This window comes from Cryobacterium sp. CAN_C2 (genome assembly GCF_015751745.1).
Lineage (GTDB): Bacteria > Actinomycetota > Actinomycetes > Actinomycetales > Microbacteriaceae > Cryobacterium.
The window spans coordinates 1-56,048 of record NZ_JADOUX010000017.1; the positions used below are offsets into that span (position 1 = coordinate 1).

General features: G+C 61.3%; 57 protein-coding genes and 2 pseudogenes (1 of these 59 running past the window's edge). 38 read left to right on the forward strand and 21 right to left on the reverse strand.

Annotation, left to right across the window (positions count from 1 at the left end; genetic code table 11):
* The first annotated feature begins 239 nt into the window (after positions 1 to 239).
* Entirely contained in the window at positions 240 to 470 is a 231-nt protein-coding gene (locus tag IWX77_RS13005; protein ID WP_196844943.1) for a hypothetical protein, read from the forward strand.
* Positions 471 to 1,144: 674 nt separating this feature from the next.
* Here the strand turns inward: IWX77_RS13005 and IWX77_RS13010 are convergent.
* Together IWX77_RS13010 and IWX77_RS13015 are read right to left on the reverse strand one after the other, a co-directional pair.
* Entirely contained in the window at positions 1,145 to 1,438 is a 294-nt protein-coding gene (locus IWX77_RS13010; RefSeq protein WP_196844944.1) for a hypothetical protein, read from the reverse strand.
* A 1,130-nt stretch (positions 1,439 to 2,568) separates the two neighbouring features.
* Positions 2,569 to 2,817, reverse strand: coding sequence for a hypothetical protein (locus IWX77_RS13015; protein ID WP_196844945.1), 249 nt, complete (start codon positions 2,815 to 2,817; stop codon positions 2,569 to 2,571).
* Between the two features lie 246 nt (positions 2,818 to 3,063).
* Here IWX77_RS13015 and IWX77_RS13020 point away from each other — a divergent pair, with 246 nt between their 5' ends.
* Positions 3,064 to 3,768, forward strand: coding sequence for a response regulator transcription factor (locus IWX77_RS13020; RefSeq protein WP_196844946.1), 705 nt, complete (start codon positions 3,064 to 3,066; stop codon positions 3,766 to 3,768).
* Between the two features lie 73 nt (positions 3,769 to 3,841).
* Complete coding sequence (locus IWX77_RS13025) at positions 3,842 to 5,155, forward strand: sensor histidine kinase (RefSeq protein ID WP_334353671.1); 1,314 nt, start codon at positions 3,842 to 3,844, stop codon at positions 5,153 to 5,155.
* 184 nt (positions 5,156 to 5,339) lie between these two features.
* Here IWX77_RS13025 and IWX77_RS13030 read toward each other — a convergent pair whose 3' ends face one another.
* Both IWX77_RS13030 and IWX77_RS13035 read right to left on the reverse strand, forming a co-directional pair.
* Positions 5,340 to 6,641 (reverse strand): HAMP domain-containing sensor histidine kinase, encoded by a 1,302-nt coding sequence (locus IWX77_RS13030; RefSeq protein ID WP_196844948.1) that lies wholly within the window; start codon positions 6,639 to 6,641, stop codon positions 5,340 to 5,342.
* A complete protein-coding gene (locus IWX77_RS13035) occupies positions 6,641 to 7,384 on the reverse strand; it encodes a response regulator transcription factor (RefSeq protein ID WP_196844949.1) in 744 nt (247 codons plus the stop codon). Before IWX77_RS13035 ends, IWX77_RS13030 begins: the two co-directional genes overlap by 1 nt.
* 372 nt (positions 7,385 to 7,756) lie before the next feature.
* Between IWX77_RS13035 and IWX77_RS13040 the strand changes: the two genes are divergently transcribed.
* The 6 genes and pseudogenes from IWX77_RS13040 (at position 7,757) to IWX77_RS13065 (ending at position 13,706) form a co-directional block, all read left to right on the forward strand.
* The gene (locus tag IWX77_RS13040; protein ID WP_196844950.1) at positions 7,757 to 8,293 is read left to right on the forward strand and encodes a hypothetical protein; all 537 of its coding nucleotides are present in this window, start codon (positions 7,757 to 7,759) and stop codon (positions 8,291 to 8,293) included.
* Positions 8,281 to 8,961, forward strand: coding sequence for an ABC transporter ATP-binding protein (locus tag IWX77_RS13045; protein WP_196844951.1), 681 nt, complete (start codon positions 8,281 to 8,283; stop codon positions 8,959 to 8,961). The genes IWX77_RS13040 and IWX77_RS13045 overlap by 13 nt, the downstream gene beginning before the upstream one ends.
* The gene (locus tag IWX77_RS13050) at positions 8,958 to 9,671 is read left to right on the forward strand and encodes an ABC transporter ATP-binding protein (protein ID WP_196844952.1); all 714 of its coding nucleotides are present in this window, start codon (positions 8,958 to 8,960) and stop codon (positions 9,669 to 9,671) included. The genes IWX77_RS13045 and IWX77_RS13050 overlap by 4 nt, the downstream gene beginning before the upstream one ends.
* A 2-nt stretch (positions 9,672 to 9,673) precedes the next feature.
* Positions 9,674 to 12,334: an ABC transporter permease gene (locus IWX77_RS13055; protein WP_196844953.1), complete on the forward strand. Its 2,661-nt coding sequence runs from the start codon at positions 9,674 to 9,676 to the stop codon at positions 12,332 to 12,334.
* Between the two features lie 127 nt (positions 12,335 to 12,461).
* Positions 12,462 to 12,764, forward strand: a pseudogene (locus IWX77_RS17200) (AAA family ATPase); the annotation flags it as partial.
* Between the two features lie 387 nt (positions 12,765 to 13,151).
* Complete coding sequence (locus IWX77_RS13065; RefSeq protein ID WP_196844955.1) at positions 13,152 to 13,706, forward strand: GNAT family N-acetyltransferase; 555 nt, start codon at positions 13,152 to 13,154, stop codon at positions 13,704 to 13,706.
* A gap of 62 nt (positions 13,707 to 13,768) precedes the next feature.
* Here the strand turns inward: IWX77_RS13065 and IWX77_RS17205 are convergent.
* The 4 genes and pseudogenes from IWX77_RS17205 to IWX77_RS13080 all read right to left on the reverse strand — a co-directional run.
* Positions 13,769 to 13,902: pseudogene (locus IWX77_RS17205) on the reverse strand (RluA family pseudouridine synthase); the annotation flags it as partial.
* On the reverse strand, positions 13,887 to 14,177 hold the full coding sequence (locus IWX77_RS13070; RefSeq protein WP_196844956.1) for a hypothetical protein: 291 nt from the start codon (positions 14,175 to 14,177) through the stop codon (positions 13,887 to 13,889). The pseudogene IWX77_RS17205 and the gene IWX77_RS13070, both read right to left, overlap by 16 nt.
* 257 nt (positions 14,178 to 14,434) lie before the next feature.
* On the reverse strand, positions 14,435 to 15,133 hold the full coding sequence (locus IWX77_RS13075; protein ID WP_196844957.1) for an IS3 family transposase: 699 nt from the start codon (positions 15,131 to 15,133) through the stop codon (positions 14,435 to 14,437).
* Positions 15,042 to 15,446, reverse strand: coding sequence for a transposase (locus IWX77_RS13080; RefSeq protein WP_196844958.1), 405 nt, complete (start codon positions 15,444 to 15,446; stop codon positions 15,042 to 15,044). Before IWX77_RS13080 ends, IWX77_RS13075 begins: the two co-directional genes overlap by 92 nt.
* A gap of 89 nt (positions 15,447 to 15,535) precedes the next feature.
* On the opposite strand from IWX77_RS13080, the gene IWX77_RS13085 reads away from it, so the two are divergent.
* Genes IWX77_RS13085 through IWX77_RS13105 form a run of 5 tightly spaced genes read left to right on the forward strand, consistent with a single transcriptional unit; the run spans position 15,536 to position 20,208 of the window.
* Positions 15,536 to 15,922: a helix-turn-helix domain-containing protein gene (locus IWX77_RS13085; protein ID WP_334353672.1), complete on the forward strand. Its 387-nt coding sequence runs from the start codon at positions 15,536 to 15,538 to the stop codon at positions 15,920 to 15,922.
* 14 nt (positions 15,923 to 15,936) lie between these two features.
* Positions 15,937 to 17,328, forward strand: coding sequence for an extracellular solute-binding protein (locus IWX77_RS13090; protein WP_327012212.1), 1,392 nt, complete (start codon positions 15,937 to 15,939; stop codon positions 17,326 to 17,328).
* A gap of 5 nt (positions 17,329 to 17,333) precedes the next feature.
* Positions 17,334 to 18,242 (forward strand): ABC transporter permease, encoded by a 909-nt coding sequence (locus tag IWX77_RS13095; protein WP_196844960.1) that lies wholly within the window; start codon positions 17,334 to 17,336, stop codon positions 18,240 to 18,242.
* Positions 18,239 to 19,024, forward strand: coding sequence for an ABC transporter permease (locus IWX77_RS13100; protein ID WP_196844961.1), 786 nt, complete (start codon positions 18,239 to 18,241; stop codon positions 19,022 to 19,024). The genes IWX77_RS13095 and IWX77_RS13100 overlap by 4 nt, the downstream gene beginning before the upstream one ends.
* Positions 19,021 to 20,208, forward strand: coding sequence for an ABC transporter ATP-binding protein (locus IWX77_RS13105; protein WP_196844962.1), 1,188 nt, complete (start codon positions 19,021 to 19,023; stop codon positions 20,206 to 20,208). The genes IWX77_RS13100 and IWX77_RS13105 overlap by 4 nt, the downstream gene beginning before the upstream one ends.
* Positions 20,209 to 20,270: 62 nt before the next feature.
* Here the strand turns inward: IWX77_RS13105 and IWX77_RS13110 are convergent, their stop codons facing one another.
* Complete coding sequence (locus IWX77_RS13110; protein WP_196844963.1) at positions 20,271 to 21,563, reverse strand: flavin monoamine oxidase family protein; 1,293 nt, start codon at positions 21,561 to 21,563, stop codon at positions 20,271 to 20,273.
* Between the two features lie 11 nt (positions 21,564 to 21,574).
* A complete protein-coding gene (locus tag IWX77_RS13115; RefSeq protein ID WP_196844964.1) occupies positions 21,575 to 22,816 on the reverse strand; it encodes a flavin monoamine oxidase family protein in 1,242 nt (413 codons plus the stop codon).
* Between the two features lie 219 nt (positions 22,817 to 23,035).
* On the opposite strand from IWX77_RS13115, the gene IWX77_RS13120 reads away from it, so the two are divergent.
* A complete protein-coding gene (locus IWX77_RS13120) occupies positions 23,036 to 23,962 on the forward strand; it encodes an Lrp/AsnC family transcriptional regulator (RefSeq protein ID WP_196844965.1) in 927 nt (308 codons plus the stop codon).
* 477 nt (positions 23,963 to 24,439) lie between these two features.
* Here IWX77_RS13120 and IWX77_RS13125 read toward each other — a convergent pair whose 3' ends face one another.
* A complete protein-coding gene (locus IWX77_RS13125; protein WP_196844966.1) occupies positions 24,440 to 24,955 on the reverse strand; it encodes a hypothetical protein in 516 nt (171 codons plus the stop codon).
* Positions 24,956 to 25,191: 236 nt separating this feature from the next.
* On the opposite strand from IWX77_RS13125, the gene IWX77_RS13130 reads away from it, so the two are divergent.
* Positions 25,192 to 25,362, forward strand: a complete 171-nt coding sequence (locus IWX77_RS13130; protein WP_196844967.1) for a hypothetical protein — start codon at positions 25,192 to 25,194, stop codon at positions 25,360 to 25,362.
* Positions 25,359 to 25,637, forward strand: coding sequence for a hypothetical protein (locus IWX77_RS13135; RefSeq protein WP_196844968.1), 279 nt, complete (start codon positions 25,359 to 25,361; stop codon positions 25,635 to 25,637). Before IWX77_RS13130 ends, IWX77_RS13135 begins: the two co-directional genes overlap by 4 nt.
* A gap of 55 nt (positions 25,638 to 25,692) precedes the next feature.
* Here the strand turns inward: IWX77_RS13135 and IWX77_RS13140 are convergent, their stop codons facing one another.
* Positions 25,693 to 26,232, reverse strand: coding sequence for a hypothetical protein (locus tag IWX77_RS13140; RefSeq protein ID WP_196844969.1), 540 nt, complete (start codon positions 26,230 to 26,232; stop codon positions 25,693 to 25,695).
* A gap of 228 nt (positions 26,233 to 26,460) precedes the next feature.
* Between IWX77_RS13140 and IWX77_RS13145 the strand changes: the two genes are divergently transcribed.
* Together IWX77_RS13145 and IWX77_RS13150 are read left to right on the forward strand one after the other, a co-directional pair.
* Positions 26,461 to 28,059, forward strand: a complete 1,599-nt coding sequence (locus tag IWX77_RS13145) for a response regulator transcription factor (protein ID WP_196844970.1) — start codon at positions 26,461 to 26,463, stop codon at positions 28,057 to 28,059.
* A gap of 479 nt (positions 28,060 to 28,538) precedes the next feature.
* A complete protein-coding gene (locus tag IWX77_RS13150; RefSeq protein ID WP_196844971.1) occupies positions 28,539 to 28,754 on the forward strand; it encodes a hypothetical protein in 216 nt (71 codons plus the stop codon).
* 24 nt (positions 28,755 to 28,778) lie between these two features.
* Here IWX77_RS13150 and IWX77_RS13155 read toward each other — a convergent pair whose 3' ends face one another.
* The 4 genes from IWX77_RS13155 to IWX77_RS13170 all read right to left on the reverse strand — a co-directional run bounded on the left by IWX77_RS13155 (position 28,779) and on the right by IWX77_RS13170 (position 33,829).
* Positions 28,779 to 29,726, reverse strand: coding sequence for an NAD(P)/FAD-dependent oxidoreductase (locus tag IWX77_RS13155; RefSeq protein ID WP_196844972.1), 948 nt, complete (start codon positions 29,724 to 29,726; stop codon positions 28,779 to 28,781).
* A gap of 1,251 nt (positions 29,727 to 30,977) precedes the next feature.
* Complete coding sequence (locus IWX77_RS13160) at positions 30,978 to 32,291, reverse strand: MFS transporter (RefSeq protein ID WP_196844973.1); 1,314 nt, start codon at positions 32,289 to 32,291, stop codon at positions 30,978 to 30,980.
* 53 nt (positions 32,292 to 32,344) lie between these two features.
* Positions 32,345 to 33,523, reverse strand: coding sequence for an acetylornithine deacetylase (gene argE, locus IWX77_RS13165; RefSeq protein ID WP_196844974.1), 1,179 nt, complete (start codon positions 33,521 to 33,523; stop codon positions 32,345 to 32,347).
* Between the two features lie 159 nt (positions 33,524 to 33,682).
* The gene (locus tag IWX77_RS13170) at positions 33,683 to 33,829 is read right to left on the reverse strand and encodes a hypothetical protein (RefSeq protein ID WP_196844975.1); all 147 of its coding nucleotides are present in this window, start codon (positions 33,827 to 33,829) and stop codon (positions 33,683 to 33,685) included.
* A gap of 319 nt (positions 33,830 to 34,148) precedes the next feature.
* Here IWX77_RS13170 and IWX77_RS13175 point away from each other — a divergent pair, with 319 nt between their 5' ends.
* The 6 genes from IWX77_RS13175 to IWX77_RS13200 all read left to right on the forward strand — a co-directional run bounded on the left by IWX77_RS13175 (position 34,149) and on the right by IWX77_RS13200 (position 38,690).
* Positions 34,149 to 34,520 carry a PH domain-containing protein gene (locus IWX77_RS13175; RefSeq protein WP_196844976.1) on the forward strand — a complete coding sequence of 124 codons (372 nt, stop codon included), beginning with the start codon at positions 34,149 to 34,151 and terminating at the stop codon, positions 34,518 to 34,520.
* A gap of 775 nt (positions 34,521 to 35,295) precedes the next feature.
* Complete coding sequence (locus IWX77_RS13180; RefSeq protein WP_196844977.1) at positions 35,296 to 36,054, forward strand: mycothiol-dependent nitroreductase Rv2466c family protein; 759 nt, start codon at positions 35,296 to 35,298, stop codon at positions 36,052 to 36,054.
* Positions 36,054 to 36,554: an SRPBCC family protein gene (locus IWX77_RS13185; RefSeq protein WP_196844978.1), complete on the forward strand. Its 501-nt coding sequence runs from the start codon at positions 36,054 to 36,056 to the stop codon at positions 36,552 to 36,554. The genes IWX77_RS13180 and IWX77_RS13185 overlap by 1 nt, the downstream gene beginning before the upstream one ends.
* A complete protein-coding gene (locus IWX77_RS13190; protein ID WP_327012211.1) occupies positions 36,535 to 36,780 on the forward strand; it encodes a multicopper oxidase domain-containing protein in 246 nt (81 codons plus the stop codon). The genes IWX77_RS13185 and IWX77_RS13190 overlap by 20 nt, the downstream gene beginning before the upstream one ends.
* Positions 36,781 to 36,791: 11 nt before the next feature.
* Complete coding sequence (locus IWX77_RS13195; protein ID WP_196844980.1) at positions 36,792 to 37,202, forward strand: DUF302 domain-containing protein; 411 nt, start codon at positions 36,792 to 36,794, stop codon at positions 37,200 to 37,202.
* Positions 37,203 to 37,976: 774 nt separating this feature from the next.
* Positions 37,977 to 38,690, forward strand: a complete 714-nt coding sequence (locus IWX77_RS13200; RefSeq protein WP_196844981.1) for a HipA domain-containing protein — start codon at positions 37,977 to 37,979, stop codon at positions 38,688 to 38,690.
* A gap of 634 nt (positions 38,691 to 39,324) precedes the next feature.
* On the opposite strand, the gene IWX77_RS13205 is transcribed toward IWX77_RS13200, so the two are convergent.
* Complete coding sequence (locus IWX77_RS13205; RefSeq protein WP_334353673.1) at positions 39,325 to 39,567, reverse strand: ATP-binding protein; 243 nt, start codon at positions 39,565 to 39,567, stop codon at positions 39,325 to 39,327.
* Between IWX77_RS13205 and IWX77_RS13210 the strand changes: the two genes are divergently transcribed.
* Both IWX77_RS13210 and IWX77_RS13215 read left to right on the forward strand, forming a co-directional pair.
* Positions 39,560 to 40,936: an IS256 family transposase gene (locus IWX77_RS13210; RefSeq protein ID WP_442784474.1), complete on the forward strand. Its 1,377-nt coding sequence runs from the start codon at positions 39,560 to 39,562 to the stop codon at positions 40,934 to 40,936. The two genes, IWX77_RS13205 and IWX77_RS13210, sit on opposite strands and share 8 nt — an antisense overlap.
* A gap of 155 nt (positions 40,937 to 41,091) precedes the next feature.
* Complete coding sequence (locus IWX77_RS13215; protein WP_196844983.1) at positions 41,092 to 41,928, forward strand: alpha/beta fold hydrolase; 837 nt, start codon at positions 41,092 to 41,094, stop codon at positions 41,926 to 41,928.
* Positions 41,929 to 42,647: 719 nt separating this feature from the next.
* Here IWX77_RS13215 and IWX77_RS13220 read toward each other — a convergent pair.
* Positions 42,648 to 43,232: a helix-turn-helix domain-containing protein gene (locus IWX77_RS13220; protein ID WP_196844984.1), complete on the reverse strand. Its 585-nt coding sequence runs from the start codon at positions 43,230 to 43,232 to the stop codon at positions 42,648 to 42,650.
* Between the two features lie 146 nt (positions 43,233 to 43,378).
* Here IWX77_RS13220 and speB point away from each other — a divergent pair, with 146 nt between their 5' ends.
* The 5 genes from speB (at position 43,379) to IWX77_RS13245 (ending at position 48,935) form a co-directional block, all read left to right on the forward strand.
* Entirely contained in the window at positions 43,379 to 44,359 is a 981-nt protein-coding gene (gene speB / locus IWX77_RS13225) for an agmatinase (RefSeq protein ID WP_196844985.1), read from the forward strand.
* A 47-nt stretch (positions 44,360 to 44,406) separates the two neighbouring features.
* Positions 44,407 to 45,879: a purine-cytosine permease family protein gene (locus IWX77_RS13230; RefSeq protein WP_334353675.1), complete on the forward strand. Its 1,473-nt coding sequence runs from the start codon at positions 44,407 to 44,409 to the stop codon at positions 45,877 to 45,879.
* On the forward strand, positions 45,872 to 46,762 hold the full coding sequence (locus IWX77_RS13235; RefSeq protein ID WP_327012210.1) for a nitrilase family protein: 891 nt from the start codon (positions 45,872 to 45,874) through the stop codon (positions 46,760 to 46,762). The genes IWX77_RS13230 and IWX77_RS13235 overlap by 8 nt, the downstream gene beginning before the upstream one ends.
* Before the next feature lie 842 nt (positions 46,763 to 47,604).
* Positions 47,605 to 48,651 carry an FUSC family protein gene (locus IWX77_RS13240; protein ID WP_327012209.1) on the forward strand — a complete coding sequence of 349 codons (1,047 nt, stop codon included), beginning with the start codon at positions 47,605 to 47,607 and terminating at the stop codon, positions 48,649 to 48,651.
* Positions 48,652 to 48,776: 125 nt separating this feature from the next.
* Positions 48,777 to 48,935: a hypothetical protein gene (locus IWX77_RS13245; protein WP_196844988.1), complete on the forward strand. Its 159-nt coding sequence runs from the start codon at positions 48,777 to 48,779 to the stop codon at positions 48,933 to 48,935.
* Positions 48,936 to 49,296: 361 nt separating this feature from the next.
* Here the strand turns inward: IWX77_RS13245 and IWX77_RS13250 are convergent, their stop codons facing one another.
* Both IWX77_RS13250 and IWX77_RS13255 read right to left on the reverse strand, forming a co-directional pair.
* A complete protein-coding gene (locus IWX77_RS13250; protein ID WP_196844989.1) occupies positions 49,297 to 49,488 on the reverse strand; it encodes a hypothetical protein in 192 nt (63 codons plus the stop codon).
* Positions 49,485 to 50,039: a diacylglycerol/lipid kinase family protein gene (locus IWX77_RS13255; protein WP_196844990.1), complete on the reverse strand. Its 555-nt coding sequence runs from the start codon at positions 50,037 to 50,039 to the stop codon at positions 49,485 to 49,487. The genes IWX77_RS13250 and IWX77_RS13255 overlap by 4 nt, the downstream gene beginning before the upstream one ends.
* 209 nt (positions 50,040 to 50,248) lie before the next feature.
* Between IWX77_RS13255 and IWX77_RS13260 the strand changes: the two genes are divergently transcribed.
* The 3 genes from IWX77_RS13260 to IWX77_RS13270 all read left to right on the forward strand — a co-directional run bounded on the left by IWX77_RS13260 (position 50,249) and on the right by IWX77_RS13270 (position 52,703).
* Positions 50,249 to 50,968 (forward strand): phosphatase PAP2 family protein, encoded by a 720-nt coding sequence (locus tag IWX77_RS13260; RefSeq protein WP_196844991.1) that lies wholly within the window; start codon positions 50,249 to 50,251, stop codon positions 50,966 to 50,968.
* A 128-nt stretch (positions 50,969 to 51,096) separates the two neighbouring features.
* Complete coding sequence (locus tag IWX77_RS13265) at positions 51,097 to 51,948, forward strand: PPK2 family polyphosphate kinase (RefSeq protein ID WP_196844992.1); 852 nt, start codon at positions 51,097 to 51,099, stop codon at positions 51,946 to 51,948.
* 59 nt (positions 51,949 to 52,007) lie between these two features.
* Positions 52,008 to 52,703 (forward strand): phosphatase PAP2 family protein, encoded by a 696-nt coding sequence (locus IWX77_RS13270; protein WP_327012208.1) that lies wholly within the window; start codon positions 52,008 to 52,010, stop codon positions 52,701 to 52,703.
* 111 nt (positions 52,704 to 52,814) lie between these two features.
* On the opposite strand, the gene IWX77_RS13275 is transcribed toward IWX77_RS13270, so the two are convergent.
* Positions 52,815 to 53,744 carry an aldo/keto reductase gene (locus IWX77_RS13275; RefSeq protein ID WP_196844994.1) on the reverse strand — a complete coding sequence of 310 codons (930 nt, stop codon included), beginning with the start codon at positions 53,742 to 53,744 and terminating at the stop codon, positions 52,815 to 52,817.
* Between the two features lie 726 nt (positions 53,745 to 54,470).
* On the opposite strand from IWX77_RS13275, the gene IWX77_RS13280 reads away from it, so the two are divergent.
* The 3 genes in view from IWX77_RS13280 to IWX77_RS13290 are tightly spaced (each overlapping or abutting the next) and all read left to right on the forward strand, a layout consistent with a single transcriptional unit that may run on beyond the window.
* A complete protein-coding gene (locus IWX77_RS13280) occupies positions 54,471 to 55,025 on the forward strand; it encodes an NAD(P)-dependent oxidoreductase (RefSeq protein ID WP_196844995.1) in 555 nt (184 codons plus the stop codon).
* Positions 55,025 to 55,462, forward strand: a complete 438-nt coding sequence (locus tag IWX77_RS13285; protein WP_196844996.1) for a MarR family winged helix-turn-helix transcriptional regulator — start codon at positions 55,025 to 55,027, stop codon at positions 55,460 to 55,462. Before IWX77_RS13280 ends, IWX77_RS13285 begins: the two co-directional genes overlap by 1 nt.
* On the forward strand, positions 55,459 to 56,048 hold the 5' portion of the coding sequence (locus IWX77_RS13290; RefSeq protein ID WP_196844997.1) for an NmrA family NAD(P)-binding protein. 277 nt of this gene lie beyond the right edge of the window; only the first 590 of its 867 coding nucleotides appear in the window; it begins with the start codon at positions 55,459 to 55,461; its stop codon lies off the right edge, out of view. The genes IWX77_RS13285 and IWX77_RS13290 overlap by 4 nt, the downstream gene beginning before the upstream one ends.

Consider the following 56,048-nt stretch of genomic DNA (forward strand, 5'->3'; position numbering starts at 1 on the left):
AGTCTTACCTTCGCGGGGAGTGGTCGTCGCCCAGCCGAGGCCGCGCGTTCACGACCACAGCGGCTTCGTGCACTTGCTCCCACCATCAGGGCAGCGCCAAGTGACCATGCTCTAAAGTCACGGATTATTGTTGCGATTCATCAGTCAGATCGATCGGCAAGGGGCAGGGTGCACGGCCTTCGAGGCACTGGCCCATAATGAAACACGATGTCAGACTGCTGGTGACCATGGAGCTGAACATGTCCGAAAGCGATGACCAGATGAGACAGCTGGAGCGCGGTTTCATCGTGGGTGGCGTCGTTTCTGCACCCATAATTATGGTCGTAGGAATTGTTTTGCTTACTCTCGGGAATCCTTGGGCCATATGGATGCTTCTCCCGATGATCGTCTTCGACGGAATCTTCATTGTTCTACTTTTTCGGTGGAATAAACGCGAAGGTAAGGGCAATCTCGATGAGACTATTCCGTAGCCAAAATCCCCCGTAACCCAGGGATAGCGAGAACGCAGCTCTGGCCAGCAGCACCGAAGCGCGCTGGCAAAGCGACTGTTAACGCCGGTTGAAAATAGGGCCAGTTCTATTGGCCCTGTTTTGGACCGGCGTTAACAAGCGACAGCGCGCTGGAAGTCGGTAGTGTCAGCCGCATGAGCAAAGTCCAACGATCCATTTTCTTGCTGGTTGTCGCCGCGGCGTTCTTAATCGCCGCACTTATTGTAGTCCTATTCACAGAGGACTTCGTTTTCCGCATTGTGGGAGTGATCGTTTTTGCCGCAGCGGTCCCTCTCGGTATCGCGGGTGGTCGGGGCCTACGCGGCCCACGCCGAGGGCTCCAGAATTCTGTAGATCTCGCCACTGGCCGACCCGAAAGCGAACCAAATAAGCCGCGGTAAAAAAGATGCAAGACAAACATGCGCGCGTCAGTGACCTCGCCGAGAGCACACCGCCTGACAAACACAATGACCGTATTGAACGCGTCTCGCAACCTGAGCGCCTCGCGTGCCTGGGTTGCGGAAAGCTACCAGGCCAGGAATGTAACCATTTCTACTGCTGCCGACGACGCCAACAATCGTTCGGACGGGTGTCGACGATACGCCCGGTCGGGACAGCCCCGCGGCTCCGCCTCCGCTCACAAAGCCACATTGGTCTCACCCGAGGCGGCGATGGGCTTCCTCTTCGGCCCCCGGGTGTTCAGTGTTCGACGGTGCGCTCGAGACCTTCGTTAAGCTCATTTTGTCGCCGTGGAATGCCGGGTGATCCGTCTGCTTCCACAGCATTCGAAACGTGTAGACGTTAGACGTGAAAAGGATGGCGTAGAAGGCGAGTATCAACCAATTCGGTGCCCAATCAAACACCGTGTCCGTTACGAGGGCTACCAAACCCAGGAATAGCGCACCGAGCATCATCCGGTACAGCGGGGTGAGTTTGCGAATCCAGCGCATGAGGGCAGCATCGAATGGAACAGACGGCCACACTAGGCTCCGCTCAGGACCCGTGCGTCAGCTGGGAATCTGCGGTGATCGGCTCTTTCCCTAGCTGGACCACTCCGGATTGGGCAGGATGGAGGCGTTGCCTTCGTACGGTTAGAGCGCTGACAATTACTCCCAGCATGAGATTTGATGCACGCACGTTTATTCACCGTATATTGAATCGAGAACGGCCTAGACGGGGCTAAGTCTTGTGATGGTCCGGGAAATGATCTTGCAAGGAACTCCTGGTCAGACCGAGATCGATCTCCATCCGTTGAGGTTTCGACAGATAGGGTCATGGAACGGATAGGGCCCGCTTCAATCCGTCGGTCGTGGGTTCAAGTCCCACCCGCCCTACTGTAAAATTGATCTGATCGGGGTTTCTTGTCTTGACCAAAGGCCAAGACTTGATACATCCATTGTTTATACATTGTTTATTGCTCTAATCGCGAGGATCGGTCCAGGGCGAGGCCCGGAATTACGAACCTGTTTCGCGGTTTTCGGCCGCGGGGAAGTGATTTTGGGGCGGTGCGATTCGGGTTCAAATCGACACACTCGCGCCCAAAAAGAGACTTGATCAGCGTTTTCTATTCTTCGCATGAGCTCGAGACTTGATACATTGGACTTTTATTGGACTTTTATTGGACGTTTATTCAAAAATCCGGACTTCAACGGGCCCACATGGACAAAGATGCATGATCCAGCTCGGCGGAGTTAGATTGACCTCGAACTCCTCCGGGTCATGGACGATGAACGATCTTCGGGGGTGGTGCTCTAGCGCGACCTCACCACGGGCGTCTCGCCGAGAATCTCGGTGAGAACGCCCACCTGACATCAGAGTGGACCGGCGACCGCGTCTTGGCTGTTCTCTGGGAAGGGGACCGACCCGGGAGCTCAAAAACATCTCGTATCGGACGCACTTTGCGCCGAGTCACACGATGAAGTCGACGTACTTCTGTGAGTCGTATTTCATTGCTGAAGCATTAAATCTGCCGAAGCTGAGCCAGCGATTATTCTGCTGGTTGCTCTAGTCCCTGCGGAGGCTGAGAAACTGATTGGCCATGGCCGTAGGGTGAAGCCGCCGACCATGGCCGTCCTTGGGGTTATTTCTCGTCAGCTCCACCTTCGTGGTTGGCGTCGACGCCTTCGGCGTCAGCATGGCCACCGTCGTTTCCGTCGTCTGGTGTGGATGACTCGGTGTCGGGCGCCTCAGTGGTACCGGGCGTTGTCGTGTCGGTCACTGCGGTAACGGGGGCCGGCGTCCCGGGGGTAGCTGCCAATGCGGCGCCGCTACCGATTCCTGCCAAGGCGAGAACGATGACTCCGGCGGCGGCGATTTTTTTCTTGTTCATGTGGGTCTCCTTGTTGTGCGTTTGTGTGGGTGAACGATTGTGACTTTCGCAGGTCGGGGTAAGAGGCCGGTAAGGCCGGCTGGCAGGAGGCTGTGCTCGTGCGGAGGAGGCGTCCGTGCCGCAGGCCATCAAGCGGGGCGCCGAGCACGAAGCGGTCCTGGGCAAGGCTTAGCGTCCGCTTACCTGAGCATGGGATGCTAAAGGGTCGAATGCGCGCATTCGCGTTTTGATGGGTGAGGAAAGCAGATGAAGATACTTATCGTCGAAGACGAAGCCTCTATAGTGAAAGCTTTGCAGACGGGATTGGCGGCAGAGGGCTTTGTTACCGAAGCCGCGATGAACGGTATTGACGGGCTCTGGATGGCAGAAGAGAACGAATTCGACGTCATTATCCTCGACATCATGCTCCCCGGATTATCGGGCTACGACGTATGCCGCAGGTTGCGCTCGCGCGGTGCGACGGTGCCGATCCTAATGCTGACCGCAAAGGACGGCGAATACGACGAAGCGGATGCCTTGGACTTGGGAGCGGATGACTTCTTGTCGAAACCGTTCTCTTTTGTCGTTTTGCTAGCTCGCCTGCGAGCGCTGTTGAGGCGCGCGCCCATTGAGCGTGAACCCGTGCTGACGGCAGGCAGCATCCGTCTGGATCCGGCGGCCCGGCGGTGCTGGCGTGGGGAAGAAGAGGTAACGCTCACCGCCCGCGAATTCTCACTTGCCGAGTTCATGATCCGCCGAAAAGGTCAGGTGGTGAGTCGTAATATTATCGCCGAGCATGTTTGGGATTCGGAGCTGGATATTGACTCGAACGTTATTGAGGTTTACATCGGGTATCTGCGTCGCAAACTTGACGACGGCCGCACGAAGGGACTCATCGACACGGTGCGCGGGACCGGTTACCGGCTCATGGAGCCGGCAGAGAAGGAATCCGATGCCACGCATAGGGAATAAGACGAAGCGGTGGCATTCCGGGATCCGATTTCGGGTGACCCTCACCGCATCATCGGTTGTGGCCCTCACACTGTTGGCGGGCGGCTTCGCTCTTGTCCTGCTGCTGCAGCAATCCTTGATCGCCAGCCTCGATACCGTCGCCAGCGAGCGTGCACAGGTGGTTGCCTCACGCGCGGTTGGCGGCAATCTGGGCAGCACCGTGACGAACACCGGTTCCCAGAACACGTTAGTTCAGGTCGTCGACTCTTCGAATAGGGTTGTCGCGGCTACCAGTGATATTGACGGCGAAGGGCCGATGCTGGTTGCCCCTGCTGAGCGAGTGACCAGGGTGTTCAATGTGGACCGGCTGCCGGCGGGTGATGGTCCTTTTCGTGTGATTGCTCTGCCGGTGCGACTGCCAACCGGGAGCGGCTGGATCTATGTTGCCACGTCAACCAACCAGGTTGTTTCGGCCGTCGTGAATCTGGCGTCCCTGTTCGGTATCGGACTTCCACTTGTTCTCATCGTTGTTGTGTGGGCGCTGTGGCGCGCTGTGGGTCAGGTAATTCGTCCCGTTGACGCCATCCGCCGCCGGGCTTCGAGTATCGGCGGGGAAGATCTGTCCCAACGCGTACCCGTACCAGACACGTCCGATGAGATCGCGAGCTTGGCGGTAACGATGAACGACATGCTCGAGCGACTGGAGACAGCCTCGCTACGGCAGCGTCAGTTTGTGGGAGATGCCTCACATGAGCTCCGCAGTCCCTTGGCAGCGCTGCAGGTGCAGGTGGAGGTGGCAATCGCGCACCCCGAAGACCCGGGTTCGGCACTGGTTCTGGCAAACGTTGAAGGTCAGGTCGCAAGGATGGCTGCTTTGATTGACGACTTACTCTTTCTCGCGCGCGGCGCAGAGGGCGCTCCGCGAGGCCCCACGAGGCTAGTCGATTTGGATGATCTTGTCTTGTCGGAGTTGCGTCGCCTGCGCGAGCTGGGCGGGCCCGCCGTTGAACTTGACGGAATTCGTGCGGCGCGGGTGGTGGGGTCTGAGCGTGATTTGGCCAGGCTGCTGCGTAACCTCGGAGATAACGCCCGTCACCATGCCCACTCGCAGGTCTCAATTCGCCTGACTACGAGAGAAAATTGGGCTAAAATATATGTCACGGATGATGGCGCAGGCATCCAACCGCAGGACCGGGACAGAGTCTTCGAACGTTTCACACGACTGGATGATGCTCGCAGTCGCACGGCTCGCGGCGGCGGCGCCGGGGTGGGTTTGTCCATCGTGCGGCAAATCGTGCGGGACCATCAGGGCACCATCACTATTAGAGACCGGTCAGACGATCACGCTGGTTCGGTATTTCTCGTCTGCCTTCCGCTCGCACCCGAGGGCGGTCCATCGCACCCCTGACGAGTGGGCTCCCTTACTGGCGTGTCGCGTAGTGGACTAAATCACATGGAGTCGGTAGCGATTGCGCCTGACTGATTAAAAAGTCATGGGCCCGAGGCACGTGGCCATTTGGCGGGTGGGGCAAGACCTTGGCGGCCACTTGTGAGCGGCTGAAGCGCTGCCCGGTGGCGGCGAACGGCTGTAGTTATGCGACGGAAAAGGGACCGTCGGGATCGTCGACGTTGAGCAGTAGCGTGAATCGTGTATGGGGCTTTCTGGCCGATACAAACAGGCGCCCGCCCTGGTCTCCGGCGAGTTGGCGGGCGAGGGTAAGGCCGAGCCCGCTCCCGCCGTCCGCGGAATGCCGAGTTAGGAAGATTTCGTCGCCGGAAACCAGATGCGAACCTTCATCCTCGACATCGATTGCCAGCACCCCGTGGGCGGCTCTCGCCCGCAGGGTCACCGCACCCGCGCCATGACGCAGGGCGTTCTCAATGAGAATGCCCAGGATTTGCTGAAGCGCGGCCGCATCAACGATCGGGCGAGGCAACTCTCGCTCGGTTTCGACGCGCAATGGTCGTCCGGCAGCTGCCAGCGGGCCCTTCCAGCGTCGCGCAGCGTTATCGAGCTGCTCGCTCGCGTCGACGGGCGCAGCGTTTGACTCACCGCGGTTGAGGGTGATTAGTTCGTCAATCGTGAGTTCGAGCTGGTCGGCTCGTTCAATGGCCTGCGCAAGCACTGCTCGAGCATCGGCGTGCGGCGTTGCGAGTCCGGTCTCCAACACCATCCGCAATCCGGTCAATGGTGTTCGCAACTGGTGTGATGCATTGGATGCGAGTTCTCGCTCCCTTCGCACAAGCTCGCCCAGGCGCACAGCTGTTAGATTCAGTGCAGCGCCAGCGCGGTCGATCTCGGGTAGTCCGGTCGGGAATGTCCGCACATCGAAGTTACCTTCACCCAGTAGATGCGAGGCGAGGGTCAATTTCTCCATCGGCCGGGTGATGCGCCGGGCCAGGGAACGGGCCACTAGGATTCCCCCAGCCAGTGCGATTCCGGCGGTGCCCAGCAGAATGAGCCAGACCAGCCGGGTGCGGGCCCAGACCTGTTCAATCGGCATCGCTGACCGCACGGCCCCGGTGACGACCTCGGCTGAACTGATGGGCACGACCGCGACGAGCCAGCCGTCGGTGTTCGTTTCGGTAAACCTACCGTCAAGCGCGTCGCGCACGCCTTCGTCGGCTGCGCTCGGCCCGGTTCCCAAAGAGAGCATTCCCGCACGGTCGTACAGACCCAATTGCTGACCGGATGCTGGTGTGGGCAGCTCGGTCCGATCCGCCTTTGAGAACGTCGGATCAACGACCACGGCCGCGTGGAGGGCGTTCCGTTCGAGTGAGGCGTGCGCATCCGCTAAAAATAGGTTGTACACGACAATGGCCAACGGCACGAGAAAGAGTGCGAAAGCGATCAGCGAACTGATCAACGCAATAGCCATTATTCTCCGCGTCATCAGTTCTCCTCTTCTGGCTGGGAAACCGCGTCCAACCGGTAGCCGAACCCGCGCAGGGTCGATATTTCCGGCAGGTTGGCGAGTGTGTCCGGGCCGGCACGCTCGGCCACGACCCGCAGCTGTCGACGCAGCGCCGCTACGTGCACATCAAGCGTCTTGGTCGATCCGAACCAGTTGCTATCCCACACGTCGTTCATGAGGTCTTCCCGCCGAATCGCCAGACCGACGCCCTGCGCAAAACGCGCAAGCAGATCGAACTCCCGGGCGCGCAGTGGTACCTCGACTCCACCCACCAGCACTCGCCGTGCTGCGATGTGTATTCTCAGCGAGCCGAGTACAAAATGATCGTCGATGCTGGTCAGATCTGTCGGGGACGCACCGGCCGCGCGCCGCAGGTGCGCACGAACGCGGGCGAGAAGCACCACAATGCTGAATGGCTTCGTGAGGTAGTCATCGGCACCAGACTCCAGGCCAGACACGATGTCCAACTGGTCATGTCGCGCGGTGAGCAGCACGATCACCAGGGATGGATGCAGCATCCGCAACTCCCGGCACACGGTGAACCCGTCGATATCTGGCAGACCGAGGTCGAGAAGAACGAGGTCGGGAGCGACGCGTGAGGCCGCCGCCAGACCAGACGCGCCGTTCTGTCGGCGTTCGGCCGAAAACCCACTGGCGCGCAAGGAGGATTCGAGGGTCATCCCGATCACGTCGTCGTCCTCGATGATTAGCACGTGGGGCATACCCGGAGCTTAGCCGCGTGTCGAGCACACGGCCTGACCGGCGACGAAAGCCAATCGTCATTGTCTAGTTGACCAGCACAGAGCACAGGATTCGGTTCATCAGGGTTCTCGCGGTGGGCGGACACGGCCGACCTGCGGCGCAACTCCACAGCAGGAAGCAGTTAGTTTCGGAGGCAGATTTTGCCGTCCGCTTGCCTTCCCGGCCACTCGCGCTGGCCGGGACCTCTTTATCTTGGCTTGTATGCATATGACATCGAGGAGGCACTCATGCTGAGAATCCGTACGAGCACTCGTTGTCGATCGGTCGGGCTGGTCGCCGTTGTCGCGTTGGGACTGATCACAGGGTTATCCGCGTGTTCCCAGCCGAATCCATTGACAACCTCATCGTCGACCTCGGGCGGGGGTGCTCCAGCTGCTCCGCAGGTCACCGAGGTCAGCCCCGCCGGGGACATTCCCGACACCCAGGCTTTTGTCGCGGTCACGGCTGATTCGGGCTTGTATAAGCTCACGGTCCCTGAGGGATGGGCGCGCACATCAGCCGGTGCGTCGTCGATGACGTTCACCGACAAGCTCAACTTGATCACGGTGGAACAGTCGAAGACTGCGGACGCACCAACCGTTGACACGGTCAAGCAGTCACTTGTGCCCACGCTTGAGTCAACTCGACAGAAATTTCAGCTCACCGACGTGAGCACGTTCACCCGGCCCGGCGGCGACGGAGTCCTCGTCACCTTTCTCGATGATTCTGCGGCGAACGCAGTCACGGGAACGGTTGTGCGCGAGGAGGTGGAGCTGTATCTGTTCTGGAAGAACGGCCAGCAGGTGGCGCTGACGCTTAATTCTTCACAGGGATCTGACAATGTCGACCCCTGGAATATTGTCACGAAGTCCTTTACATGGCTGCCGTGATACCGCGGGAGGCGCCCCCCATTGAAGCTCGGGACCTGTACCGGTTCTTCCGAGCGGGAGAAGAAGAGACCCTCGCCCTACGAGGCGTGTCTCTCGCCGTTTCGGCTGGCGAGATACTCGCCGTGACCGGACCGTCGGGGTCCGGAAAGTCAACGCTGTTGGCTTGCCTGGCGGGGCTGGACGAGCCAGCCGGCGGATCTGTCTACGTGACAGGCCTGCGCCTGAGCCATCGCCCGGAATCCGAGCGCGCCGCACTGCGCGCCCACCACATCGGCGTGTTGTTTCAAACGAACAACCTGCTCGGTCACCTCAGCATCACGGAGAATATCGAGCTCGCCCAGCGAATAATAAAATCTGACGTCCCCTCGCCGCAGGAGATCCTCGAACGGGTGGGACTCGCAAATCGCGCAGCGGCTAAGCCGTCTCAGTTGTCCGGCGGCGAAGCAGCCAGAGCCGGACTTGCCGTGGCGCTCGCGAACAACCCGGCTGTGCTCCTGGCCGATGAGCCGACCGGCGAACTCGATGGCGGCACGGAGAGGCGCCTCCTCGATCTTCTTCGCAGTCACGCCGACCGCGGATGCGCGGTGCTGGTGGTCACCCACAGCCCCGACGTCGTCGCCCGCGCCGATCGAGTCATCGCCCTGAACGACGGCCAAGTGGGATCATGACCGATATCATCCGCTGCAAGGACGTTGGTCACACCTACGGGGCCGGGCCGCGGGCCGTCGTGGCCGTGCACAGCGTGAGTTGCGTGGTTCCCGGAGGGGCCCGCATCGCCCTCACCGGACCGTCGGGGTCGGGGAAATCGACGCTGCTGCACATGATGGCTGGGCTGGAACGGGTAACCACCGGCGAGCTGACCTGGCCGAGTCTTGACGGCCACCCCAGTGGCAAGCCCGGGGCTATCGGTGTCATTTTTCAAGGTCCCAGCCTCATTCCCGCCCTCAACGTCGTGGAGAACGTGGCCCTTCCGCTTGTTCTCGATGGGGTTTCTGACTCTGCGGCACGTCGGTTGGCCCGGGATGCGCTGGGAGAACTGGACCTTGACTGGATGTCTCAGAAGCTGCCGGACGAACTCTCCGGTGGCCAGGCCCAGCGGGTCGCCATTGCGCGCGTTCTGTGTACACAACCCACACTGATTCTCGCGGACGAGCCGACCGGGCAGCTTGATCACGAAACGGGTTACCACGTCATCGACGTACTGATGCTCGCTGCCGACCGCCTCGACGCGACATTACTGGTCAGCACGCACGATCCCGCTATCGCGCGCCGCTTAGGCACCCAGTGGCAAATGCACGACGGGCGCCTCTCCATGACGGGTGACCGAACCACACAGACGGCACCCTCGACGGCATCAAGGCAGACGAATGGAACATGATCATGAGTTGGATCTGGTTGCACGGTCTGCTGACCCGTCGCACGGGCGTACTCGCCGCTACCGTGACGGGTGTCGCCATCGCCGTCGCACTGTTGGCCAGTCTGGGATCTTTCCTGGTCGCCGCCCAATCGAGCATGACGCAGCGAGCCGCCTCGGGCGTCGCGGTCGATTGGCAGGTGCAGATTGCTCCCGGAAGTGATGTCGCGGCCCTGATCGACAAGGTCAGGGCCGCACCGGGAGTGACGAAGGCGCTTCCGGTGGGTTTCGCACACTCGAGCGGATTCGTGGCCACGACGAACGGCTCAACCCAGACGACGGGCCAGGGCGTCGTTCTCGGACTGCCCGACGGGTACGCCGCCGCATTCCCCGGGGAGATTCGATACCTCGCGGGTTCACACGAGGGCGTTCTGGTCGCCCAACAAACGGCGGCAAATCTCCACGTCGCCCCCGGCGACACCGTGAGCATCGGGCTCGACGGCGCCCGGGCTATTGACGTGACGATTGACGGAGTCGTTGATCTGCCGCAAGCGAACTCGTTGTTTCAGACCGTCGGAGCTCCCGCCCAATCCCAGCCGAATGCCCCGCCAGACAACGTACTCCTCCTACCGCCGGCAGGCTTCACCGCGGTCAGAGCGGCCCTGTCTACGGCCCGACCGGATCTACTGAGCACGCAGGTTCACGTCTCCCGCGCCAGTGCCCTGCCGGAAGACCCCGCGGTGGCCTTCGTAGCGGAAACGGCCGCTGCCCACAACCTCGAGGCGCAGCTTGCCGGAGCAGGGCAGGTCGGGGACAACCTCGGCGCAGCCCTCGATGCGGCACGCGGCGACTCCAGCTACGCGACCCTGCTTTTTCTATTCCTCGGGCTCCCCGGCGCGGTGCTCTGCGGCATCCTCACCGTGGCCGTCGCCAACGCCGGTGCCGAACGGCGCCGCCGCGACCAGGCGCTCCTTCGAACCCGCGGCGCCAGTGCGCGGCTCATTGCGCGTTTCGTCACCGTTGAGGCACTTGTCGTCGGCGTCATCGGTGGCCTCATCGGACTCGGAGTTGCCGTGATGGTTGGCTTCTTCGCCTTTGGCATCGTTGGGTTTGGGAACGGGCTGCAGACGGCCGTGCTGTGGCCACTGGCCGCCTTTCTTGTCGGACTGTTCATCTCCTTGGGGGCGATTCTGATCCCGGCGTTGCGTGACTTTCGCACGCTGACCGTGAGCGACGCTCGCGCACAGGTTCTCACCGCACGTCGGCCGTGGTGGGAGCGTGCGTACATTGACGTTGTTCTTCTGATCGTGGCGGCCGTCGTCGTTTTCATTACCACCCGCGACGGGTATTCCCTGGTGCTGGCGCCGGAGGGAGTCGCCTCGATCCAGGTCAACTATTGGGCTTTTTTTGGGCCGGGGCTGTTCTGGATCGGAGCTGGCCTGCTTATCTGGCGCCTCACCGATGTGGTCCTTGGGCGAGGCAGGCCCGCCATTACCCGGCTCTTACGCCCGATCAGCGGAAATCTATCCGGTGTCGCCGCTGCATCCATGTCGAGGCAGCGCAGTGTTTTGGCCCGGTCCACGGTTGTGCTCGCGCTGGCGTTGGCCTTTGCAGGCTCCACCTCGATTTTCAATGCCACCTACCAGCAGCAGGCGGAGGTGGACGCGCAGCTAACGAACGGAGCCGATGTGACGGTCACCGAACCGCCGGGCTCATCCGTCGCACCTAACGCTGCGAGCGGGATCTCCCAGATCGCGGGGGTTGTCGCCGTCGAGCCACTGCAGCACCGCTTCGCCTACGTCGGGAGCGACCTGCAGGACCTCTTCGGGGTGAACGCCGACACCATTACGCGAGCCACCTCGCTCCAGGACGCTTACTTTCAGGGCGGAACGGCGACGGAGCTGATGGGCAGGCTCGCCACTCAGCCCGACGCCATCCTCGTCAGCGACGAGACGGTGAAAGACTTCCAGTTAAGCCAAGGCGACCTGATTAATCTGCGCCTGAGCAGTGGTCAGACCCACCAACTCGTCACCGTTCCGTTTCACTATGTGGGCATTGCGAAGGAGTTTCCGACGGCCCCCAAAGACAGCTTTTTCATCGCCAATGCCGCCTACGTGGCCCAGAGCACTGCCGACAACGCGGTTGGCTCCTTTCTCGTCAGCACCGGTGGTTCGCACACTGAGGCGGTTGCGACCGCCTTGCGCGACAGTCTCGGTACCACGGCGACCGTGACAGCTATCGGGGAGGCACGGTCATCGGTAGGGTCGAGCCTGACCTCCGTCGACCTCGCCGGACTCACCAGGGTCGAGCTCATTTTCGCCCTCATTTTGGCTACGGCAGCAGGCGGCCTCGTGTTCGCGCTCGGCCTCGCCGAGCGGCGGCGCTCATTCGCAATTGCAACCGCGCTCGGCGCCAGTCGGAAGCAGTTGCGTGCCCTCGTTCTCTCCGAAGCCGCATCCACGGCGGTGGGCGGCGTAGTAGCCGGCATTGTCGTGGGCTGGCTGCTCTCGCAGATGCTCGTTTCGGTGCTAACGGGAGTCTTCGATCCGCCGCCAGCCGCTCTCGCCATCCCGTGGGGCTACCTCGCCGCAACCGCTGTCATTGCTCTCGGCGCCATCGAAACGGCGGCAATGCTATCGATCCGACGAACAAGCAAGCCGACGATCGAATACCTGCGTGAGCTATGACCTCGAGTCAGTTACCGACTCATGGCGGCCGTGCATAACGACGTAGAGAATGCTCCGGTCAGGCCTTGACCCCGGTTCGTGGACACGGGTTAATCGGCGTTTTGAACTTACGTCTGCGCTGATGAGTCGGGACCGCTTCGACCGCACCGACATCGCGTTCATCCTGATTAGCATGCCCGGGTTCGAGAAACAATTCAGCCACTACCCACAGCTCTACAGCAGGCTCGGCTTCGCCCACCAATACCGGCGCCTCGGACACGATGCACGGCAATTTGTTCTCGAACGCCACTGGCATAAACTCGGCAAAACGCTCGATCTCAACGATTTCACCGACGCCCAAGCGTTCGCCTCCGTCGAGCGCATCACCCGCGGCAACTTCCGCCCCCTCAAACGACTCTTCCTCCAAATAGAACGCGTCCTGAAAATCTCCGTTGTTTTCGAACTCGTTGTGCGCGGTCAGCAGCACACTTCCTGGTACCGGCTCGCTCACGTGAAGCCACTCCCGCAGCGGTCCGTACGCCGTCAACCGGACTGTGGGGTTCTCATCAGACAATGTATCCCCTTCGCGCACTCGAGGGTTGCGGCTGTCGAACTGCAGGTTCCCGCCCGAGATGGCGGAGAGGGCCGCGTTTCCACGGCATTCGGCAGTAGTTTCGGGCTCGCGATTCCTGCGTCAGACGAAGATCAGCTCCTCGCCGCGGATGACGAGCGTCTGCCCATCGCGTAGTGCCCAGAACGGCTGGCGCTCATTCGTGCAGGAGGCGGCGATCTCGCTGAGGACAGTGGTTCAGGGTGTCCTGGCGAATCGAGGTGGGCCGTGCGCAGCGTGAAGGGCGTTCCCGCTACCGTTACTCCTGTGGCAGACCATTCGATCACGTTGGCGCGTCTCCCGGAGGTCGGCATCGATGCCGTGACCGCCCTGCTCAGCGAGCCTCGTAACGCGCGGCATATGCCACTGGCACGCGAGCCATTCACGACCGAGGCCGCGACGCAGTGGGTCACCGATAAAGACTGGCAGTGGCAGCAGAACGGATTCGGACCCTGGGCGATCCTGGTCGACGACGAGTTCGCGGGCTGGGGCGGCTTCCAGGCAGAGCGTGACGGCGCGGACTTCGCGCTCGTGTTGGATCCCCGCTACTGGGGGCAGGGGCAGGCCATCGCTCGAATCGCGTTAAATTACGGCTTCTCTTTATTCGGATTCGACTCGGTGACGATCGCCTTGCCGTACAGTCGCACTCCCGGCCGCGTGGTCGCGCGATGGGGCTTTAGACCGGACGGTGAGATCTCCCATGGGGGCAGTCGATTCCGTCAGTACCGCCTCGATCGCAAGGCGTGGGCGCAGCGCAGGTCTCGTCGAGACGAACCGGCCTGAGCGAACATTTCGGAGCGGAGCGGGGCGAGGCGTCCTTCGTGTGAAGATGACGGCTGCGCGTTGCGCAGCACCTCGAGCGCGTGAGCGAGGTCGGCGGGGTACTCGGAGGTGAAGGTGACCTGCTCCCGCCAGTGGCCGGATGCACGAACGAGAATTGCCGCGCGTGCAGCCACAGGCGGGTCAGGCCCAGCCGCGCCCGTCCCACTGCGCCCAGGTCCGGATCGGGATCTGAGACTTCAGCAGCGACCCAGGCTTGGTGTGGCTGCGGGCCCGTAGCGCCATCTTCGCCTGGTCGCCGGCCAGCCGGCGGTCCATCGTGGCAGCCGACATCGCCAGCAACTCAGCCGCGGCGTCATCGGTGATGTCCAGCTCTATGAAGCGCCGCAGCCGGGGCACCAGCTCGCCCATGATCGGGGCCAGCCGCTTAACGGTCGGCGCACCATGGACCGCACAGCAGAATGCCAACGCCACAACCACTTCCGTCCCGCACCTTGGCACCCGGGGCGCGCACTCCCGGTGGCCTTGACCCCGGTTCGTGGACAGGGGTTGAGCGGCGAGTTGAACTTCTGCCTGCTGTGATGAGTATTGCATCTCGAAGTCCACGGGGCTGACTTGCCCGATCGAGGAGTGACGCCGGCGGCGGTTATAGCGGTCCTCGATCCACGCGCCGACCTCGCGAGCCGCACGGCTCTTGGTTGTCCAGACTCGGCGGTCAATCCCAACACGGGTCAAGCCGCGACCTGGTCTGATGCGTTGATCGTCTCACAATCCCAGCAAATACCGGTCAATCCCATCGACCGGGTGATGCCGTTCGCGGCAGCGAACGCGGTGATCTGAGCTGACGCATACTGCGTTCCGCGGTCGCTGTGAAAAATTACCTGCGACGGCAGGCCCTCTCGCAATGCGAGCGTCATCGTGAGGGCGTCCTCGATCAGGTCCGTTCGCGTGTGGTCCGCGATCGCCCACCCGATCACGCGGCGGCTGTGGGCGTCGATGACGGTCGCCAAGTACACCCAGCCCTCCCACGTCCTCAAATAGGTAATGTCGCCCACCCAGACCTGGTTCAGCGCCCCGGTGTCCCACTCCCGTTTCACGGCGTCGACCGGGTAGGCGTCCTCGTGGTCGATGATCGTGGTGGTCTTCCACTTCTTCGGGCAGATCCCCACCAATCCCAGTGACCGCATGACTTTCGCGACCGTTTTACGCGACACGATCTCCCCATCGGCGCGCAGATCGACGAGGACCCGAGGAGACCCGTAAACCTCATCGGAATCACCGTGGAAGAAGGCGACTTTCTGCTCGATATGCACCCGCCGCAGTTCGGCCGACGAGGCCTCACGGCCGTTCCAGGCGTAGTAGCCCGAACGCGATACCTCGAGCAATCGGGCGGTGCGGACGATGGTGAAATTGTTCTTCTCCGCCAACATCAGTTCGAACGCTTTCCGTTCGTATCCGATGCTTCCTGGGCGAAGAAGATGGCCGCTTTTTTAGGAACGGCCGATCAAGTTTCAGGTCAGCATTTTCTTTGCGTAACCTCAGCAACTCGGCCCTCTCGGACTCCGTCACCGCCGTCTCGCCGGTGTCGTTACGAGTCTTGAACGCGGTCACCCAACGGCCCAGGGAGGCCTCGTTGATTCCGAGCTCACGGGCCACATTCGCGACCGCCCGGCCAGTGTTGATAACCAGCTTCACGGCCTCGTCTTTGTATTCAGGAGTGAACTCCCGACGGGTCTTTGCCATAGTGAACATTCTCTCTTAGAAGGTGTCCACTCAACGGGGGCACGGCCAGTTCGACCGAGGCTCCGTTGCGTGGGGTGAACTATGCAGGAGTGCTCAGCAGTCCGATGTTACTGAGCGAAGTGCCGGGCAGCGTGGATGATCTGCACCGAGCCTGTCAGATCGCCCCCGTTGGCCGGCTCTCGTCAAGCCAAGGCCTTTACGACTCGAAAGCTGCTGGTTGGGTGGCTTCGCTCATCCACTACCGCCGGGCCGACCTTGTTGGCACTGTCAGAAGCTATCTTCGGCAGCGCGGCAAATGGGAGGCCGCGGCGCGCGAACTCGGCTTGCACCGCAATTCTTTGCGACATCGCATCAGCATCGCGACGAAGCTCATCGCAGCAGATCCCGACGACCCTGATGTTTCGGCCGAGCTGTGGTTAGCCCTGCGTGGCGTTGAGGCGGCTGGATTGCTCCGCGCGCCTTCGGGCCCATCCTGAAAAGCAGGGTCGGCATGCGTGAAAGCCTTGGCGGACTCGATATCTCGGCGGGCTTGGGTATTTGCGCGGATTTCGTCCCAGGCCCGGGCTGGATTGCAGAATTTGGAGATTTTCGGCACGAATTCTCGCACTTTTCGCCCTTCCAGTTGCTTAATATTGGTAAAACGTTCGCACTTGCGCACCGGAATTGCTACGTTGGGGCTACCGATTCCAACGCTGGCAATGCATCAGGTTTGTGTGCATTGGCCTCACGGGGTTCACAACGGAGTGAAAGAAGAAGGATCACCATGCGAAACCAGAAACTGAAGCGGCAACTGAGCGTAATCGCGATGGGGGGAGTGGCAACTCTGCTCATGGCTGGCTGCGCAGGAGGAAATGCAGTTGCACCAGTGGCAAATCGAGACCTTGGCACTCCGGTGGCGGGAGTCGTCCCCGAGGGCGTTTTTGATGGTGTCACGCTCACCTATGCGGCCTCTGGCGGTATCTTCCAGGACGGTCAACGAGACGCAGCGTGGGATCCTTTCGCAAAAATCTCGGGTGCGACGTTCTTGCAGGACTCATTCGATGCCGGCAAGCTCAAGGCAATGGTCGACAGCGGAAACGTGACCTGGGATGTCACCAACGCCACGCAGTTCGACACTGCACGTGGCTGCGGAACGCTCTACGAGGAGTACGACTACTCCCAAGTTGATATTTCGAAAGTCCCCGAGGGAACCATCACGGACAAGTGCATGGTGCCGAATATTCTTTATGGCCTCGTCGTCGCGTACAACACGGATGCGTTCGGTGACAATCCGCCTACCAGCGCCGCTGATTTCTTCGATACGAAGAAATTTCCGGGCAAGCGCACGGTCAGCCAGTCTCCGTATGTTGATCCGCAAACGGTGGAGTTCGCCCTGGCTGCGGACGGCAAGGACATCAACGATGTGAAGGTCGCCGACATTGACGTGGCCTTCGACAAGTATCGCGCCCTCGGCGATGACGTCATTGGCTGGACTTCCGGCGCGCAAGCACAGCAGCAGCTCGAATCGGGCGAGGCGGTTATGGGCCTCGTGTGGTCAGGGCGCGGATACGGCGCAGCGGCGGCCGGCGCGCCGGTCGCTCCGATGTGGGATGAGTGGATGATCATGGTCGATTCAACAGCCATTCCCAAGGGTGTGAAGGACCCGCAGGCGGCCTTCGCTGCCGTGAACTTCTACCTCGGTGCAGAACAGCAGGCGCGCATGACGGAGCTGACCTCGTATGGGCCGGTAAACGTCGACGCGAAGCCAAAGGTCGACGCGACCTTGAAGACGTGGCTCACCACGGAACACCTCAAGACCGGGCACGCTCCGAACATTGACTTCTGGGTGAAGAACTACGATGCTCTGGCGGCGGCATGGGCCGGCTGGGTTACCGGAAGCTAACCGGCATGGCTGATATATCTTCCATCCGCGACCGGGGTAATCGCTCCGTTGATGGCGGTGACACGAGTAAGACGATTCGAGAGCCAAAGAATTGGCGTCCGTTTCTACTCCTGATACCAGCCTTCGTGATCGTCTCGTTCTTCTTTCTCGCGCCGCTCGTTGATATCTTCATTCGAAGCATCACCGATCCGACGCTTGGTATTCAGAACTACGTGTGGCTGTTCACTACCCCGACCAACATGGTGGTCGCGTTTCGCACATTCGGAACGTCCTTCGTCGTGACGATCGTCTGTTTGCTCATCGCATATCCCTATGCGTATCTGATGACGATCGTCAGTGACCGCACCCGCAATATGCTGCAGCTGTTCATCATGCTGCCGCTGTGGACCAGCATCCTGGTGCGCACACTCGCATGGCTGGTTCTTTTGCAGGACACCGGACCCATCAACGGGTTACTCGAGTCACTGTTCGGAATTGGCCCGCTGCCGCTGATTAGAAGTACTTTTGGCGTGGCGCTCGGTATGTCCCAAGTACTGCTGCCGTTCATGGTGCTGCCGCTCTACTCAGCACTTTCCAAAATCGATAAGCGGTTGCTCCCCGCTGCTGCAAACCTGGGTGCGAGACCCGTCACAGCATTCTTCACGGTCTATTTGCCGCTCTCACGGCCAGGGATATTTGCGGGTTCAGTCACGGTCTTCATCCTGGGACTCGGCTTCTACATCATTCCTGCGTTGCTGGGCTCATCAAAGGAAATCATGATGTCTGCCCTCATGTACCAGCAGATTAGCGGCTTCCTCATGTGGGGACACGGCACCGCCCTCGGTATCTTCATGCTCACAACGACCATCGTGGTGCTTGCGCTCGTGAATCGTGCGTCTAAGGGTGCAAACCTGTTTGCGGGGCAGGCGAAATGACACTGAAACGCGCACTGGGTGCCTTGGCCGTTCTCATCGTTCTGTGGTTACTCCTTCCCACCCTGGTCATCATTCCCATGTCGTTCAACTCGGCGGCGTCGTTCAACTTTCCCCCGCGGGGCTTTTCCCTGCAGTGGTACGAGAACTTCTTCACTGACCCGTCGTGGTTGCGCGCTCTGGGTTCGTCCCTGCAGGTAGCCGTTATCACCATGGTCGTCGCTACCTCTTTGGGGATCATGGCGGCGATCGGACTGTCCAAGGTCAAATTCCGCGGAAAGGCACTGCTGGAAAGCTATTTCCTCACCCCGCTCATCGTGCCCGGCATTGTGATCGCGATTGGGCTCTACTCGCTCTTTCTGCGCTTCAACCTGCTCGGCACGCTTCCTGGCTTTGTGCTGGCGCACACGGTGGTGGCACTGCCACTCGTCATCATCAATGTGACAGCCTCATTGCAGGGTGTGGACCCGAAGTTGGAGCAGGCTTCAGCGACGCTGGGGGCAGGTCGACTCCGCACCTTCTTCAGCATCACCCTCCCGCTCATCATGCCGGGGGTGACGGCAGGAGCACTATTCGCCTTCGTTACTTCCTTCGATGAGATTATTCTGTCGCTCTTTATTCAGAGTCCGCAGTTGCAGACGCTGCCAGTGAAGATCTACAACAGCGTGACGCAGGCGAGTGACCCGACCGTCGCCGCCGTTGCTGTCGTCGCGATGTTTACATCCGTGCTGGTCATGCTCACCGCACAATTTGCTACCCGCAAGAGAAAGCGAGTTTCAGCATGAGACCGGAAATTACCACCGACGCACTGGATCAGAACGAACGAGAACTTCGGCAATTGCACCTCAATACCGAGGTCATCAGTGTGATCAACGACGCGGGAATCAGCCTTCGTGATGTGACAAAACGGTATGGCAAGAAGGCCGTCGTTGACGCCATCAACCTTGTTATCGAGCCGGGCGAATTTATGACGTTTCTCGGCCCGTCGGGTTCCGGCAAGACAACGACTCTCAATATGATTGCCGGGTTCGTTTCTGCCACGGAGGGGCTACTTCACATTTACGGCAAGCCGGTTGCCAAATTGCCCGCACATAAGCGCGACATCGGCATGGTATTTCAGAACTATGCCCTCTTCCCGCACAAAACCGTCGCGGAGAATATTGCCTATCCGCTCGAGCGACGCAAGATAGCGAAGGCAGAGCAGAAGCTGATGATCGCCGGTGCGCTCGAAATGGTGCGCATGGGAGAATTCGGCGACCGATATCCGGCCGAACTGTCCGGCGGTCAGCAACAGCGCGTAGCGCTCGCGCGCGCGCTCGTTTACAAGCCTCGTGTTCTGCTCATGGACGAGCCACTCGGCGCCCTGGACAAGAAACTGCGCGAATGGCTGCAGAAAGAGATCAAGCGAATCCACCGCGAGGTTGGATCAACCTTCGTGTATGTCACGCATGACCAGGAGGAGGCGCTTTCGCTCTCTGACCGGATCGCGGTATTCAACAATGGTCGGATCGAGCAGGTCGGCACCCCAGCTGCCCTCTATCAAAAACCAGAGACGCTCTTTGTGGGGCGCTTCCTCGGTGAATCCACTGTGCTGTCCGGCTCAATGGTCAACTCCGTTGACGAGATGACCACCCTGGATATTTCCGGACATCCGATCCGTGCTCCCGGCCAAAAGAGTTCCACGTCCCTGGCAATCCTTATTCGCCCAGAGAACATAACTCTTTATGAGGAAGGCACCGTTGCCGAATCATCAGCGGTAAACACACTGCCTGTAACGGTGCTGGACGCCAATTATCTCGGCTCTGCTTGGCGTTGCGAGGTGGAGTTGCCCGATGGCAGCACGGGCACCGTTCGTGAGGCCCACTCCGCAGTGGTGCGCGAGCCGGGCACGCGTGCCCTGATGCGGTGGAATGTCGATGCCGGTGTGCTTCTCGAAGACACTGGCGAGGCGGGTGCGTCACTGACCTAGTCGGTTACGACGTCGGTGAGTAAAAGTGGATGCTGCCAGGCCCCGCCCAGGGCCTGGCAGCATCATTTTGCGAGGGAGGCCGAGACTAGGCGTGCTTCTCGCAACCCGCTCTCGATGGCACCGTCGATGAAACCGCCCCACAGATCGGCGGTGTCGCAGCCGGCGAAGTGCAGCACGCCATCCGCTTGTTTCAGTTCTACAAGGTCGCGAGTCAGTTGGCCTGGTTTGTGGGTCATCCAGGTGTTCTGCGACAGTGGGTCCTTCATCCAGTCGTGCGCAGCGACCCCGATCACGTGCAGGTCATCACGCCACACTCGCAGGGCCGCTTGAACCTGGTCAATACTGGTCACGTCAATGGCCAGGTGGTCCGCGCCGAAGCCGACCAGAATGGTGTGATCATCCTCGATGAATTCGCTTTTGAGTACGGAGATCGCATGGTGCTGCGAGGCATAGGCGAAGAAGCGGGGCAGGCGACCGCGCACCTTGATCCACACTTTGAACCCCTGGGATGCCACGCGCTCGTGGTTGGCGCGCTGCCACACCAGAGGTAGCGTGGGGGTGACCCTGATGGTGTCGACCGCGTTGATGGGGAGGGTCATGATTACTCGTTGCGCCTGCAGCTGCTGACCACCGGCGAGCGTGACGACGGCCCCGTGGTTATTGTGCTCGATGGCGGTCACCGTTGAGTTGAGCCGGATGTCACCGTGCACATCGGCGGCGATGGCAGCGGTGAAGGAGGACATGCCTCCTTCAACACGGTACGTCGCAGAGGCCTCGTGCATGAGCGGCCAATGGCCGCCGGTCGCACTCGCCCAGCGCAGTGCGCTGGAGAGACCGACCCGGTCTAGTGGCGCATTGACGTGCCCCACCCACACAGATTCGTTGGCAGAGCGGGCCTCGTCGTCAAGAATTATTTCGTCTAGTCGCTGCTGGAGCGACTGGTCGTCCGATTCGGTGATTTCCCCGATGGTGGGATCTACAGCTCGCGGAATCATGGTGAGCGCATCCGCAACGATTTGACGTTGTCCGTCGTGGATGAGGGCAGTGAAGTCTGCGAGCGTGCCCTGTCGTAGCAAGGCGCCGGCACCGAGCCAGTACGCCTCTTCAGCGACCGGGCTGCGAACGATCTTTCTTTCGTAGCGGGTCATTTCCGCCCACACGTGGGGTTGTACCCAGTGCACCCACGTGCCACCGAGTTCGAGTTCGTGGCCGAGGGCTTGCTCGGTCCACGTGCGACCGCCAACTCGGTCCCGTGCCTCCAGCACGATAACTCTGTGACCAGCGTGGCCAAGTTCTCGTGCGGCCACAAGTCCGGCGAAACCGGCGCCGATGACAATCACGTCTGTTGCTTCCACTATGCCGCCCTTCAAAGATCCTGACGTTGTTTGGCGAGGGCCAAGATCGCTCTGGCTGCTCGATAACCGGACACGACCGCACCATTCAGGGACTGTTGGAGGCCGGTGTGCTCACCAGCGATTGCGACGAGCCCTGCCGCAGAGTCGAATGCCGACGTGTCTTCTGGCCTCCAGTCGAGGGACGGCGCCGAGTAGGACCCCAGCGTCCACTCGTCGTTTGTCCAGTCGGTCAACAGCACACCCCCGTCGATGTCCAGTTCAGGGCGCATCTTTTTCAGCTCGGCAACCCAACGTTTGGGCCCGTTCGCTGTATCGAGTGCCGCGAGGGTGCGGAATCCGCCAGCGAAGCACGAGAGCGCCGGTACACGACTTTCGCCATCGACCGACATCGAACGCCACGACCACCACGCATGATCAGCGCTCTGGAGTGCATTGTCGTCGTCGACAGCCGACAGAGGAACGCCGAGCTTCGCTGCCGTGCCCATCGAACGGTGGTCAAGCGCCGCTCGCTGAGGAGCAGGAAGCGTAAACCCGAGGGTGAGCCTGCGCAGGATTGGGAGCGGCACTGCGAGCACTGCCGCGTCCCCATCGACGGCGCTACCGTCGCGGAGGGTCACCTGAATACCCGCACTCGACTGGTCGATCGCGGTGATGGGGGACTCCAGCCTTATGCCCGCACCCAGCGAGCGGGCGAGTGCACTGGCGAGTGACTGGTTGCCCCAAAGGAATCGGCCACCGTCCTCTATATATCCGCCGTCGCTCGAGGACTCATGCATCAGGGCAGCTTCTGCGCTGATTAGTTCAGGATCACCGGCCAGGGATGTTGCTATTCGCCGGTACGCCGCATGGCCGTGAAATTCTGAGCCAATCGTCGCCTGGAATACGGCGTCCACCGAGATCTTGGTCATGCCATCTGCGAGCATCCCCCTGAGTGTGCTGACGAGACGCCCACTTACTGCATTCAGCTCGCTGAGGCTCAAGTGTGAACCGTTCACCGTTCGCCTTGCGTACCGCACATTGTGCGTGAGTATCGGGACCTCAACCTCTGCAGACAAACGACGAATAGCAAACTCCGTGGGAAAGATATATTCCCCACCGCGCTCAGTGACCTGACCGTTGTCGAGTGTCTCTGACCATGTGCGCCCACCGACCCTGTTGCGAGCCTCCAGTACCACGGGGTCATGACCGAGTTGACTCAGTTTCCAAGCGGCCGTCAGGCCCGCGAGGCCTGCGCCGACAATAACGACCTTCACTGTTCCCCCTCAGTTTGCGGCTCGAGGCGCAGCTGCTGAACTGAGCGACGATCAACCACACTGTTGATGCTGTTTAGACCTGAATGGCAGATATTATGAGAAAGCGTATCCACAATCGGAATATATTCATACATATTCCCAACAATCAGGGTCCGTGTGCACGGAATTGTTCGTTCGTGTGGCAGGATTCCATAAACCTGATCTTGAGACGAGGTGAAAATGCCGAGCAGTTCCGGATTCTCAATTGACGAGGATCACGTCATTGACTACCTGCGCCGTGATGGGCGTGCGTCGTACTCATCCATTGCCGAGGAGCTCGAGCTCACCAGGAATCATGTCTCTGAAATCGTGAAATCAGTGGTTGACAGCGGTCAGCTGCGATTTACGGCGAGCGTAAATCCGCGCATGTTTGGCTTTCACGTTGAGGGTCACCTGCATGTCGTCCTCCGTGATGACGCACGTGCTCTCTACGATGAAATGGTCGGGTCGTCACTGACCACGTATGTCTCAACAACAACTGGAGATGCGGGGCTGTGCATCTTGGTGCGCTGTCGCTTCGAGACAGAGCTGGTCGAGTTGCTTGCTGCAATCCGAGAACACGTCGAGGTACTCTCGATCCAGGTACATCGTTATCAAAGCATCGTCCATAATATTTATGCACCGACGCTTCAGGCGGAGGATGAGTCCTCTCTCGACGAAACTGACATGCGTCTGATAGAAACGCTGGAACGAGACGGCCGCGCTCCTGTGCGGGTGCTTGCCGAGGCCCTCCGTCTGCCTGAAAGCTCCGTACGTCACCGCATGACGAGGCTGATCGATGGCGAAATCATCCGTGTGGTCGCCGTGCCGAAGCGGGATTTTGGCCGCGCACACACGCTCGCAGTCGGCCTGGGCATACGACACAAAGGCGATTGCGGCGCTGGTGTGGAAGTACTGAGCAGATTAGGTGCGGAGTTCATTGCCACCACGACGGGTGATTTTGGCATCATCGCCACGGCAGTTTTCAATACTTTGCGCGAGGCGAACGACTTTGTGGAGGTGCTTCGACGCGAGCCATGGGTCGTTGGTCTTTCGACATGGATCCATCTGCAAATACTAAAAGAGGATTACAGCGTCGCTGAATATCGAGACACACGACAACGCTGACCGCTACCGGACCAACCAGCCGCTAACGGACGGCAGCTTTTCCGAGGCTATCCACATGGCTGCTTCTGAGCCGGGCATGATGCGATTCAACGAAGTCCGTGGATCGATCAGCGTGTTGGACGCGCGCCAGAAATTTACCAGGAGTTCGAAGACGAGTTGTGCCGCGAGTTGCTCAGCACGTCGAAGCCGACAAAATACGTGGCCGAGGCCAACGGGGTCGGCTCTCGAGACTTCCCGCTTCGACGAGCCACTGGACCAGGTCACTCATGTCCATTACCTGAGTCGGCAGCTGGGGAGCGCCCGGGACGAGGACAGCGCCGTCTTCGGACGAGGGGGAGGACGACAACGCGGCGATATTCGAGGCCGCAGACAAACTCGGCACGGTAACGGCGTTCGTCGCTTACGCCGGAGTCGCAGCCGCACAGTCGAGAGTCGATGAGCTCACCGTCTCACGCATCGCGGAAACGGTCCGGGTGCTCAGCCGAATCGCACTGTACCGGTGTACGTGCGGCTGATCACGTCGCTGTGCTCATCTGCCGTCCCCGTGACTGTGCCACGGCCCCGCAAGGTCTTGTCGGCGCCCGTCCCGTCGATGAACGCCCTGGTCCCGCTGTCAACGAGTACCAGCGGGTCCTGCGTTACGGTCTCTTTGATGTCGGCGCGGAGCGTGAAGTTTCCCTGGGTACCGTGGAAGACCTCGGTAACGTGAATGCTCACGAACGTGGGCGCTCCCAGAGCGCCCAAAGCGAACCTGGTGTTCGCGAACGTGCCGGAGTCCGTGAACGCGCCTGTCGCCTCGAAGGTCCCGGGTACCGGCCCGAACGGTTTCGCCGTCGTAATCGTCGCGGCCTGAGCCGCGGTCGCGGCCGCCACGGGTACTCCGGTGAGGGAGAGCGAGAGCGAGAGCGAGAGCGTGAGCGTGATCACGGTGACAAGCGCTGGAGCAAACGCCGCCACCCAAGTTATCCTGCCGCGGAGCAGGGGTCTGGCCATGATGCCTCCTTGGTTCGACCCGGCCGCGGTAGAGCGTCGGTCGCGACGGCTTTACACCCTTGGCGTGCTCAGGTAAATGGTTCGATCGGGGCTGCGCATGCGGGTGGGGCAGGGGCATCCAATCCGCGGGCACACCCCACCCACGTCTTCGACTCACCCCCTGTCATCGGCACAACCGACCTGCGGCGTGGCCTTGCCCCCGTTGAGCGGACACCTTTTAGGAGAGAATATTCAGCATGGCAAAGACCCGTCGGGAGTTCACTCCTGAGGACAAAGACGAGATGGAACTTTTCCAGTCCGGCACACGACGCGAGATCTTGAACCTTGAACGCTTTATCGTTGAGAGTGACCCGGGCCCGCTAAACAGCGATCCGTGGGCTGGTGCCTTCGGATGGGACGTCCCGTGACGCCCGAACGCGAGCCGTTAAAGGTGCTCTCACTTGGTTCGATCATCGGCGGCACCACGCCTGAAAGTCGCATCTGGGGAGGGGCAATCCGGGCGCTGACACGCGAGGTCTCGCGTCGTCGGGTCGGCATCGCATCGGACGTCAACGTCAATGTTGAGTTCCACGTTCCAGGAAAACCTTCTCAGCGGCGGTCAGAGACCGGCTTTACCCAACCAGAACGAGCCACATCCCCAATCATGCCGGCAAGCCCCTCACTGAAAGGAATTGAGGTTTAGCTGCGCAAGCTCGCCGCCCACGCCAGCCCGCTGAAGGCGCCTGTCACGAGCGGCTTCATCGTTCCACCCTCACTGACAACGAGCCGCGCCAGAGAATCCAGCCCTGAACCGCGAACAGCAGGCACCAGATGCCGATTGCCACTCGGCCGGCCCAGTTCGGTCCGGCTAATGCCGGCATAACCGGGACGAACACAAACACCCCAAGGATCAGCGGCAGGAACCGACCTCCACTTTGCCACACGCCCGCGCGGAGAATCCCTATCCCACCGAGCACGAGGCCCACCGCCGCGATCAGCGTCGGGATGCCGTACACCGCTGTGATCGTGAGGTAAAGCGGGTCGCCCATCATTGCGTCTGCGGCGGTAATCGCGACGAGCTCAAGGATCGTCAACAGGACGAGTCCGCTGACGGCCGTGATTAGCCCACCGCGGGCCAGCTTGGATCGGCCGGCCGCCGTTTGCATCAGCGCCACGAGCAGGAGCGCCATCGTCACGTGCTGCAGAGCGAAGACCAGCTGGGCGATGGTGAACCCCATGCTGCGAAAGGGGTAGCTGAAGCGCTCCGGGGGTACTTCGGGCGGGTAGAAGATCAGCACAGCAGCCCCGACTGCGCCGACGATCCCTCCCCAGAAACCGATCTGGCCAAACCGTGAAAGGTGAAGTCCTCGAGGCCTCGCAAGGGTGTCAGCTGCAGTAACCATGATCGTTTCCTGTCGTGGAATTCTTCGTACCTCAGTGTGCTTGCCACACCTGCCGGACGGCATCAGTGAAAACACGGTACTCACCACCTAGTTGCGCTCGCACGCCGGTCTTACACTGAGCAAATGACGGCACAGCCTGACAACACCGGGGCCGATGTTGAGGCTACGGTTTACGCAGCCAACAAGGCGACAGCGCAGCGCGCCCACGCCGAGGCCGCCGCGCTCTGGAGCCGCGCCATCGCGCTCGCCGCGACTGGCGGCTCCCGTTCGACCGACCTGCTCCTCGGCTTGGCCCGGAGTGCGGCCAGAGCCGGTCACACTGCCGCCGCCTGGCGCGCCTGCAGCGCCGTCGCGGACCTCGCCCGTTTTCGGGCTGACGCCGCAGCGATGGCAGACGCCGCTGTCGTGCTGCGCGGCGTCTATGACTTCGGCCTGCGGGCCCAGATCCACGAACTCTGCACCGAGACCCTTACCCTGCTCGGCGAAAGGGACTCGGTGCGCGCGAACCGGGTGCGCGCCCAGCTCGCCGCAACCGGCAGCCCCTCGGTGGGCAAGCGATTAATCGCCATCGAAGAGGCACTGCCCGATGTCGACAATGCGGATTCGGAGGGCGCGTTTCTCACCCTGCACGCGCTGCAGGGGCAGCGGGTGTGGGTGGGTTATGTCGATGACCGACTCCTCATCGCCGACCGCGCAGTGGAACTCGGTCGGCGGCATGGAAACGACGAGTACCTCGCCTGGGGACTGCTCTGGCGTCTCGACGCGTATTCCCAGCTCGGTCGCCTCGTCGACGTCACCGCCGAACTCGCCGTGCTGACCGCTGTAGTCACGCGGATGCGTGAACCACTCTGGGAATGGCGACTGACGCTCGTTCGCGCTGCGCTTCTGCACCTGGAGGGGCGGTTTGCAGAGGCGCGGATCCGCGCCGATGAGGCGCATCGCATGGCCGATGGATCGGGAGACACGGCAGTCGCCTGGATGCACCTCATCATGACGAGCGACATTGCCGTCCGCACGGGGGAGGGGCTCGAGAATGCCGAATCTGCCGTTCGCGTCATACTCCAGGACGCTCCGTATTTCGCTCGAGGCTGGCTTGCGAGCATTCTCGTGGCCGAGGACCGTCGTTTGGAGGTCGAGTTACTGTGGAAGACGATCCGTCCGCACCTCGCGAATTTTCCCCGGCATAGCGTCGAATGGCTCATCGCGGCCGTCGGCCACGCCCAGATTGCCGTCTACCTCGCAGACCGCGCGGCCGCCTCCGATTTATATGACGACCTCCTCCCGTTCGAACGGATGCAGGCCGTCGCCATCGCCCAGACACCGTCGGCTGGTCCGGTGGCCCTGTACCTCGGTCGGCTCGCGGTGCTGCTGTTCGAAACGGATGCTGCACGTCACCATTTCGACACCGCTCTTGCCCTGGCGGAGGGGCTGGGTTCGCGGCACTTCGCCGAGGAGGCGGCCAGCGAGTTGGCGCGGCTCCGGTCTCTGAATGGGCACGTGGCCCAACCCGGGGTGACTGGTGAACCCGCGCCGAGGCATCCGCTCACCGCTCGCGAAACCGAGGTGGTGTCGCGCGTCGCTGACGGGCTGCGCAACCGGGCCATTGCCGAACGCCTGTTTCTGTCGGAGCGCACCGTCGAGAATCACGTTGCCAACGCGTTGCACAAGCTGGGGCTGGCCTCGCGGTCTGCCCTGACCGCCTGGTACCTAACCGGGCGGTAGGGGTGCCCGGTGGCCGGCTCTGACGCTGTCCACTTCGTCACGAGAAATCTCCAATCGCCAGCGATGAATAGTCGTTCCGAGGACCGATAACAGGCTGTGGCAGATGTGAAGCGCCTTCCCAAGCGTCGCCCGTTGTGCGCGTGTCCTCGGGGTTCCACTGAGCTGTGGTTCGAGCCGGACGAACCCGATCCCTTAGCCTCTGTACTGGTTATTGGCTGGTCTGGCATCAGCTGGCAAGCTGGTCTCGATACTTGCAGGAGTGCGACTCAACTAGCCTTTGGCCGTCCTTCGGAGCCTGCCTTCGGATTGACTTGTCCGCTTCTGCATCGTGTCGGGGCCGGGCTGCGACCCTCGACGTGACTTGATTAGAAGGGCGCCCGAACCCCTCAACGGGTTCGTGACTCATGACAGAGATGTTCGTGAGGAATCCCAGACCGGCATGTATCAACACCCGTATTTTCAATGCGGAAGGAGTCAACGTGACCCTCGTCTCACAAGAATTCGACCACGTCATCGGGGTCGACACTCATGCCAAAACCCACACACTTGTGGTCCTCGACTGCCACGGCGCCAGGCAAACCCGATATGTTCTCAACGAACCCGGCGGGGTTGAAACGCGCTCAGGCGTGGATTTCACGCTCTGCGCAGGGACGCAACCATGCGTTCTCGTCGCGATGGAAGGCACCGACCCGTAGGGTTGAACGCGCGGTGCGCCGAGGCTAACCCGCCGCGATCGCACGCCCGAGCGCGTCACCGGACGCCCACGCCGATGCCACCGAAGACCGGTCACCCCACGCATCCCCGCACACGCCGATCCGGTCGGACAGCAAAAACGGCTCGGGATGCTGCGCGGTGGGCCGCGCAAACGTCCAGCGGTGCGCGAACGACCGGGCGGGTGCATCCGTCAGCGACAACAAGCGGCGCACCGCATCGGTGACCTCGGTGATCGCTCCATCGGGGTCATCGAGATGCTGCCGGGCAAGTGCTGCTGTCGTGTGGGCGACGAGCACGGGCGCACCGTCGCCGCGGCGATCACCATCGTCGGCAAGCGACGTGATCTCCGCCACGTCGTTGACGAACGCGGTGTGGAACGGCTGCCAGTCGCGGGCCGCCCACTCCAGCACGACGGCAATGCTTGGCTCCCAGCCAGAGCCGTCGTTCAACGCATCGTGCAGCGAGGATCCGACGTCGACTAGGCGCCGCGCTTGCGGGTCCGGCATCGCGAGCACGACCGTGTCGTAGAGCTTGCTGTCCGCCTTGCCCGCCGCCACGTGTTCGATCGTGACGCCCTGTTGGATGTCGATGCCAAGCGCAAGGTCCATGACGAGCGAGCGCAAACCATCCGGGGCTGCGTAACGCATCGGACCGCTGCTTAGACGCTGGATGCCATCGGCCCCTGCTACCGCGACCGTGTCAGTCCAAGGTCGTGCGAGTCCCCGCCCGAGCCAATCTGCAACGACGTCACCGAACCGGGTGCCGGGCTTCGCGGTGAAGTATGACGCGCCGAGGTCGACCGTGCGTCCGTTGATCGTGCGGCTCGCCATCCTGCCACCGGGCTTCCGACCACGATCCACGACGCGCGCGACGAGTCCGGCGCTGAGCAGCGCTCGGGCACAGGCGATCCCCGCGATGCCCGCGCCGATGATGAGAACGTGAGGTTGCTGCACCCCTACATCATGTCAGATGGCGCCGACGGTCTTGTGGCCGAGGCTGAAGGGCGCCACCCGAGCAAATTTCAGGGGCTGTGCGCGGTGAATGGTGAGAGCCCGTGGGTGTTCTGCTCCTCGGAACTATCGAGCGCATCCTCCACGCGGCAGCCGGCGCAGTGGCCTGGGGTCCCAGCGATGCTGACGAACTCGCGAGGAGCCGCTTCGCCAAGCACTGGGTGAAGTCGCACGATGATCCACTACTGAGGGCCTGTCTTCTTGGGTTTCAACGGTTTGCGGGTAGAGCTTGTCGATGCAGGCGAACCGGGCGGCTTGTTCCGGCGGATGCGCGACGGTCGCTACAGGGGGGGTATCGAGTTGCGGTGTGACGACCAGAGCCCGTCGAAGATACTAGGTCGGTGCGGAACGGCGCAGGCTCCACTCCACTCCACTGCAGTGCCGCGCGGTGGGCGTCCGCGCGTCGCTTTGCTCTGACCAGTAACGCGCCGAAAACCCGTAATGTGACCAGAATCAGGCCGTACTCGTCCTTCCCGCGAGTATGACTGGGGGCATGAGAATCACGGAAATCCGCGGAATTCAGCCCCAGCGGCGTGCCGACGAATCTACTGAGACGACTTTCGGTTTTTCTTGGTCCGAGTCGAGTATCCCAGCGGCCATGAGCAGGGTCGGGGGCACGCGAGGTGCGTTATGGCATGTCCCGTCTCGTAGTCGGCCCTGGGCATTAATGTGGGACAGCTGATTCTCCAAGGCTTCATCGGCAGCCTGCTGAACCGAAGCTCTGAGGCACATCCGGGGTCATCCAATCCTTTAGGTTGGTGCGCCATCTACGCAGACGGCCGAGCTTCAGTGGAGCCGGATCGCGCCGCAATGAGGCTCCGAGCCGTATTTCCAGCTCCTGAGCCGGTTGCGCTCCGCGGCTGGCAGCGTACCCGTCATGATCTCTTCCAGCGAGGACGGGGTGAAAGCTCTACTGCGGAACCCCATAGAGGCCGGAATCATGGACTTCGCCGCGAATGTCGCCTGCTGCCGGAGCGGCATTTGTTGGGCGTAATGAGGCCAGGGCGGGTTCGGCATCTGGCGTGACTTCTCCATGCAGCCGAGTTCGTCGATCTATGCGGCTATCGGCATAGGTCGGCCTTGATGATCGCAACCTGACCTCCACGAAGGCGACAGTCACGGGAGGGCGGGTGGTACTCGGCGCACCCATGGGAGCCCGTGGACCGGTTTCGCCCGGCCACGGGTCGAGGGCAACTAGCGCTGGGTGAATACCCTGCGCGCAACGATCAGGCTCGCAAGCGATAGCACCCCGATGGCGACCAGGTAGAATCCTGGCACGAGCAACGACCCGGTGGCCGCGATCAGGGCGGTCAGAATAAACGGTGCGAAGCCGCCGAACACCGTCACGCCGATGTTGTAGCCGAGCGACATGCCCGTGGTACGTACCTGCACCGGGAAAACGGCTGTCATGAGGGCCGGGAGCGGCGCGAAATAGCCCGTGGCCAGCACCCCGAGAACGAGCTCAATAAAAATCATGGTGAACAGTGTCGGGCTCGCATTGATCAGAATGAACAACGGGATCCCGAGTGCGACCGTGCCGACTGCCGACCACGTCATGACGCGGGCTGGTCCCACGGCGTCTGAGAGACGGCCGATGAAGGGTGACCCGAATGCCATCACGGTACCGAACACGAGCGTGGAGACGAAGGCAGCCTGAACCGGGATTCCCAGGTTGACGACCGCGTAGGTGGGCATGTAGAGCGCGGTGTAGATGCTCACCGAGGCGAGGGCCACCACGCCCACCATCGTCCAGAGCCGACGGCCGTGTATCGCGAAGGTGTCTTTGAGCGGTGACTTTGACGGCTCCATCGCGAGAAACTCGGGGGTGTCCTGCATCTTCGAGCGGATGTACCAGCCAACCGGTCCGATCAGAAGCGCGAAGATAAACGGCACGCGCCAGCCCCAGCTGTCGAGACTCTGCGCGCTCAAGTAGGTATTCAGAAAGAACCCGAATAGTCCTGCGAGGAGCATCGCTGCACCCTGTGTCGCCACTTGCCAACTGCCGTAAAACGCCTTGCGGTTGGGCGCGTACTCAATGAGAAATGCGGTGGCAGTGCCGAATTCGCCGCCGGCCGCGAATCCCTGCAGCAAACGAGCTACGAGAATGATGATCGCGGCCGTCACGCCGATCGTCGCGGCGGTGGGGGCGAGCACGATCATGAGAGTGCCCAGGAACATGAGCGTGATCGACACCATCATCCCCGCCTTGCGGCCGGCCTTGTCGGCATAACGCCCAATGACGACCCCACCAAGCGGACGCATGATGAACGAGATTCCGAACGAACCGAAGGCCAGCAACAGCGACGCCGTCGCATCCGTTGTGGGGAAGAAGAGCCGTGAAATCGTCACCGCGAACGTGCCGTACACGATTACATCGAACCACTCGAGCCCGTTCCCGATCGAGGCCGCAATCACGGCTTTTCGCGCTTGCCTCGTGCGTTCATCCAGCTCAGGTCCTGCCAGCGGAGCCGGCGCCTCGGCCTGAATGGTGGGTTTGCTATCAGTCATCAGATCTCTTTCGTTCGGAGCAGAAGAAAACGAAGCGCGCTGAGGCGCCGCAATTAGTCGAGCGAGAGGCGCGCGGCCAGGGCCAGCATGAATTCCTCACAGGCCTGGATTTGGGTGAGCTCCACATACTCGTCGGCGGTGTGCCCTTGCTTGATGCTGCCGGGCCCGCAGACGACGGTGTCGATCCCGGCGAGCTGGAACAGTCCGCCCTCCGTGCCGTAGCCGACGGCGTCTTCTGCGGTGTTTCCCGTGAGCGTTTGCGCGAGTCGCAGCGCCGCACCCTCACCGTCGGCACTCAACGAGGGCACGGCTCCAATAACATCGAAGCGGATGTCGGCGGCAGCATCCTCCTTCCGCATCGCGTCGAGCAGGTCGCCGAGAACAAACGCCTTGATGCGCTTGATCACCTCGGCCGGATCTACACTGGGAATCGTTCGGAACTCAAACTCAAACGCGCATCGTTCGGCCACCGTGTTCACTGCCACGCCGCCCTCGATCACTCCCACGTTGGCGGTGGTGTGCGGAACCTCGAACCGTACGTCGAAGGGCCCCTCCGCCTGGTGTTCGTCGGCGATCTGCCGAATGAAGCTGATCGCGCGTGCCGCGTATTCAATGGCGTTCACGCCGTTTGGAGTGTTTGACGAATGCGACGCGAGCCCGGTGAAGATGACCCGGTAGAGGTGGCTGCTTTTGTGTGCCGATACCGCGCGCATATTTGTGGGCTCACCGACGAAACACATGTCAGGACTGATTCCTCGCGAGGTGAGCTCCTGGATCAGGGAGAGTGCGCCGTGACAGCCCACCTCTTCGTCGTACGTGAAGGCTAGGTGCAGTGGCGCACTGAGGCGGTGTCCCAGAAATTCCGGGAGCATGCCGAGGACCACGCCGCTGAATGCCTTCATGTCAGCCGTCCCACGGCCGTAGAGCCGGTCATCGCGGATCTCGGCGGCGAACGGGTCGCTGCTCCACTCCTGCCCGTCCACGGGAACCGTGTCGGTGTGGCCGGCGAGCATGACCCCGCCGGTGACGGAGCCGTCGTCGGCGGGGATGGTGACGAACAGGTTGGCTTTAGTGCCGTCGACGTTCGGCACGAGCACTGGTTCGAGCTTGAAACGGACGAGCTCCTGCCTGATCACATCGATCAACTCAAGATTGGAGTTGCGGCTCGTGGTGTCGTAAGAGATGAGGGTAGTTGCCCACTGGATGGAGGTGCTGGTCAAGGTCGTGGTCATGGTGTCCTTAGATGGTGAAATTGAACAGGGCAGGGTGTCTTCCGGAAGTTGCAGGCGACGCCCACGTTGGTCATCCACGACTAGCAAATCTAGGACACGGCTGTTACAGCGGGGTTACTTCGACGTTTCTGGGAGGCCCGATGTGTTGCTGACAGCGGATCAGATGCCGACCCTGCGATAGTGCTGGGCAACGGCAGTCCCGCCATAGGTGGTGACGGAAACGATGGTCTCGCTCACTGCCCGCAGCCGAACAGGGCCAACACTGCCACGCCTCAGCGCGACAACAGGTGCGAACACCTTTTTCATGGAGTCTCCCTTGAGTCCGCGACGATCATTGCCGACAGCATCGTTTGCGGACGGTACCTCTCTTCGTTCAACTAAACCTGAGGTACACAAACAATGTCAATGATCGGCCACAGAATAGAAAACCACTGTCGCCTTTTTCTCCGCGCGCGTTACTGGTCTACTTTTCAACGAGCGTCGACACCGTGGGTCGCAGCAGGAAGGACCGGGCTGACCGCGTATTCGGGGGGGGCGTACCCGCCCCGCGGAGGAACGGATAGCTGCTCGGTAGTTGGGGCGCAGGCACTCATGTACTGCACTCCACCGAACCTTGAGGATCCCTATGGAAACCACCGCCATCGCCGCTTGGACATTCGTCGCCGAAGCCCCTATCCCGACCGATGTCGAGCCCATGCTGGTGCCCGGCGAACACCCCATCGCGGCCTACAAGACCTTCCGTGACAGCGCAGACTTCACGAACAAGCGCCTTATCGTGCGGGATGCGCAGGGCATCACGGGTAAGAAAGTGGAGCTGTATTCGCTGCCCTATTCACGGGGAAACATGTGGTCCTCCGAGAACGCCGGCACGCTTGACTTCAACGCTGAACTCGAGCTCTGGACCCGTGCGGGTCACATCAAGATCAAGGTGGGCAAGGGAGTTGACGTGCGTAAACTCGACCAGCTGATCGCACAGGTCGTGCTCGCTGCGGATTGAACCGTCTATGGGATACCGAAGACTGGGTGTGCGGATCAGCGCGACGATGATCACGCGAGCAACGTTGAAAACCTTGGCTTCGAGTACGTGATGGTCCCGGACTCTGCAGACGACAGACTCTTCGTGGAACTGTCGCGCTACGGGGCGGATCGCACGGAAGCTGGCGATGCACTCGACATCGCGAATAAAACGGATGGAGAAGACTCGGTGTTTGCGGATACCAGCCGATTCTTGGTCGGGTTCGCGGCTCTCGCCTACTGTCGCACTTTTCTCCCAATCGAAGGTACGAAAGCCGTTGACGCACCACACCGCTATCAACAGCAGACGCCGGCCCCGCCAACGCAGCCATGTCACCAACCGATATCCCTATCGCGGTCGAATAGGGCCCGCCGCAAAGGGTCGGTCCCGGGTTCAAGTCCCGGCTGACCTACTCGAAAAAACTTCCTGATCACCATGTTTTATTCTCAATAATGGGTCGGGATTTGATGATCCACCATTGACTCTTGGGTTGAAGTTTCGCTCAAAGTCGTTGAAACATGCTTTGATCAAGGATTCTTATCTTCGCAAGACGCGCGAAATTTGATCCATTCACCGTTTATTGACCGTTCATTGCGAGCCGAGCGTCTGCTTCGGTTGCCCCACTGAACTGATGAGTCCGACACGAATAACTGGAGGGATTCTGCAATTCCACAGCGTTGGGCCCCGTTAGTCGGATTGGTTCGCGAGCCACTCGTAGACTCCTTCGTAGTTGACGTATGTCGTTTAGGGTGGATTGATGGACGCCGACATCAACTTCTATTTCGACCCAGTTTGTCCGTTCGCCTGGATGACCAGCAAGTGGGTGCGGCAGGTGCAGGCGCAGCGCGATTACACCGTGGACTGGCGGTTCATCTCGTTGCGTCTGATCAACGCCGAGGTCGACTATGACGCGCATTTTCCGCCCGAGTACGAGGCTGGACACACTGCCGGGCTCCGGCTCCTGCGGGTGGCGGCCCGGGCACGCGCGGAGCATGGTCGCGAGTCGATGGCTCAGTTGTACGCGGCGTTCGGGGCGCACATCTTCGACGCCGCCCCAGACCCGGGCAACAACAGCACCGACGGCCAGGTGCGTGAGCGCCGCGGGACGCGTGAGTTCGTGGAACCGATTCTGTCCGAGGCTGGCCTGCCCCTCGCACTGGCGGAGGCTCTCGACGACGAGTCCTGGGACCTCGAGATCCGGCAGGAGACTGACGAGGCGCTCGAGCTGACAGGTAAGGACGTGGGCACGCCCATCATCCACTTCGAGCCACCGGCCGGTGTGGCCTTCTTCGGGCCGGTGATCAGCCGGCTGCCACGCGATGACGCGGCCGCCGAGTTGTGGGACCACGTGGTCGGTCTGGCACGCTTCCCTGGTTTCGCCGAGCTCAAACGAAGCCTGCGGGAGCAGCCACAGCTTGCAGCGTTCGGAGTCGACGCCGATACGGTCGGTCAGCAGGAGGACTGGCATGGCGGCAGCCGGCGGCAGAAAAATGACCGATCTGTGAGGACAGACTGATGAGTGAGACAAACATCCGCCGTCACCAGGAATCTGTCATGGTCGAGGCGTCAGCCGAAACGCTCTACGACATGGTCTCCGACATCACCCGCACCGGCGAGTGGAGCCCCGTCTGTACGACGTGCTGGTGGGACGACGAAGCCAAGGCTGGTCAGGTTGGTGCCTGGTTCACCGGGCGCAATGAGCTCCCGCACCGGACCTGGGAGACCCGATCGCAGGTGGAGGTGGCCGAGCGCGGTCGCAAGTTCGCCTGGGTGGTGGGTGGCAGCTTCGTTCGTTGGGGCTTCACCCTCACCCCAGCGGATACGGGGACGATCCTCAGCGAGTACTGGGAGTTCCTGCCGGGCGGGATCGCCATGTTCGAGGAGAAGTTCGGTGACCAAGCAGACTTTCAGATCACTGACCGCACCCAGCAGGCGCTCGACGGCATCCCGAAGACGCTCGCCGCGATCAAGCAGATCGCCGAATCCATCGCTGCAAGTGAGGAGGCCCGGTCATGACGGGCTTACTCGGGGCGTCCGGACCGTGGACGTCCCCGCATGGCAGGCCGTGGTCAACGTGGCGGCCCGCAGCAATGTCCGCACCCGGTTCGCCTTCGATGACTTGACCGGGAAAACCGTCTACCGTTGTCTCACCCTCGACTACGAGGACAGCGGCATGATCGGCCTGATCGAAGCCCGGGAGCAGAGTGCCCCGCAGCCTGTGCACGCCTGGGAAAACCGATGAAGGAGAAAAAAATGAGCTACGCACACACCATCACTGTCTCCCTGCCCTACGGAGAAGCAGTAACCCGGACCCGTGAAGCCCTCTCAGGGCAGGGCTTCGGCGTGCTGTCCGAAATCGATGTCCGCGCCACCCTTGAGGCCAAACTCGGGTCCGACGCTGGGCAGGGTCTGGGCGACTACCTTATCCTGGGGGTCTGCAATCCTGCCCTGGCGCAGAAAGCTCTCGTCGCGGATCCGGACATGGGACTGCTCCTGCCCTGCAACGTCGTCATTAGACGTGGACCGGACACCGGCACCACCGTCATCCAAACCATCGACCCGCAGACTATGGTGCAGCTTAGCGACGTTCCGGCTGTCTCCGAAGTCGCCTCGGATGCCGATCACAGACTCCTCGCTGCCCTGAAGGAACTCGAAACCGCCTGAGACCCGGCAAACGTGCGGCGACGGGCCGGCTGCGGAGATTGAGTACGGTTGAAGGCGTTACGGCCCTGGAGCGTGCCGGCCACTGTGCGGTGCTGGCGGCGTGGTTAGTCATGTGGTGCCTGGCTAGCCGGGGCTTTTTTGGCGGAAGTCACCGGGCTGCTGACTTGCCGTGCGGTCAATAAGCGTAGCCCGGAGCAGGGTTCTGGCCGGCCACGCTGTCCTCCGGCGGGAAGTCGGCTGGAGTACTCGTTGAAGGCGGTGGCCGGCGCCGTTATAGGCCCTGGCCGCGGATCGCGCGCCAGTCCTGGTTCTTCGAGAGGAGACCAAGCAGAGCAGACTGGCCTGGAGCCATCGTGTGATGTGTCTTTCGGTGACGAACTTTGAACGGCTCTCACTGACCATCGCACGCTGGACCACGACATGGGAAAACCACCACTCATACCCGGGGAAGTACACCCGAAGGGACGCAGCCCTCCCCAAGTTGTGTCCCCGACCGAAAGCACCAGCAATGCTTGGCATTATTTTTGCTGCCTGATGGACTTATGCCTAGAACTTGAAACGGATGCCGGCCCCTGTCCGGAAATCCCGAACGGTCAACGTCGGGTTGATATTCAACTGCGGGGAGCTCGTGGTGGCTTGACGGGAATAAGACCATCAGGTCAATTGACAGTGATAAACCCGTCAGGGATTCTGAAGGTGATAAAACCTTCGTAAGGAGATTGTCGTGGCGGCACGGACCGCCGCACCTTCGACTTTGTCACCGCGAAAAATGCCGTGGAGATTTTTGGGCACGGCATTACGATCCTGTCGGAGTCAGCGCCATTTGACCTCATCAGCAACCGCAGCAGGGCCGCGCGGCGGCGCAACTTCTTCGCCGAGCTCCTTCCTGAGGGCATCGCGCTCGACAATCTTGCCGCCGAGATCAGAGTGTCCACCGACGACATCATCGCTCTGCTGGCCCAGTTCGGTCGGGGCGTCGCTGGTGCCATTCAGGTTTACGATCCTGAGGCGCCGGGGGAGCCGTGCACGCCTGCCCTCGCCCCCGTCGACGCGGCCGAGGTCGGAAGGATGCTGGCCAACACCCAGGCCGCTCCTCTTGACAACCGGCCGAAGTCCGGCCGCACCTCTCTGGCCGGTGTGCAGGGCAAGATCGTGCCCGCTCGGCAGAATAATCACTGGTTCCAGGTTCTCGAGGGGCATCCGTCGACCCAGATCGTGAAGCCGCAGTCGGTGCGCTACCCGACCATCACGTTCGACGAGGGGTACGGCGGCAAAGTGTCACTCAAACGAGTAGCGGATGTCGTGGGGCGCGACGGCGACCGGGCCTCCGTTGAACAGCTCCTCCGACTCCTGACTCTCTCGCAGGCCGTGGGTAACCTCGACATGCACGGTAAGAACATCAGCACGCTCCACTTCCCAGACGGCAATATCAGAATCACCCCGCCCTATGCGGCCACCGTACAGGGTACAAATTTAGCGGCAGTGTAAGGCGGTCTCCCAGCTCTCGGAGGAAGATGAAATTTGATCGAATCAATCTTTATCTATTTTTCCTACTATCCAGTAATAGGGCCGCGGCTCAGAAAAAACTTCGACAGCACGCAAAGAGGATGACATGAGACCAATCGAGTTTTTTCTGCTCGCAGTACTTGTTTTGTACACTTTTGTCCTCGCGATTCACTTCACGAGTTCGAAGCAAAAGCCTGCGCGCGGAAGACTATCGCGCATGATGGTCCTCGCATATATCGGCTTGCTTGCATATTCGGGTTGTGTTCTCCTGCCAGCGTCATTTGCCAATCTGCCCTAGTTCAGACAGGAATATGTGCTCCGTCTGCGAACCTAGCTAGGTGACGGCAGGCCGTTGTTGCACGATAGTCAGGCGCCCCGCGCTGCGAACTTGGGTGATGCTACGACGGCTTGCGGCCCTGCGAACGTCCACTTGAGTTGTCCCCGCCCGACCGGTGTGGAATGACAACCTGGACTGTGGAAGCTGTCTTGGGATGCCAAGAAATGCACCTTCCTACCCGCACGAGAAGCCGTCGTCGCCCTTGGGCACTGTGATCCGAAGCCCAGTCGCGTCTCATCAGCGTTGATCGTCACGCTGTTTCTCCGTATGGGCGAGACGCTAGGAGTCGGTGCCGGTTTCGAGGATGGTGCCGTTGAAGGTGAGCCGGTCGACGATCGCTGCACACAGCCTGGGGTCGGTGAAGGTCTTCGTCCATCCGGAGAAGGATTCGTTAGAGGTAATCGCGATGGAGCTGTTCTCTTCTCTCTCGGTGAGGACCTGAAAGAGCAGTTCGGGAGGGTGTCCGATGGTCTGTGTAAGGGGTTGCGGATCCAACTGAAGGATTGTGAAAATCATGGTCATGGCATCGGATCGTAAAGAACTACGTAAGTCACCGAAGTCCCCGTCGCAGCGTGCGGCGGCCGACGCGATCCAAGAGCTGCGCGATAGCGGTGCCTTGGACGGATTGTTCGCGAAGATCGACGCCGGACAGCTGCAACTCACCGGCGAGGGCGGCTTCATCCCTGGCCTAATCAAGGCAGCCTTGGAGGGCGGCTTGCGAGCCGAGCTGACCGAGCACCTCGGCTACGAGAAGGGCAACCCCGAGGCGCGTCTCTATTCGAATTCGCGTAACGGAACATCGCCCAAGACGGTCTCGACGGAGGTCGGTGACCTCGAGCTTGACATCCCCAGAGACCGCAGTGGGAGCTTCATCCCTCGCCTGGTGCCCAAGGGTGAGCGGCGCCTGGGCGGCCTCGACGACATGAACATTTCGCTCTATACCGGCGGGATGACGATCCGCGATATTCAAACGCATCTGATCAACACGATCGGTACGGACCTCTCTCGTGAGACGATCTCCAAAATCACGGACGAGGTCCTCGACGCCGTTCTGGAGTGGCCGCAGCGGCCATTGGAGGTCCTCTACCCGGTCATCTACCTGGACGCTCTGATCGTGAAGATCCGTGATGGCGCGCACGTGCGCAACAAGGCCGCGCACATCGCTGTCGGCGTTGACATGGACGGGATCAAGCACGTGTTGGGCATCTGGGTGCAGCAGAGTGAAGGCGCCAAGTTCTGGGCCGGCATCTGCTCCGAGCTCGCTAACCGCGGCGTGAAGGACGTCCTCATCGTCTGCTGCGACGGCTTGACCGGATTCCCTGAAGCGATCGAAGCGACGTGGCCGAGCACGACCGTTCAGACGTGTGTTGTGCACCTGCTGCGGGCGAGCATGCGCTTTGTGAACTATAAAGACCGCAAGAAGGTCGCGACCGCCTTGAAGCCGATCTATACGGCCGTCAACGCCGACGCCGCCCTCGACGAACTGGCCGCCTTCGCGGCCACCGACCTTGGCCTGAGGTATCCGGCGACGGTGAAAACGTTCGAAGATGCGCGGGAACGATTCACCCCGTTCCTCGCGTTCCCGCCGGAACTGCGCCGGGTGATCTACACGACGAACAGCATCGAATCGCTCAACGTCCAGCTCTGCAAGGTGACCAAGAACCGCGGCCACTTTCCCAGCGATGACGCCGCGATCAAGATGCTCTGGCTGGCCATTTGCAATATTGAAGACAAACGCGCCCGCGAACGAGCGAAGGAACGAGGCCGCACCCGAGAGACCAAACGCAAAGCCGAAGGCCGCCTCGTCGAAGGCCAAGTCACCACGAACTGGAAGCAAGCCCTCAGCCAACTCGCCTTAGCCTACCCAGACCGAATCAACCCCCACCTCTAACCAAATTCACAACACTTACACAAAAGACTTGACGCCATGCAGCCTCGTACGGTCAAGTCATCTCGGTCAATGTGATCGAAACCACACCAAATCAGTTCGCGCGCCGGAGAATATAGGAGCGCCGCCGACCGGCGGCAAGAAAAGGAGGATGCATCATGACCGAGTTCACTGCACACCACGGACTCTTCAAGGACACCAACCTGCATGTCGATGACACCGGCGGAACCGGGCGCCCGGTCGTCCTCATCCACGGCTGGCCGCTGTCCGGGGAATCCTGGAAAGGCCAGGTCCCCGCCTTCGCCGGCGCCGGCTACCGCGTCATCACCTATGACCGCCGCGGATTCGGCCGCAGCGACAAGCCCCATACCGGCTACACCTACGACACCCTCACCGAGGACCTCCACACACTGCTTGTCCAACTCGACTTGAACGACGTCACCCTCGTCGGCTTCTCCATGGGCGGCGGAGAGGTGGCCCGCTACTTCACCAAGTACGGCACCGAACGCTTGCACTCCGTGGTCTTCGCCTCGGCGGTCCCGCCGTACCTCCTGACCGCAGTCGACAACCCGGACGGCCCTCTCTCGCCTGCTGCAGCGGCGAAGATGGCCGCGGCGCTGACCGCGAACGAGGAGGAATTCTATGACGACTTCACGACCCAGTTCTTCTCCGTCGACGGCGAGCTGAGGGTCACGGAGGCCGAGCGCCAGGAGGCCTTGCAGATCGCACTGCAATCCGACAAGACCGCCGCTTTGGCGTGCATGACCGCGTTCGGTACGACCGACTTCCGCGACGACCTCCCGAAGGTCACCGTGCCCACGCTCGTCATCCACGGCGGAGGCGACGGCGTCGTGCCGTTCGAGGGATCCGGCGCGCGAACGCACACCGCCATTGCGCACAGCGAGCTGTACGTGGTTGCCGGCGCGCCCCACGGTGTCACCGTCAGCCACACCGAGGAATGGAACCGAATCGTCCTCGACTTTCTTTCGAAGTAGCAAGCTGGCGGCGGCAGCGCCGCCCCGCCAGCACGGCATCCGCGCGTGATCTTTGCGCAAGCGCAGCTGCGGTGTCCTGCCATCCCCGACGGCACGGCAGCTGCGCTTTCTCGTTCACCCGCTCCCGGATGGTGCATCTTCGGCGACTCGTGGACCTCAAGATCTCTATCGGAGGGCGCTCAAATCGTCGCCATAATCGCCCGTCACTTGCGTGACGCCGGCAGGGCTGCCGCACCGCGTGGTAGTTGATGCGTGACCGGTTGGTGCAGAGCCGGCCGCTGTGCAGCGGTTGTTGACGTGGTAGAGCCACTAGCGAAGCCGACAACTCGACGGACTCTAGTAGAGGCTCCAAGAACCCGCCTGGACAAACGAAAGCTTTCTGAGGCTCTCGATCGCTGCCACGCATGACAAGCTAACCGTCCTCTTCAGTAATCTTCTGTAGCTGGTTTGTTCGCCTCGCTGGCAGACCTCGACCAGGTGCTTCTCCGTTGCTTCAGACAGTTTGGGTTTCTTTTTGCGGAGCCGGCCGGGCGGCCGCTGTAGCGACCGGCGTTCCCTCGCGTGTTCCTGAACGGAATCAGGTCGGTTTCGAATTCGGCGACCATCGCGAGCCGTTGATGGCGGTGCAAAACAGTGCCAATAACTGCTTGCCGTAATGGATACGGCTGCGGCCGGCAGCATCCATGTTGAGCCGAGCCGCTGCGCGAGCCCGTGCGAGGCTAGACCGCGCCGCTCCACGCTGCGGGCACGAGGGTCCACAGCACTTCGGCCTCCACGGTTCCGGTACTTTTCCAGTTGTGGAGTTCGCGACCGGGGAACGTGATCGTGTCGCCGGCGACGAGGGCGACGGTGCGGTCGGTGAACTGAATTTCAAAGCTACCGCTGATGACGTGCACGACCTCGACATCGCAATTGACGGTGTAGAGCTTGTCTCCACCGTCGGCGTCGGGTTGCAGCGTTGACCGCAGCATCTGGATCTTGGATTGTCCGCGCGGGGTGATCATGCGCTCAACCGCGCCGCGGCCGCCCATATTGATCAATGGTGCTTGTTTGAGCTGAACGAGTTCGGTTTCGGACGCCTCGAAAAGTGTGCCGATCGGCAGTGAGAGTACTTCGCAAATGGTGAGTAGTGTTGCAACACTTGGCGAGGTTTCGTCGCGCTCGACTCGGCTGATAAACCCCTTGGTCAGGCGGGTTGCGTCCGCCAATTGTGCGATCGTGAGGCCCTGAGCCCGGCGGCTCGCTCGGAGGCGCGCTCCGACACGGACGCGTTTCTCTGAGGGGGTTGGGTGCAACGGACGCATGGAACTCCTCGGCTGGAGACGATTTCTTATCCATATTGACAGGCACAGCGGATGCCGACACAATCATTGGAGCGCCGTGTTGCCTAATATGCATATTATGTTTCGCATAAGTATCTCATTCGGCTCAACGAAAGAAAGTGGCATCCATGACGACCCAGACTGAACCGATCGGACCAGCCGACGCGAGCATCGCGCCTCGTTACGCCGGAATCGCGACATTCGCCCGCTTACCCCGCATCGAAGACGTTTCGCATGCAGATATTGCGGTCGTCGGTGTTCCCTTCGACAGTGGCGTCAGCTACCGACCCGGTGCCCGCTTCGGGCCGGCCCACGTGCGCGAAGCGTCACGACTGCTGCGACCGTACAACCCCGCGCAAGATGTCACTCCGTTCAGTACCCAGCAGGTGGTGGATGCCGGCGATATTTCCGCGAATCCCTTCAACCTCAGCGAGGCCGTGGCCCAGATTCAGGAGGGTGCCGCCCAATTGAGCGCCGATGGCAAGCGACTGGTCGTGATCGGTGGCGACCACACCATCGCGCTTCCCCTTCTGCGGGTAGTCGCCAAGCGTCACGGACCGATTGCAGTGCTGCACTTCGACGCCCACCTCGACACGTGGGACACCTACTTCGGTGCACCCGTCACTCATGGCACCCCGTTCCGTCGGGCGTCGGAAGAGGGGCTTATTGACATGCAGGCGAGCATGCACGTAGGCATCCGCGGTCCCTTGTATTCACGCGATGACCTTCGCGACGACGCGCGACTCGGCTTCGCAATCATCTCCAGCGCAGAGCTTGAGACCGAGGGTCTCCAGCCTGCGATTGAACGGATGCTCGCCCGACTCGGCGATCGACCCGTCTATGTTTCGGTCGACATCGATGTGCTCGACCCCGCTCACGCGCCCGGAACAGGAACTCCAGAAGCTGGCGGAATGACCAGCCGTGAGTTGCTGGCGATGCTGCGCGCACTGCGCAACGTCAACATTGTGGGGGCGGACGTTGTCGAAGTTGCCCCCGCCTACGACCACGCGCAGATCACGGCCGTGGCCGCATCCCACGTGGCCTATGAAATCATTTCGGCGATGACGCCCAGCACAGCGCGCATCGCCAACACCACGCCCGCCCCGTAAACCTCGGTGTGAAATCGCGAAATCAACGCATAATCGAGAGGACAATGATGTCAACCGCACCTGTATCGTCGGCGCAGCGTGACTCCATTCTGGAGACACGCTCGATCGACTACGTACCCCGCGCCGAGAGGCACGGCAAAGTTTGGCACCAGGGACCATTCTGGTTTGCCGGCAATTTTGTGTTGCCCACCCTGGTTACTGGCTTCATCGGCCCCGTCCTAGGGCTCAGTGTTGGGTGGAGCATTCTCGCCGTTGTTCTTGGTGCCGGAATCGGTACCTTCTTCATGGCATTTCATGCCAATCAGGGCCCACGGATGGGGCTCCCACAGATGATTCAGTCGCGCGCCCAGTTTGGGCGGCGTGGCGTGATCGTGCCCTTCACGGCCACAGTATTCGTCTACGTTGGATTTCTTGTATTTGATGTGATTCTCGCAACCCAGGGTCTGCAACTGGTACTGCCGGGTAACAAGCTTGTTTGGTATCCGATCCTGATCACTGTATCGATTGTGATCGCGGTCATCGGTCACGACTTGCTCCATTTCATTCAGCGTTGGCTGACCGGCCTTCTGGTAGCTGTCTTCTCTATCATCACGGTGCTGGCAATCGTCAATTACTCGGGTGTTGGCGCTGCTCTTGCAACCGACGAGACGACCCTCGGGTGGAACACCACCGCGTTCCTGGTGCAGTTCTCACTTGCTGCTGGCTACAACATCAGCTACGCGGTTTATGTCTCCGACTACACACGTTACCTGCCGCAAAACGTCTCTGCCCCCAAGCTCATCACGTGGGTTTATGTGGGGGCTGCGGGGTCAGCTATTTGGCTGATGTCGCTCGGCGCGCTGCTGGCAGCGAACATCCCGAATGCGGATGCCATCGGTGCCGTCAAGGAAGTAGGCGACACTCTCTTCCCCGGCTTCGGCACCTTCGCCGTGCTCCTCTCGGTTGTTGCCTTGCTGTCGATAATGGGTGTGAACGCGTACGGCGCAATGCTCACCGGCACAAGCGCGGTTGACGGGTTCAAGCGGGTTCGCCCAACTCAGGGCTTGCGGGTCATCGGCCTCAGCGCTGTTGGACTGCTCACACTGCTGATCGCGTTGCTGATTCCGGATGCTTACTTGGGGAGCTTCACCGACTTCGTGATCATGATGCTGTACTTCCTCGTGCCGTGGACCGCTGTGAACCTTGTGGACTTCTACCTGGTTCGGCACGGTAAGTACGCAATTGCCGAGATCTTCACACCGAAGGGCATCTACGGCAATTGGGCTTGGCGCGGAGTTACCGCTTATCTCATTGGGTTTGTGGCAATGATTCCGTTCTTCTACACGTCGTTTTATGTGGGTCCTGCCGCTGCCGCCTTGGGTGGTGCTGACCTCTCGTTTGTCGTTGGGCTGCTCGTTTCGGGAGTGCTGTACTACGTCTTCTCGGGCAACCTCGACCTCAGAGCTGAGGATGTTGCCCGCGCAGCCAGCGAGCGCACGCTCGAGGGCACCGGACACGCAGTGGGGGAGCGCAGTGACTGAAAAACGGGTGACCGTTGCAAGCTGCCAGGTAACCCTGGTGGTCGGCGATGTTGAGGCGAATCGTCGGTCAGTGCGCTCTGCTGTTACCCAGGCTGCGGATGCCGGTGCACAGGTTGTTGTTCTTCCTGAGCTCGCTAATACCGGCTATATGTTCGCCGATATCGACGAACTGCGTGCTGTTGCCGAATCGGTCGTGGGCCCCACTGTTAGTGAGTGGGTGACTCTCGCTGCAGAGTACGGTCTGATCATCGTCGGAGGGTTTGCCGAGGCAGAAGGTTCCGACCGTCCTGCCGATCCCGCTCAGGCGGAAGGTGCCCGCAGAGTGTACAACTCTGCTGTGATCGTCGATTCGACCGGGGTGAGAGCGTGTTACCGCAAAGCGCACCTCTGGAATACCGAAAAAGCTGACTTGTTCACGCCGGGTACGGGCGTTCCCCCGGTTGTTGACACTGCGGTGGGGCGCATCGGTGTGATGGTTTGTTATGACCTCGAATTTCCCGAGTGGGTTCGCACAGTGGCGTTAGAGGGCGCAGATCTATTGTGCTGCCCCGTGAATTGGCCGCTCTATCCCGCACCACAGGGTGAGCGGCCCATCGAAGTCGTCAAAGTTCAGGCAGCTGCGGCAACGAACCGCATGTTTGTTGCCGCAGCTGATCGTGCCGGGCGTGAACGAGGGCAGGACTGGCTGGGCGGCAGCGTGATCGTGGATGCCGATGGCTTCCCCCTCACGACACTCGGCCTTGGCAAAGCCGGGATACATCTTGCACGACTCGATCTCAGTGAGGCGCGCAACAAGACGATCAGCGAACTCAATGACGTTCATGCTGATCGTCGCCCAGAACTGTATTTCGCGGCAGAGAAGCGAGCTCATGGCACCGCGTAGTTCTGTGACCGACACGGCGGTTGCGTTTATCCGACACCCACCTGCCGTTGTTGACCTTGAGGAGTCGCTCACCCGTGCGGTGCAGCAGATTGCCGATACCGCAGCGTAGGGCGCCCAGCTGGTGGTCTCTCCCGAAACGTGGTTGACCTGCTAGCGCACCCGGGTGTTTGGTTTGGACGGGTGGCGCGACGAAGGAGACCAGCAGGTATTGCCAATTTCTGGAGCAGAGCCCGGTCGTTGGCGAGCCGGGTTCCGCTGGCGACGACCTTGAGCCGTTGCGCAGGCGGCCGAAGGTCTTGACCAGGGTATCCTGCACGAGGTCGACTCGGTCATCCGCACTCCCACTGATCAGCCAGGCATATCGCGTCAGGGCGACGTCGCGTTCGGCAACGAGCGTCTCAAGGACTGATTGCCAGCCAACCGAGTGCCAGCCGCCGTCGGGATTCTGGGCAACGCTTCTACGCTTCGCCGTCCCGTAATGCGATACTTCACCGAACTCGACAATGACGTCATCCGCTCGACTGGTTGTAAAAGTCGGAGCGGCTCCTTGTGCCGCACGCGAAGAAGATAAAGTCCACCTTCACTGTTCGCTTGATTTTTCGCTCATTGGTGAACCTCCGCAGTATTTTGGGGTGCCTGTTGGCTTACCGTGGAAGCTCTCGGCTTTCGGCGACGCAGAGAGCCGAACCGCAACACATGGCCTACCGTCAACGATTACGGTTACGGGGCAACGCGCGACCACATGGGCACGGCGATTGAATGGGAACACAATGACAGGCATAACACTGGCACCAGTGAAAAGAACGGCGTGGCGGCTTAAATCGCAGATAACCAGGTCTCGCATGTTGCAGGCGGCCAAAGCCGCCGTCGCCGTCGGCATTGCCTGGTCCGTCGCGCCGTACTTGCCCGGGGTCGCCGACGACTACCCCTACTACGCGCCGCTCGGCGCCCTCGTGAGCATGTACCCCACGCTCATGGGTTCGATGAGGAATGCCCTGCAAACCCTCGGCAGCCTTGCAGTCGGGATTCTGCTCGCAGCGGCAGTGCTCGTTGTCAGCGAGCCGAACGTAGTGACTATTTCGCTCGTCGTCGGCCTGGGTGCGCTGATTGCTGCCACCGGGTGGTTCGGCGCGAACCGCGAATTCATTCCGGTCACGGCGCTTTTCGTGCTCATCGTGGGTGGCCCGAACGCCGACGCGTACTCGATCGGATACCTCTCGCAAATCAGCTTCGGCATTGTGATCGGGCTCCTGGTCAATATGTTGATCTTTCCCGCGCTGAGCCTCGATGCAGTGGGCCGGGAGCTCTCGAACTATCGCTCGGTGCTGGCAGATCATCTGTCCGAGGTCGCCGAAGCCTTGGCCGAGAGCTGGCCGCCGGAGCGCGATGGCTGGGCATCCCGCAATGACGCCCTGGTCAGCGTTTCCCGTGACGTGCGGGCAGCGTTGCACCAAGCCGACGAGAGTCGCAAAGTCAATCCGCGGGCTTTGACCCACCATCGAGATCTGAGCGCTGACTTCGAGGACATGACTGCCCTCGAAACCGTCACGTTTCACGTGCGGGATCTCACGGACGTCCTTACCGGGGCGGTCTGGGGCACGCCGATCGACGTCGAGCTGAGACCGGAGTTGCGCCCGTCGCTGAGTCTGGCTCTTGACGCGGTGGCTGGGCTGCTTCGCGATTGGGATTCGGAAGACACGGAACTGACGGCGTATTCCGCTGCTGTGGACGCGGCCGCGTCCCTCATGACCGAACTGGACGAACGGCGGGACTCCGCGTCGGCGACATCCATGGGCGCCGCGACCGCCATCGCAATAGATATCTCCCGCATCCTCGCAGCCCTGCGCTCCCGGCTCGAAGGGCCCCCGACTCGTTCGACTGACGCCTAGTCCAGGAGGGGGCACGCCAGTGCTCTTGACATCGCCATCGTTCTCTGTCTTACTCGCAGTCAAAGCATTTGTTGTCCCAGACCCCGGTAGCGCCACCGTTCTTCGCCACGACCAGGGAGCATCCCATGAACCTTTTTGTCATCGTCGCCATCATCGCGGTTGTCCTGCTCCTGGTGGGTGGTTTCGTTCAGGCCCTCCAATTCCTGCTCTGGATTGGCGCTGTCCTCCTGATCATCGCGATCATCGCGTGGCTGGTCCGCACCTTGTCGGGCCGCAATCGCTGATCCGTTTGACCGACCGGACCGCCCAGGAGGACACGGTGGCCGAGACCCTGGCGGACACCCGGCGCCGAAACGTGCCCAGCCTGAGTCAACCGAGTACTCGATCCTGTAGAGAATGCTCGCCTTCATCGAGCAAACGAGGAAGACAGACCCTGTCTTCGAACTGATGGCTCTCACCAGAGGCTTTGGCTGGTTCCTTCTCAGTTCGTTGTCGGACGCGCTGGCCTGTCTTTCGACCCATGTCGTGCCTTGCTGCCGCAGGAATGGACTCCGGCTGCGGTACACGTACCCGCCGGCCGGTCGGTGATCGGCCCACCTTGCCGCGCTGAAGAACGCCGCTTTCCCAGAAGACTTTCACCGCGATCTATGACCATCCGATGCCCCCTTCCGGGCGCAGGACCGCGACATCAGAGTTCCCGTCTTCCAGGGCCACGTCTGGAAGCAGAAGCACATTGGCCTGCGGGGATCCGCAATTTTTGATGATGATGATGGTGTGCGCGTGAACGGCGCGCACCCGCTCGGGGTCGAGTTGGTATCTGACACGGAGTTCACTCAAGAGCTATGAGCGCCATTCGTAATGACACTTAAGTACGCCAGCCACCCAACCGTCTTCTTGAAGTTCTCGTCGGTGTTGACCGTCATTTTCGCGTGAAGTCCAAGTCCGGCCATGATCAGGAAGGCGTGGTTGGTCAGCGTTTCATCTCCGTGGCGACTCTCGATGAGGCCAACGTGGACGGGGCCAACGTCGACGGGGCCAACGTCGACGGGGCGATCCACCCGGTTGAAAGCCGTGTGTATCGAACGCGCTGTGTCGTCTAGGGCGAGGTTTAGGTTGCGTGCGAAGAGATTTCTCGCTCCGGACGGTACCAGGGCCAGTGTTGCGTCTCTGTCCTGTACGACTTCCTTGATGGCCGGAACGGTTCCGTCGCCGCCCGCGACGATGACCATGTCCGCTTCGGCACGCTGGGCTGGCCGCAAAGCGCCCGGCCCGGCGTCTTCCTCGATGGTCGGACAATACCGTGTTGGGTTCCAGCCGGGGGCTTTTTCCTCCACCGCGATTGCGGACGTGATCGCCTTGCGGTCGACCCCGATCGGGTGGTAGATCACGGCCGCGGTCAGAGAAGGCGACGTGTTCTCACGGTTCGTTGCCGTCATCGGTCCACCCGGATCTTTCCTGGCATCCGTGCATCGAATAGCAGTGTGGATGCCGTGGGGTACCGTCGACCGGAAACGGCGATGGGACGACTTTAGCCGGCGGAGGAGGCCGGGAATCTGTTCGTTGCCGCTTCACCTGCCGAAAGTCCTAGCATTGGCTCATGATCAACCAGGATCCGGAAACTGCCGCCACCCACCGCGCGAAACATGTCCGTCGAGTGTGGCCCCTGGTGAGCGGATTTGTCGCGTTGGGTCTGGTTATTGCGTTGGGAGCCTTGATCGTTGTGCGCGACCATGGAATGCCGCTCTCCATCGATACCCAATGGATGACGGAGCTGGTCGAGAACCGGGCGCCGGTCTGGGGTTTCCTGGCGCTCGTGATGAACTACCTGGGTGGAGGTGTGATCGCGACTTTGATCGTGCCCGTCGCAATCATCGGCGCATTGCTACTGGTCAAGCGCCCGTGGGCTGCCCTGTACTTCCTGATCGCCACCGTGGTCACCGGTGGCACCGTCCAGCTGCTCAAGCACCTATTCGGGCGCGCACGGCCAGACACCATCCTTGTTAATGTGGACTTTGGTTCGTTCCCGTCCGGACACGTCGCCAATGCGGCGACCGTGGCACTTGTCCTGGCCATTGTGTTTCCCCGGGTTTGGGTATGGATTGCCGGAGCGGTCTACACCGTGGTGATGATGATCAGCCGCACCTATTTGGGGGCACACTGGCTGACCGACACTTTCGGTGCGTTGCTGCTCGGAGTCGGTGTCGCGATAGTCGTGTGGGCGCCGTTGGCCGCGAAAATCGACGGTGAGAGCCGAATCCGAAGTCGGCGGACTCCCCGAGGCCGGCGACGATCACCGTCGAGTGCGCCAGACCGTTGACGGCGACGCCTGACCGGGGCAGACCGCGTAGCGGTGTGCTGTTCTTCGCCTTGCGGGTGGCCCCCGTCACTGAGGCGTCATTCACGAGGCACAGTGTCTGCGAGCCGCCCGATGAGATACCATCACCTATGCCCAAGCCAGTGTGGTCAGAAGAGCCAAGCGAGATCCACCGGGTGGAGTCGGGATTCCAGCTGACGGAGGTCGACCCGGCAACGACTCCCGCAATCGACGCCTCGAAACGAACGGGCACGGCCATGCTTCTGAAGCAGAGTCGCATTCTCGGCGAGATGCAGGGCAAACTCTTCGCCAATAGCACGGTTGGGGGGACAGGATCGTTGTTGATCGTCTTGCAAGGGATGGACACCTCCGGGAAGGGAGGGATCGTCACCCATGCCCTCGCGGGGATGAATCCTTCCGGCGTCAGCGTGCACGGCTTCAAAGTGCCCACCGCCGAAGAGCTGCGTCACGGGTTTTTGTGGCGGGTGCGCAAACGCCTCCCCGAACCGGGAATGGTCGGCGTCTTCGATCGATCCCACTATGAGGACGTGCTCGCGGCCCGGGTGCGTCACCTCACAGACCCAGACACCATCGAAGGACGGTACGGCAAGATCAACGCGTTCGAGCAGTATGCCATCGACAACGGAACCTCAATCGTCAAGGTGATGCTTCAGATCAGCGAGGAAGAACAAAAGAGGCGATTAGTCGCCCGGCTCCACCGTTCATCGAAGCTGTGGAAATACAACCCAAGCGACGTCGATGACCGTGAACGGTGGCGGTCGCTGCAGGAGGCGTACCAGATTGCTCTCGAACGAACGTCCACGAGCCAAGCGCCCTGGCATGTCATTCCCGCCGACCACAAGTGGTACGCCCGGCTCGCGGTGCAGCAGATCATCCTCATGAAACTGCGCGAGTTGAAACTGCACTGGCCACGACCCGACTACGACCTGGAAAAGGAACGCAGACGGGTCGCCGGAGCATGAGCGGCCCAGCGTCAGCACCGAGTAATACCTGGGGAACGAAGATCTACAAGAGACTCTTCGTGGAAGACCGAATCGTCCCGGCCGCGACGAAGCTGAAGCTGTACGTGATCGCGGGATCCCTCATCCTTGTCGGTCTTGTCAGTCTCCTGGCGCTCCTGTGGGAGGTCCTTCACCCCGACGTCGTCTCCATGATGGACACTGGGATCCAGGCGTGGATCAATGGAAGCCGGACGGAGACCCTGACACTGATCATGGTGGCGCTCACGGTACTCTTCGGGCCCGTCGTTCTTCCCCTCGTCGTGCTGGTGGTCACGGTGAATTGGGGTATCTTCGCCAAGCATTCGTGGCGGCCGCTTCTCCTTGCGGCCGGCACTCTCACCGGAGTAGTGGTCGTGCAGATCATAACCCGCGTTGTCGGACGAAGTCGGCCACCCGTGGACCTGATGTTGAATGGCCCGGACACGACGTTCTCGTTCCCGTCGGGTCATGTTCTTGGCGCCTGCGACTTCCTCCTCATCCTGACCTTCTTAGTGTTCTCCCGACGGAGCAACCCCCGCATGGCCGCGGCAGCGTACGTTGTGGCGGCACTGCTCATCGTCGCCACCGCGTCGAGCCGTCTGTATCTCGGCTACCACTGGGCCACAGACGTCCTGGCCTCGATGGCACTCTCAGTGGTCATTCTCGGAACAGTGATCGCCGTCGACACTCATCGGACGGTTCGTGTCACTCTCGGTGTGCCCAAGAGTGTGCCGTAGCAGACACCCGCGTGCGATTCTCGGTCGGACCGGGCAACGCACCGATTACGGTCGAGATGACGTCCCTTCGCCGATGCACAGGCCGTGAACCCAACGCTCGTCGGGCGCGGGCTACGGTAGCGCGTGACCGGCGGCGGTGAAGAGGCGGTACCACTCCTGGCGGGTGAGCGGCAGGTCGGACCCGAGGGCGGACTCCTGCACACGTGCGATAGTCGTCGTGCCGAGCACGACGTGCATGTTGGCCGGATGCCGGGTGATCCACGCCACGGCGATCGCCGAGGTGGGCACGGCATAGCTTGCCGCGAGCTCATCAATCACGTCGTTGAGCTCGGCGAAATTTTTGCGGTCGCCCAGAAAGACACCGTCGAAAAAGCCCCTCTGGAAAGGCGACCAGGCCTGCAGGGTGATGTCGTTGAGACGGCTGTAGTCCAGCAGGCCGTTGTCGCGGCTGATGGACTGCTCAAGCCCCGCCATGTTGGCCGCGACGCCCTGCGCGATGAGGGGCGCATGCGTGATGCTCAGTTGCACCTGATTGATGGCGAGTGGCTGATTGACGTGCTTCTTCAGGAGGTCAGTTTGGCCGGGCGTCTGATTGGAGACGCCGAAGTGCCGCACCTTTCCGGTGGTGTGCAGCTCGTCGAACGCTGCGGCCACTTCCTCGGGCTCGACCAGCGTGTCAGGCCGGTGCAATAGCAGGGTGTCGAGGTAGTCGAGCTGCAGCGCCGCGAGGGATTCATCCACGGTTGCCAGGATGTGCTGCTTGGAAAAGTCGAAGAATCCGTCACGGATGCCGACCTTCGACTGGATGACGACCGCCTCGCGATCGGCGGGCGAGAAAGTCACCGCGTCGCCGAAACGACGCTCGCACCCGTGCCTCGTGTCGCCGTAAATGTCCGCATGGTCGAAATAGTTGATTCCAGCGTCGCGGGCAGCGGAGACCAGGTCGCGAATCTGCGCGTCGCTGAGCGGTGCGATGCGCATCAGGCCGAGGATGACATTGGACGTTTGGAGATCGGTCTGCGGCATCAGGGTTGTCTTCATTGGCATGTCTTCCTTCGTCGTATGGAACCTCGTCGTTGATTGCCCCGTGCAACCGTCTCGATGGGGTCCTAGACACTACCACGACACGTGCCATCTCTCGCCGGGCGTGCCAGACGTGAGCGGCTCAGTCGCGTGAGCTTGCCTCGAAGTAGGATTGGGAAGCGGTGACGTGATCCGTGAAACCGATCTACACCGCTCCGACCGTCGACGCCGCGCGCGGCGTCGGATGATCTGACCCAGATCTGAGGCAAGAAATACGGTGCGATAATCCGGTTGCGGGAGTCAGCCTGCGGAAAGTTCACCCTGTTCCTGTCCTATGACCCAATATTTTCCCGGTGAGCCGCTTCACCAATGCGATCGAATCGCTCAACGTCCGAGACCGGCGAGCGGCGCGTGCTCCAGGACATTTCCCCGCCGAGAGGCCCCCCTGAAAGGCTTGCATCTCGTGACCCGCAGTCTCGATTGGGCTGCTGCGTTGATGTCGGACAGCGGAACACGCACGTCGCGTTGCCGCGAACTCAAGACTGAACAAAGCGAGTAGGCCGTCTGTGTGCCCGGTCGACCACAAACCCTCTGGTGTCCTTCACAGGAACGTAAAACAACGCGATGTACTTAAGTTGCTAAACTAACTTGATGACAACAATCGCTCTTTTTGGTGGGACAGGAAAGACGGGCCGCCGGGTGCTCGGTCGAGCCCTCGCCGCCGGCTAAACCGTTCACGCTCTGGTGCGAGACCCTGATCGGCTCGAACCTGGCACGGTGAGAGTCCATCCGTTACTCACCATCGTTCGTGGGGACGTACTCGACGCGGCCGCCGTCGATGACGTCGTCGCCGGCTCCGATGTCGTGCTCAGCCTGTTAGGTCAGGTCAAGGGTTCGCCAATGACCCTGTTGGCAGAGAGCACTCGCAACATCGTCGCAGCGATGAAGCAGCACGGTGTGCGCCGCATCGTGACGCTCTCCGGCGGTGGTTTGCGCGCCGATGACCGGGACCATCCCAAGGTGCCCGACAAGGTCATTCTCCTACTGTTGAAAATCCTGTCGGGTCACGTTCTCGCCGATGCTGAAGCGCATCTCCTCGTCCTGCAATCCAGCGGTCTTGACTGGACGGTCGTGCGTGGACCGCGACTCATGGAGACACCCGGCACGGGTGCTTACCGCGTCGGCTGGGTCGGCGTGAACTCCAGCACCCAGATCAGTCGTGATGATCTTGCCGACTTCATACTCACCCAGGTCGAGGACCGCGCATTCATCCACGAGATGCCATTCGTGAGCAACTGATGACCGCTCGAGGACGACTGGATCGGGTCGCCGCCGTTCTCGAAGCCGTGATAGTGCTCAGTGGCGCGATGGCGGCGGAGCGACGCATCCCGTTCGAGGGACGTGGCCTGACACGCACTCAACTGCAGGCCTTGTACGTGGTCGCTCATGACCGGCGGCCTGTTACGCCGGGCCGGCTCGCAAACTCGCTCGGCGTAACGCCGGGAGCGGTCACCCAGCTGATCGAAGGCCTGCGAAGCGAAAATCTTGTGCATACCGTAGCCAACCCTGATGACGCACGATCGCGGTTCATCAAGTTGACCAGCGCCGCCGCCGCAGCGGTCACGGGCTTTGAGGCCGACACTGTGGAGCGACTCCTTCCTCTCTTCGACGTCCTCACGGACACCGAACTCGCCGCCGCAGCAACCGCGCTCACGCAGATCGTGGAGCATTCATGAACGACAAGGCAGTCTTCGTCACAGGCGCAACCGGAATCGTCGGCTCGGCTGTGATCGACTCCCTCCTCGAGCGGGGCACCCGGGTGGTCGCCGCTTCCCGGCACGAGTCGGATGCCGCACGGATCCCCCCTGGTGCTGAGCCGCGTCGATTTGATTTCGGAATGAAAGGTGACGAACTCGAGGACGCGCTCGACGGATGCGATCGGCTCTTCCTCATGCGTCCGCCCGCTATCGAAGACATGCGCACCTTCCTATTTCCTCTCATCGATGCGGCAGAGCGCCGAAACATCCGGCAGATCGTGTTCCTTTCGCTGCAAGGCGTGCAGAGCAACACGTCAACCCCCCACCAAGCCGTCGAGCAGTACCTCAAGAATTCACACGCACCCTATACATTCCTCCGACCGAACTTCTTCATGCAGAACCTCTCAACGACGTACCGGCAGGAGATTCGCGATCGGAACGAGATCTACGTACCCGCGGGGCGGGCGTTCACGGCATTCATCGACGCCCGAGACATTGGCACCGTTGCCGCCTCGGTATTCACCGAGGAAGGACATCTGCGCACCGCGTACACGCTCTCGGGTGA

Excerpts from the sequence above, each read along its gene's own strand:
- IWX77_RS13215 (WP_196844983.1), top strand. The coding sequence starts at position 41,092 with ATGACCGAGTTCACTGCACACCACGGACTCTTCAAGGACACCAACCTG.
- argE (WP_196844974.1), bottom strand. The coding sequence starts at position 33,523 with ATGACCACGACCTTGACCAGCACCTCCATCCAGTGGGCAACTACCCTC.
- IWX77_RS13050 (WP_196844952.1), top strand. The coding sequence starts at position 8,958 with ATGACCGATATCATCCGCTGCAAGGACGTTGGTCACACCTACGGGGCC.
- IWX77_RS13125 (WP_196844966.1), bottom strand. The coding sequence starts at position 24,955 with ATGGCCAGACCCCTGCTCCGCGGCAGGATAACTTGGGTGGCGGCGTTT.
- IWX77_RS13010 (WP_196844944.1), bottom strand. The coding sequence starts at position 1,438 with ATGCGCTGGATTCGCAAACTCACCCCGCTGTACCGGATGATGCTCGGT.
- speB (WP_196844985.1), top strand. The coding sequence starts at position 43,379 with ATGACGACCCAGACTGAACCGATCGGACCAGCCGACGCGAGCATCGCG.
- IWX77_RS13105 (WP_196844962.1), top strand. The coding sequence starts at position 19,021 with ATGAGACCGGAAATTACCACCGACGCACTGGATCAGAACGAACGAGAA.
- IWX77_RS13035 (WP_196844949.1), bottom strand. The coding sequence starts at position 7,384 with ATGCCCCACGTGCTAATCATCGAGGACGACGACGTGATCGGGATGACC.
- IWX77_RS13170 (WP_196844975.1), bottom strand. The coding sequence starts at position 33,829 with ATGAAAAAGGTGTTCGCACCTGTTGTCGCGCTGAGGCGTGGCAGTGTT.
- IWX77_RS13195 (WP_196844980.1), top strand. The coding sequence starts at position 36,792 with ATGAGCTACGCACACACCATCACTGTCTCCCTGCCCTACGGAGAAGCA.
- IWX77_RS13220 (WP_196844984.1), bottom strand. The coding sequence starts at position 43,232 with ATGCGTCCGTTGCACCCAACCCCCTCAGAGAAACGCGTCCGTGTCGGA.
- IWX77_RS13230 (WP_334353675.1), top strand. The coding sequence starts at position 44,407 with ATGTCAACCGCACCTGTATCGTCGGCGCAGCGTGACTCCATTCTGGAG.
- IWX77_RS13145 (WP_196844970.1), top strand. The coding sequence starts at position 26,461 with ATGACGGCACAGCCTGACAACACCGGGGCCGATGTTGAGGCTACGGTT.
- IWX77_RS13015 (WP_196844945.1), bottom strand. The coding sequence starts at position 2,817 with ATGAACAAGAAAAAAATCGCCGCCGCCGGAGTCATCGTTCTCGCCTTG.
- IWX77_RS13260 (WP_196844991.1), top strand. The coding sequence starts at position 50,249 with ATGATCAACCAGGATCCGGAAACTGCCGCCACCCACCGCGCGAAACAT.
- IWX77_RS13175 (WP_196844976.1), top strand. The coding sequence starts at position 34,149 with ATGGAAACCACCGCCATCGCCGCTTGGACATTCGTCGCCGAAGCCCCT.
- IWX77_RS13265 (WP_196844992.1), top strand. The coding sequence starts at position 51,097 with ATGCCCAAGCCAGTGTGGTCAGAAGAGCCAAGCGAGATCCACCGGGTG.
- IWX77_RS13160 (WP_196844973.1), bottom strand. The coding sequence starts at position 32,291 with ATGACTGATAGCAAACCCACCATTCAGGCCGAGGCGCCGGCTCCGCTG.
- IWX77_RS13005 (WP_196844943.1), top strand. The coding sequence starts at position 240 with ATGTCCGAAAGCGATGACCAGATGAGACAGCTGGAGCGCGGTTTCATC.
- IWX77_RS13095 (WP_196844960.1), top strand. The coding sequence starts at position 17,334 with ATGGCTGATATATCTTCCATCCGCGACCGGGGTAATCGCTCCGTTGAT.
- IWX77_RS13285 (WP_196844996.1), top strand. The coding sequence starts at position 55,025 with ATGACCGCTCGAGGACGACTGGATCGGGTCGCCGCCGTTCTCGAAGCC.
- IWX77_RS13045 (WP_196844951.1), top strand. The coding sequence starts at position 8,281 with ATGGCTGCCGTGATACCGCGGGAGGCGCCCCCCATTGAAGCTCGGGAC.
- IWX77_RS13205 (WP_334353673.1), bottom strand. The coding sequence starts at position 39,567 with ATGACCATGATTTTCACAATCCTTCAGTTGGATCCGCAACCCCTTACA.
- IWX77_RS13100 (WP_196844961.1), top strand. The coding sequence starts at position 18,239 with ATGACACTGAAACGCGCACTGGGTGCCTTGGCCGTTCTCATCGTTCTG.
- IWX77_RS13180 (WP_196844977.1), top strand. The coding sequence starts at position 35,296 with ATGGACGCCGACATCAACTTCTATTTCGACCCAGTTTGTCCGTTCGCC.
- IWX77_RS13245 (WP_196844988.1), top strand. The coding sequence starts at position 48,777 with ATGAACCTTTTTGTCATCGTCGCCATCATCGCGGTTGTCCTGCTCCTG.
- IWX77_RS13080 (WP_196844958.1), bottom strand. The coding sequence starts at position 15,446 with ATGGCAAAGACCCGTCGGGAGTTCACTCCTGAATACAAAGACGAGGCC.
- IWX77_RS13020 (WP_196844946.1), top strand. The coding sequence starts at position 3,064 with ATGAAGATACTTATCGTCGAAGACGAAGCCTCTATAGTGAAAGCTTTG.
- IWX77_RS13120 (WP_196844965.1), top strand. The coding sequence starts at position 23,036 with ATGCCGAGCAGTTCCGGATTCTCAATTGACGAGGATCACGTCATTGAC.
- IWX77_RS13210 (WP_442784474.1), top strand. The coding sequence starts at position 39,560 with ATGGTCATGGCATCGGATCGTAAAGAACTACGTAAGTCACCGAAGTCC.
- IWX77_RS13240 (WP_327012209.1), top strand. The coding sequence starts at position 47,605 with ATGTTGCAGGCGGCCAAAGCCGCCGTCGCCGTCGGCATTGCCTGGTCC.
- IWX77_RS13185 (WP_196844978.1), top strand. The coding sequence starts at position 36,054 with ATGAGTGAGACAAACATCCGCCGTCACCAGGAATCTGTCATGGTCGAG.
- IWX77_RS13275 (WP_196844994.1), bottom strand. The coding sequence starts at position 53,744 with ATGAAGACAACCCTGATGCCGCAGACCGATCTCCAAACGTCCAATGTC.
- IWX77_RS13055 (WP_196844953.1), top strand. The coding sequence starts at position 9,674 with ATGAGTTGGATCTGGTTGCACGGTCTGCTGACCCGTCGCACGGGCGTA.
- IWX77_RS13130 (WP_196844967.1), top strand. The coding sequence starts at position 25,192 with ATGGCAAAGACCCGTCGGGAGTTCACTCCTGAGGACAAAGACGAGATG.
- IWX77_RS13090 (WP_327012212.1), top strand. The coding sequence starts at position 15,937 with ATGCGTGAAAGCCTTGGCGGACTCGATATCTCGGCGGGCTTGGGTATT.
- IWX77_RS13075 (WP_196844957.1), bottom strand. The coding sequence starts at position 15,133 with ATGTTGGCGGAGAAGAACAATTTCACCATCGTCCGCACCGCCCGATTG.
- IWX77_RS13030 (WP_196844948.1), bottom strand. The coding sequence starts at position 6,641 with ATGACGCGGAGAATAATGGCTATTGCGTTGATCAGTTCGCTGATCGCT.